General features: G+C 48.6%; 52 protein-coding genes and 1 tRNA gene (1 of these 53 running past the window's edge). 36 read left to right on the forward strand and 17 right to left on the reverse strand.

Annotated features, from left to right (window positions below):
• The 3 genes from JW881_11875 to JW881_11885 all read left to right on the forward strand — a co-directional run.
• Positions 1–849 (forward strand): AAA family ATPase (locus tag JW881_11875; protein ID MBN1698204.1); only part of this gene is annotated, 849 nt, incomplete at its 5' end.
• Between the two features lie 32 nt (positions 850–881).
• Entirely contained in the window at positions 882–1376 is a 495-nt protein-coding gene (locus tag JW881_11880) for a VanZ family protein (protein MBN1698205.1), read from the forward strand.
• Between the two features lie 174 nt (positions 1377–1550).
• On the forward strand, positions 1551–1883 hold the full coding sequence (locus JW881_11885) for a rhodanese-like domain-containing protein (protein MBN1698206.1): 333 nt from the start codon (positions 1551–1553) through the stop codon (positions 1881–1883).
• Between the two features lie 11 nt (positions 1884–1894).
• Here the strand turns inward: JW881_11885 and JW881_11890 are convergent, their stop codons facing one another.
• A complete protein-coding gene (locus JW881_11890) occupies positions 1895–2818 on the reverse strand; it encodes a J domain-containing protein (GenBank protein MBN1698207.1) in 924 nt (307 codons plus the stop codon).
• A gap of 98 nt (positions 2819–2916) precedes the next feature.
• Here JW881_11890 and JW881_11895 point away from each other — a divergent pair, with 98 nt between their 5' ends.
• The 14 genes from JW881_11895 to JW881_11960 all read left to right on the forward strand — a co-directional run bounded on the left by JW881_11895 (position 2917) and on the right by JW881_11960 (position 17693).
• Complete coding sequence (locus tag JW881_11895; protein MBN1698208.1) at positions 2917–3294, forward strand: polymer-forming cytoskeletal protein; 378 nt, start codon at positions 2917–2919, stop codon at positions 3292–3294.
• Positions 3284–3913 carry a tetratricopeptide repeat protein gene (locus JW881_11900; GenBank protein ID MBN1698209.1) on the forward strand — a complete coding sequence of 210 codons (630 nt, stop codon included), beginning with the start codon at positions 3284–3286 and terminating at the stop codon, positions 3911–3913. The genes JW881_11895 and JW881_11900 overlap by 11 nt, the downstream gene beginning before the upstream one ends.
• An 81-nt stretch (positions 3914–3994) precedes the next feature.
• Complete coding sequence (mtaB, locus tag JW881_11905) at positions 3995–5350, forward strand: tRNA (N(6)-L-threonylcarbamoyladenosine(37)-C(2))-methylthiotransferase MtaB (GenBank protein MBN1698210.1); 1356 nt, start codon at positions 3995–3997, stop codon at positions 5348–5350.
• A 358-nt stretch (positions 5351–5708) separates the two neighbouring features.
• Positions 5709–6914, forward strand: a complete 1206-nt coding sequence (locus JW881_11910) for a hypothetical protein (GenBank protein MBN1698211.1) — start codon at positions 5709–5711, stop codon at positions 6912–6914.
• A gap of 63 nt (positions 6915–6977) precedes the next feature.
• A complete protein-coding gene (locus JW881_11915) occupies positions 6978–7598 on the forward strand; it encodes a hypothetical protein (GenBank protein ID MBN1698212.1) in 621 nt (206 codons plus the stop codon).
• A 23-nt stretch (positions 7599–7621) separates the two neighbouring features.
• Positions 7622–8770 carry a hypothetical protein gene (locus tag JW881_11920; GenBank protein ID MBN1698213.1) on the forward strand — a complete coding sequence of 383 codons (1149 nt, stop codon included), beginning with the start codon at positions 7622–7624 and terminating at the stop codon, positions 8768–8770.
• Between the two features lie 198 nt (positions 8771–8968).
• Positions 8969–9041, forward strand: a tRNA-Lys gene (locus tag JW881_11925).
• A 354-nt stretch (positions 9042–9395) separates the two neighbouring features.
• A complete protein-coding gene (locus JW881_11930; protein MBN1698214.1) occupies positions 9396–9911 on the forward strand; it encodes a hypothetical protein in 516 nt (171 codons plus the stop codon).
• A gap of 166 nt (positions 9912–10077) precedes the next feature.
• A complete protein-coding gene (rlmB, locus tag JW881_11935; protein MBN1698215.1) occupies positions 10078–10812 on the forward strand; it encodes a 23S rRNA (guanosine(2251)-2'-O)-methyltransferase RlmB in 735 nt (244 codons plus the stop codon).
• Positions 10809–11966 carry a radical SAM protein gene (locus tag JW881_11940; GenBank protein MBN1698216.1) on the forward strand — a complete coding sequence of 386 codons (1158 nt, stop codon included), beginning with the start codon at positions 10809–10811 and terminating at the stop codon, positions 11964–11966. Before rlmB ends, JW881_11940 begins: the two co-directional genes overlap by 4 nt.
• Before the next feature lie 241 nt (positions 11967–12207).
• Positions 12208–13620: a chorismate-binding protein gene (locus tag JW881_11945; GenBank protein ID MBN1698217.1), complete on the forward strand. Its 1413-nt coding sequence runs from the start codon at positions 12208–12210 to the stop codon at positions 13618–13620.
• Between the two features lies 1 nt (position 13621).
• On the forward strand, positions 13622–15220 hold the full coding sequence (locus JW881_11950) for a bifunctional anthranilate synthase component II/anthranilate phosphoribosyltransferase (GenBank protein MBN1698218.1): 1599 nt from the start codon (positions 13622–13624) through the stop codon (positions 15218–15220).
• Positions 15221–15430: 210 nt separating this feature from the next.
• Complete coding sequence (locus JW881_11955) at positions 15431–16849, forward strand: bifunctional indole-3-glycerol phosphate synthase/phosphoribosylanthranilate isomerase (protein MBN1698219.1); 1419 nt, start codon at positions 15431–15433, stop codon at positions 16847–16849.
• 82 nt (positions 16850–16931) lie between these two features.
• Positions 16932–17693: a hypothetical protein gene (locus JW881_11960; GenBank protein ID MBN1698220.1), complete on the forward strand. Its 762-nt coding sequence runs from the start codon at positions 16932–16934 to the stop codon at positions 17691–17693.
• 129 nt (positions 17694–17822) lie between these two features.
• Here the strand turns inward: JW881_11960 and JW881_11965 are convergent, their stop codons facing one another.
• A complete protein-coding gene (locus JW881_11965; GenBank protein ID MBN1698221.1) occupies positions 17823–18365 on the reverse strand; it encodes a hypothetical protein in 543 nt (180 codons plus the stop codon).
• A 165-nt stretch (positions 18366–18530) separates the two neighbouring features.
• Here JW881_11965 and JW881_11970 point away from each other — a divergent pair, with 165 nt between their 5' ends.
• The 5 genes from JW881_11970 to JW881_11990 all read left to right on the forward strand — a co-directional run bounded on the left by JW881_11970 (position 18531) and on the right by JW881_11990 (position 23262).
• Positions 18531–18989, forward strand: coding sequence for a hypothetical protein (locus tag JW881_11970; GenBank protein MBN1698222.1), 459 nt, complete (start codon positions 18531–18533; stop codon positions 18987–18989).
• Entirely contained in the window at positions 18986–20323 is a 1338-nt protein-coding gene (locus JW881_11975) for a hypothetical protein (protein MBN1698223.1), read from the forward strand. The genes JW881_11970 and JW881_11975 overlap by 4 nt, the downstream gene beginning before the upstream one ends.
• Before the next feature lie 13 nt (positions 20324–20336).
• The gene (locus JW881_11980) at positions 20337–21005 is read left to right on the forward strand and encodes a hypothetical protein (protein ID MBN1698224.1); all 669 of its coding nucleotides are present in this window, start codon (positions 20337–20339) and stop codon (positions 21003–21005) included.
• A gap of 76 nt (positions 21006–21081) precedes the next feature.
• A complete protein-coding gene (locus JW881_11985) occupies positions 21082–22353 on the forward strand; it encodes a hypothetical protein (GenBank protein MBN1698225.1) in 1272 nt (423 codons plus the stop codon).
• Between the two features lie 3 nt (positions 22354–22356).
• Positions 22357–23262, forward strand: a complete 906-nt coding sequence (locus tag JW881_11990; GenBank protein MBN1698226.1) for a hypothetical protein — start codon at positions 22357–22359, stop codon at positions 23260–23262.
• 104 nt (positions 23263–23366) lie between these two features.
• Here the strand turns inward: JW881_11990 and JW881_11995 are convergent, their stop codons facing one another.
• Positions 23367–24857, reverse strand: a complete 1491-nt coding sequence (locus JW881_11995; GenBank protein MBN1698227.1) for a C39 family peptidase — start codon at positions 24855–24857, stop codon at positions 23367–23369.
• A 145-nt stretch (positions 24858–25002) separates the two neighbouring features.
• Between JW881_11995 and JW881_12000 the strand changes: the two genes are divergently transcribed.
• Complete coding sequence (locus JW881_12000; GenBank protein MBN1698228.1) at positions 25003–27207, forward strand: DUF4954 family protein; 2205 nt, start codon at positions 25003–25005, stop codon at positions 27205–27207.
• Positions 27208–27232: 25 nt separating this feature from the next.
• Here the strand turns inward: JW881_12000 and JW881_12005 are convergent, their stop codons facing one another.
• Positions 27233–28249, reverse strand: coding sequence for an SIS domain-containing protein (locus JW881_12005; protein MBN1698229.1), 1017 nt, complete (start codon positions 28247–28249; stop codon positions 27233–27235).
• A 185-nt stretch (positions 28250–28434) separates the two neighbouring features.
• The gene (locus tag JW881_12010; GenBank protein MBN1698230.1) at positions 28435–30840 is read right to left on the reverse strand and encodes a leucine-rich repeat domain-containing protein; all 2406 of its coding nucleotides are present in this window, start codon (positions 30838–30840) and stop codon (positions 28435–28437) included.
• Positions 30841–31268: 428 nt separating this feature from the next.
• On the opposite strand from JW881_12010, the gene JW881_12015 reads away from it, so the two are divergent.
• Genes JW881_12015 through JW881_12025 form a run of 3 tightly spaced genes read left to right on the forward strand, consistent with a single transcriptional unit; the run spans position 31269 to position 36021 of the window.
• The gene (locus tag JW881_12015; protein MBN1698231.1) at positions 31269–32399 is read left to right on the forward strand and encodes a Fic family protein; all 1131 of its coding nucleotides are present in this window, start codon (positions 31269–31271) and stop codon (positions 32397–32399) included.
• A 52-nt stretch (positions 32400–32451) separates the two neighbouring features.
• The gene (locus tag JW881_12020) at positions 32452–33624 is read left to right on the forward strand and encodes a hypothetical protein (GenBank protein MBN1698232.1); all 1173 of its coding nucleotides are present in this window, start codon (positions 32452–32454) and stop codon (positions 33622–33624) included.
• Positions 33625–33684: 60 nt separating this feature from the next.
• Positions 33685–36021 (forward strand): hypothetical protein, encoded by a 2337-nt coding sequence (locus JW881_12025; protein ID MBN1698233.1) that lies wholly within the window; start codon positions 33685–33687, stop codon positions 36019–36021.
• Between the two features lie 222 nt (positions 36022–36243).
• On the opposite strand, the gene JW881_12030 is transcribed toward JW881_12025, so the two are convergent.
• Positions 36244–38376, reverse strand: coding sequence for a VWA domain-containing protein (locus JW881_12030; GenBank protein ID MBN1698234.1), 2133 nt, complete (start codon positions 38374–38376; stop codon positions 36244–36246).
• Entirely contained in the window at positions 38373–38957 is a 585-nt protein-coding gene (locus JW881_12035) for a sigma-70 family RNA polymerase sigma factor (GenBank protein MBN1698235.1), read from the reverse strand. The genes JW881_12030 and JW881_12035 overlap by 4 nt, the downstream gene beginning before the upstream one ends.
• 400 nt (positions 38958–39357) lie before the next feature.
• Here JW881_12035 and JW881_12040 point away from each other — a divergent pair, with 400 nt between their 5' ends.
• A complete protein-coding gene (locus tag JW881_12040) occupies positions 39358–39654 on the forward strand; it encodes an HPr family phosphocarrier protein (protein ID MBN1698236.1) in 297 nt (98 codons plus the stop codon).
• 141 nt (positions 39655–39795) lie between these two features.
• Here JW881_12040 and JW881_12045 read toward each other — a convergent pair whose 3' ends face one another.
• On the reverse strand, positions 39796–39963 hold the full coding sequence (locus JW881_12045; GenBank protein ID MBN1698237.1) for a hypothetical protein: 168 nt from the start codon (positions 39961–39963) through the stop codon (positions 39796–39798).
• 320 nt (positions 39964–40283) lie between these two features.
• Between JW881_12045 and JW881_12050 the strand changes: the two genes are divergently transcribed.
• Positions 40284–41093 carry a polyphosphate kinase 2 family protein gene (locus tag JW881_12050; GenBank protein ID MBN1698238.1) on the forward strand — a complete coding sequence of 270 codons (810 nt, stop codon included), beginning with the start codon at positions 40284–40286 and terminating at the stop codon, positions 41091–41093.
• Positions 41094–41170: 77 nt separating this feature from the next.
• On the opposite strand, the gene JW881_12055 is transcribed toward JW881_12050, so the two are convergent.
• From JW881_12055 to JW881_12075, 5 genes are all read right to left on the reverse strand, one after another.
• The gene (locus JW881_12055; GenBank protein MBN1698239.1) at positions 41171–41314 is read right to left on the reverse strand and encodes a hypothetical protein; all 144 of its coding nucleotides are present in this window, start codon (positions 41312–41314) and stop codon (positions 41171–41173) included.
• On the reverse strand, positions 41311–41826 hold the full coding sequence (locus tag JW881_12060; protein ID MBN1698240.1) for an Hsp20/alpha crystallin family protein: 516 nt from the start codon (positions 41824–41826) through the stop codon (positions 41311–41313). The genes JW881_12055 and JW881_12060 overlap by 4 nt, the downstream gene beginning before the upstream one ends.
• A gap of 438 nt (positions 41827–42264) precedes the next feature.
• On the reverse strand, positions 42265–42792 hold the full coding sequence (locus JW881_12065; protein ID MBN1698241.1) for a hypothetical protein: 528 nt from the start codon (positions 42790–42792) through the stop codon (positions 42265–42267).
• 132 nt (positions 42793–42924) lie between these two features.
• A complete protein-coding gene (gene radC / locus JW881_12070) occupies positions 42925–43581 on the reverse strand; it encodes a DNA repair protein RadC (GenBank protein MBN1698242.1) in 657 nt (218 codons plus the stop codon).
• 192 nt (positions 43582–43773) lie between these two features.
• Positions 43774–44247 carry a hypothetical protein gene (locus JW881_12075; protein ID MBN1698243.1) on the reverse strand — a complete coding sequence of 158 codons (474 nt, stop codon included), beginning with the start codon at positions 44245–44247 and terminating at the stop codon, positions 43774–43776.
• 202 nt (positions 44248–44449) lie between these two features.
• On the opposite strand from JW881_12075, the gene JW881_12080 reads away from it, so the two are divergent.
• The 6 genes from JW881_12080 (at position 44450) to JW881_12105 (ending at position 48231) form a co-directional block, all read left to right on the forward strand.
• Positions 44450–45130, forward strand: a complete 681-nt coding sequence (locus JW881_12080; GenBank protein MBN1698244.1) for a hypothetical protein — start codon at positions 44450–44452, stop codon at positions 45128–45130.
• An 83-nt stretch (positions 45131–45213) separates the two neighbouring features.
• Entirely contained in the window at positions 45214–45783 is a 570-nt protein-coding gene (locus JW881_12085) for a hypothetical protein (GenBank protein MBN1698245.1), read from the forward strand.
• Between the two features lie 58 nt (positions 45784–45841).
• Positions 45842–46177 (forward strand): PilZ domain-containing protein, encoded by a 336-nt coding sequence (locus tag JW881_12090; GenBank protein ID MBN1698246.1) that lies wholly within the window; start codon positions 45842–45844, stop codon positions 46175–46177.
• 170 nt (positions 46178–46347) lie between these two features.
• Entirely contained in the window at positions 46348–46755 is a 408-nt protein-coding gene (locus JW881_12095; protein MBN1698247.1) for an FHA domain-containing protein, read from the forward strand.
• A gap of 320 nt (positions 46756–47075) precedes the next feature.
• Complete coding sequence (locus tag JW881_12100) at positions 47076–47378, forward strand: PilZ domain-containing protein (GenBank protein ID MBN1698248.1); 303 nt, start codon at positions 47076–47078, stop codon at positions 47376–47378.
• A 487-nt stretch (positions 47379–47865) separates the two neighbouring features.
• On the forward strand, positions 47866–48231 hold the full coding sequence (locus tag JW881_12105; GenBank protein MBN1698249.1) for a PilZ domain-containing protein: 366 nt from the start codon (positions 47866–47868) through the stop codon (positions 48229–48231).
• A gap of 193 nt (positions 48232–48424) precedes the next feature.
• On the opposite strand, the gene JW881_12110 is transcribed toward JW881_12105, so the two are convergent.
• The 3 genes from JW881_12110 to JW881_12120 form a co-directional block, all read right to left on the reverse strand.
• Positions 48425–49381: a sugar ABC transporter permease gene (locus tag JW881_12110; protein MBN1698250.1), complete on the reverse strand. Its 957-nt coding sequence runs from the start codon at positions 49379–49381 to the stop codon at positions 48425–48427.
• A 10-nt stretch (positions 49382–49391) separates the two neighbouring features.
• Entirely contained in the window at positions 49392–50249 is an 858-nt protein-coding gene (locus JW881_12115; protein ID MBN1698251.1) for a carbohydrate ABC transporter permease, read from the reverse strand.
• A gap of 102 nt (positions 50250–50351) precedes the next feature.
• On the reverse strand, positions 50352–53645 hold the full coding sequence (locus JW881_12120) for a response regulator (protein MBN1698252.1): 3294 nt from the start codon (positions 53643–53645) through the stop codon (positions 50352–50354).
• A gap of 392 nt (positions 53646–54037) precedes the next feature.
• Here JW881_12120 and JW881_12125 point away from each other — a divergent pair, with 392 nt between their 5' ends.
• Positions 54038–54556 carry a hypothetical protein gene (locus JW881_12125; protein ID MBN1698253.1) on the forward strand — a complete coding sequence of 173 codons (519 nt, stop codon included), beginning with the start codon at positions 54038–54040 and terminating at the stop codon, positions 54554–54556.
• Positions 54557–54630: 74 nt separating this feature from the next.
• Positions 54631–55443 carry a diguanylate cyclase gene (locus JW881_12130; GenBank protein MBN1698254.1) on the forward strand — a complete coding sequence of 271 codons (813 nt, stop codon included), beginning with the start codon at positions 54631–54633 and terminating at the stop codon, positions 55441–55443.
• A gap of 31 nt (positions 55444–55474) precedes the next feature.
• Here the strand turns inward: JW881_12130 and JW881_12135 are convergent, their stop codons facing one another.
• A protein-coding gene (locus JW881_12135; GenBank protein MBN1698255.1) for a hypothetical protein crosses the window boundary here: on the reverse strand, positions 55475–57671 show its 3' portion. 116 nt of this gene lie beyond the right edge of the window; only the last 2197 of its 2313 coding nucleotides appear in the window; the start codon falls outside the window, past its right edge; its stop codon occupies positions 55475–55477.

Here is a 57671-nt window from a genome sequence, read left to right on the forward strand (position 1 = left end):
GCGATCAGGGCGGTTTCGGACGCGATCCGCCGGAACAAGGCCGGCCTTTCGGATATCGCCAAACCGCTCGGTACCTTTATGTTCATCGGGCCCACCGGTGTCGGAAAGACGGAACTCGCGAAAACACTCGCAGAGTTTCTCTTTGATGACGAAAAGGCCCTGACCCGGATCGATATGAGTGAATACATGGAAAAACATACCGTCTCCCGGTTGATCGGAGCGCCCCCCGGATATGTCGGATACGAGGAAGGGGGCCAGCTTACGGAGGCGGTCAGACGCAGACCGTATTCGGTGGTACTCTTCGACGAGATCGAAAAGGCGCATGCCGATGTCTTCAATGTACTTCTCCAGCTTCTCGACGAAGGAAGGCTCACCGACGGCCAGGGACGTATCGTCGATTTCAAAAACAGTATCATCATTATGACGAGTAATATCGGAAGCGATCTTATCCAGGCTGCGAAGAATATCGATGAGGTCAAGGCCGATATCGACACCCTTCTCAAAGCAACGTTCAAGCCGGAGTTTTTGAACAGGATCGACGAGACGATCACCTTCAAGCGTCTCGGTAAAAAGGAAATACTATCCATCGTCGATATCCAGATCGGATATCTCAGAGAACGCCTCAAAGAAAAAAAGATGACCATCGAAGTGAGTGACGATGCAAAAGCCTATCTCGCCGAGATCGGGTATGATCCGCAATTCGGTGCGCGTCCGCTGAAACGGACGATTCAGAACCTGATCCAGAATCCCCTGGCTAAACAGATTCTCGCCGGGAACATCAACGAGGGGGATGCGGTTATCGTCGGAAAGGCAAAGGACGGCCTCGCGTTCAGGAAGAAGAAATCATAACGGATGCTCACGGCGAACAATGGGCGGCATATATGCGGAATTTTCCTCGAGTGGTATCGGCGGGATGTCTCGTCATTATGGAGACGGCCGGTCGGGGCAATTATCCGGATCGACAAAAGATGCGATCGGGGGCGTTGATGGCGGCACGGAGATTGTTGCAGGCGGCTTTCTTTTCAGCCGCCGTCTTTATCCTGGTTTTTTCCCTTATACCGAAAATTATCATCAATCCGCCCGGGATAGACTGGTTCGACAAACTCCTCCATACCTCCGTATATACGGTATTGGGAGTTCTTTCGTTTTTGTCGTTTATCGGGGAGAGGCGCTCTGTGATACAAAAGGCGGTGCTTCTTGTTATTCTGCTTTCCCTTTATGGCGGGATTATCGAAGTACTGCAATCCTTTACCGGAAGGACTCCGGATATCTTCGATTTTTTTTCCGATTCGATAGGCGCATCCGTCGGTGTCGGGTCCTGTTTCGTGATATGCTTCCTCAAAAGGAAATCGAAACACCACGCGGGAAACCTCTGAAATTCCGTCACATTCCCTTGCCCTGAAACTCTTTTTTTCTTAAATTTACCAAATAAGTAATCTAATAAGAGGAGTAAGGAAAAAATGTTTAATAGAATAGTTATATTAATGATTTTATTTTCATTTTCCGGTTGTTTTTCGGAACCGAATAACAGCAGAGGGGAGGGAGAACAGATGGTTAAGACCATAACACCCGAGTCCGCATATAAACTCGTCCTGGAGAATGAGGGAAAAGATGATTTTCATATTCTCGACATCAGAACTCCGGCAGAATATGATGACGGCCATCTGGAGGACGCCATTCTCCTCGATTATTATTCAGCCGCATTCGAGGAAGAACTCGATAAACTCGATAAAAACGCGACCTGGCTTGTTTATTGCAGAACCGGAAACAGAAGCGGAAAGGCGATGAGTATATTCGAACGGCTGGGTTTTCATCGTGTATACAATATGGGAGAGGGGATCGTCGGCTGGAAACGGCTGGAATATCCCCTCGTCTCGGATTAACGGCCCGGGCGTTATGATATGACCGTGCGGAGAAAGGAATAGGCCGAGGTAATCCGCTTGCACATTTCAAGTCCTTCCGGATTAATATCTGGATGATAGGTTTTCATGAGGGTGACGTATCGCTTTTTCAATCGCTTCCGGGTTATAAGACCTGATTCGAGACCGAGTATTCTTTTTGCCCGTGTGATGTCGGAGACGGGTTTTTCATCCTGTTCGGAATCGTTATTTTTATTTATGAAGGAGTGCAGTTTTTTTTCGATGAACAGAAAAAGTCCGCGGGGATCGAAAATATGGCGTTGAAACAGCGAATAAAGATATGCCGGGACGGTCGCGTATGCGGTTGTATCGAGGTGTTTTTTTTCTATAAAACGTAAACAGGCTTTTTCGATCATCGGCCCGAGAGAGAAATATTCGGCGTAATACATATCGAGTGCGCGGTAAAAATCTCCTGCGACGCCGTACATGGATGTAAAATCCTCATGGTGTATCGAATGGGCGGAAAGCCGGGCATTGACTTCAGAAATAAAACATTCCATCAGTTCGATTCTGTCCGAATGTGGAATAAAGAGTCCGGCCTTTACAAAGGCTTCTTCGATCCTCGATCCGTTACGGCGGGGTAACGGCGGATATTCGCTTCTGGAGTCCTTTTTATCGATGAGCGGTAATCGTTCGATCTCCTCGAGAAGGGCAATGAGATTTCCCGCATCGTTATCCGTAAATAAATCTATCATGTCGAATAAGGGAAGGTTGTCCTTTTCACGGTAGAGTGTTCTGTAAAACTCGGCCGGATCGATATCGAGAAGCCGGATCAGGTTGTCGGTGGGAAGACGCCACCTGCCGTCCCTCGTGAGAGACGCTTTTATCGTTTCGATAATCCGTTGAACCCTGTATTCCATTACGGTGCCATTATACAGGGTATAGCGTTTTTTTTCCATAGGTCCGCCGGGCGCGGTACCCGGGAATGAGGCCGTCGGGAGTTCTGTTGACAATTAATGTCTCTGACGGTAGTATAGTTGCGGGAGGAGGAAAACGTATGCTTGAAGTAAGGATAAAAAAGGTCGAGGAAAACAATATCGATACCATTCTGGCCGACGATATCGATTTTACCGGTATGGTGAGTTTCAACAAACCGCTTATGGTAAAAGGCAAGATCAATGGTGAAATCGATGCCAGTGGAGATCTGTATATTGACGAAGGGGCGGAAGTAGAGGCGCAAATCAAGGCACATATCGTTTCCGCAAAAGGGAAAATAAATGGCAATATCACAGCGGATGCGAAGGTGGAGCTCTTTTCCACCGCCATTGTGACCGGTGACATTGTGACCCCCGAGATTGAAATCGAAAGCGGTGCGCGGTTTAACGGGAATTGTATTATGAAGGGAAGCGGACAGGGGGATAATTATGGCCGGTAGATTGCGGAGGTTCATTCTTGTTTTCTGTTTCCTTGTTCCGATAGCCGCGCTTGCGCAGGAGAAACCCGACGCACTCGCTTTGTACAGGCAGCAGAAATATGCCGAGGCGGAAAAGGTATGCCTTGCGGAACTGGAGGAGACGCCAAAACGGCTCGATTCCTATGTCGTTTTAGTGTGGGCGCTTTTAGCCCAGAAAAAATACGAAGATGCGGCCAGATATACGGAAAAGGCACTCAAGATATCACGCTATGACAAGAGAAATATATATAGCGCCGTCGAAGCGTATTATTATCTCGGCGACAACGACAAAGCCCTGAAATATTGTGAAGAATACGTTTCCATTGCCGTTGCGGATAAAAACATAAGTATCATTTATAATTATATGGGAGAGATTTTTATACGGCTGGGCGAGTTCAACAATGCGGATATCGCGTTCTCGACGGCCCTTCACTATGACAACAAGCAGGCGGACTGGTGGGCGCGGCTGGGATACGCGCGCGAGATGGGCAAAAATTACCGGGCGGCACTCGAAGCCTATGAGAACGCGCTGAAACTCAACCAGGACCATTCGGAGGCAAAACGGGGGAAAAAATCGGTTGAACAGAAACTGGCGGAATGAGAGTGCTTGACGGATGAGAGTGTTTGTCGGATGAAAGTGTTTGTCGGATGAAAGTGTTTGTCGGATGAAAGTGTTTGTCGGATGAAAGTGCTGCTTCAAACACTCGGCTGTAAGGTCAATCAGGCCGAAGGCGAAGCGATTGCCTGTACGCTGCGCCGGCGAGGTATCAGCCTTGTTTCCGCAGGAGAAGAAGCGGACATCTGTGTCGTCAATACCTGTACCGTTACCTCGAAAAGCGACCAGAAATGTCGCAGGGCCATCCGGTTCTCCGTCAAGGAGAATCCCCATGCGCTCATCATCATTACCGGATGTTACGCCGAGCTGGACGGGCCGTATCTTTCCCGCATCGCGGAGAATGTCGTTGTCGTTCCCCAACACCGCAAGGCGGTTCTTCTCGATATGTTCGACCGTCTTCCCGTCAAAGCGTTTCTCGACGCTTCGATTGAAGAAAAAAAAGCATTCATCACCGGGTTCCTTGAAACCCGGGAAGAGCGATCTTTCACCGCGTGTTTCCGGTTTTATACGGACGACGTTCTCCTCCACAGCAGGGCATTTCTCAAGGTCCAGGATGGATGCAGCTATCGATGTACGTATTGCAGGGTCCCGCTTGCAAGGGGCCCTTCGATAAGCCTTTCCCCGCAGGAAATAATCAGACGGATACGTTTCCTCGAGGAAAAGGGATTCAGGGAGATTGTCTGTACGGGAATCAATATCACCGACTACTGTTATGGAAGTGAAACGCTTGTTTCCCTGTTAAAGAGGATTCTCGCTGAAGTCCGCAGCGCCCGTATCAGACTGACGTCCCTCGAACCCGAACGGATCGATAATGAACTTGCGGATGTCCTCTCCGATACCCGTATTTGTTCCCATTTCCATCTTCCCGTACAGTCCGGTTCCGACCGGATACTCGGCGGGATGAAGCGCCGCTACAATGCGGAAAGGGTGAGGGAAACCGTCCGCCTGCTCAGGGCGGTAAAGCCGGATTGTTTTATCGGTGCGGATATAATCGTCGGTTTTCCCGGTGAAGGGGATGAAGATTTCGCGTTGACCCGGGAACTCATTACTTCGTGCGCATTATCCGCCCTGCATGTTTTTCCGTTTTCACCGAGAAAAGGAACGGAAGCCTGGCTTTTAACGCATCGCGTGAAAGCGTCGGTGGTGAAGAAAAGAGTTGCGGAGCTTCTCTCTCTCTCTAAAATCCTTTCGGATACCTATATTTCCGGCTTCAGGGGAAAAAGGGTCCGTGTCATACTTGAAAAAAGCCTTTATAATGATGATAATGGGAAGGTGATATTTCAGGGATTGTCCGACAATTATATACGGCTTTCCATCGCGGGTATTCCGGAAAAAGAGGCGGTAAGGGGCAGGCTCGCCGAGGCGGTTATCGAGAAAACCGGGGACCCGGTGAACGCACGCTTTTGCAGGATGCTGATATGACCGGGCGGCGCCTGTTGCAGTAGGACCGGGAAGGGAATCACTGACGGTGGAAGAGAAAAAAATAACGGGGAAGGGTGAAATTTTGGATTTTTATGGAAAAAGAGATATATTGTTTATTAGAAGGATGTACGGCCTTCTCGCTGATTTATAATGTCATAACAAAAACAAAGGGGAAGTGATGCTCGGGATGAAGAAGTATGGCCGGCAACGGGCGGTGGAAAAGCCTTGCCTGCCGGAGTCGGAGGTTTTTTTCAGGATCGGGCGTGCATACTGAAAAAAATACAAACGGAAAGAGGCAACCCTGAAACGGGAAAGATGAACGATCGGATGGCAGAGGACGTCGAGGAGGATGAATGAGATGGATAAGATGATTAATATGTTGAAATATATTATACTATTCAGTATGTTCATGCTGGTGGCTGGCGTATATTCTTTTTCACAGGATGGGGGTCCGGTGAGTAAACAGCCGCCCTTTCTTCCCGTCAATCCGGCCGTCATGGCCCAGGGAGGGGCCTTTACCGCCGATGCAAACGGATACAATTCACTTTTTTATAATCCCGCGGGGTTTGCCGTCGGGGACGGAGGTCTTACCATTGCCTCAATTACCCCGTGGGGCTACTCTGATCCTTTTACCCTGATGACGCTTCATCACAGTTCGAGTGTAAGTGCCGACCGCCTGCTGACCGACCTTGTTTCTTCGGGCGGATACGGGGGCGGCTATGCCGGGCTGATCAGTTTCGTCAAGGCGGGGCTTGGCATCGGTGCTGCATTTGTTTTCGATTCGTATCTTCACGGGAATGAAGAGTTGACACAGACGGACGGAAGCGTGCATATGACCCTCGGTTTTGTGCTGGGATACGCTTATTTGTTCACCTTTCCCGGATTCAGCCTCAGTATCGGGGCCGATGTCAGGCCCATGGCCCGGGTGTATGTTCCCGTTACCGAAACGCTCGCCGTGCGGCTTTTTGAAGAATATATCACGGGGGGAAGTGACGTCATCGGGGTGCTCGACAATGCGCCGGCTTTGAGCGGTATCGGTATCGGCTTTGATGCGGGACTTATCGCGGATTTCGGGATTATCAAATGCGGGCTTTCGTTCAGGGATATCGGGGGGACGCTTTTCGATTATCGTGAAAGCACGTTTGACGAAATCATGACCTCTTTGGCCGACTCGGGCGTCTTTCCCGAAGACGCGGAGAAACCGGAGGAACGGTATATCATCCCCATGAATGTGAGTGCCGGCGTATCCGTTCATCCCGACCTCGGGGACCTGGAGGATATCGTTAAACCTGTTTTCCATCTGGATCTTCAGGATATTGTCGAAGTATTCGCCGAGCACAGGGATCCGTTACTTTTGCTTCACATCGGGGCGGAAGCGACATTATTCGAAATATTCAGCCTCAAGGCGGGATTCGCAGGCGGTCATTTCAGTCTCGGTGCGGGTGTCAAGCTCTGGTTTCTCGATATAAATATGGCATTCTTTACCACCGAACGGGGAACAAGTGCCGGCGATGTCCCCAATTCGTGCTCTGCCATAGAAGTGGCCGCGCGGCTGGCACTCTGATTGAGGGGGTGAACGTCTCTATCTTTTATGCCGATTATGGCCGATAGAGAAAAGGAGGAACATATGGGGAAAATGAAAGCGATCATGATGGGGACGTGCGTCTGTCTTTTGCTGCTTATGCTGCAGGTCGCCTGCCAGGATCTGTATACCACCGGTATTTTCGGTTCTCTCCAGGACGACCCGAAGGACCTTTCGGACGAACGTCTGATCGATTACGGGTGGGACGCGTTGGGCACCGGTGAAAACAGCAAGATAGAAAAGGCTTTTGAAGCACTCGAAGACGCCCTGAAAGACTCCCCCAAAAATGCCGAAATGAATTACGTCGCCGCTTTCTGCGCTCTCGAACTTTCCGGCGTCACCGAAGTCATCATCAGCCAGCCGTCTGATTACACTGCCTTTAAAAACTCTCTCGATACCGCCTGTCTTATCGACGCGGGAACATATTTCGACGCTGCTGCCGTCAATGGCGCTGATTTGAACGCGATCGATTCTTTTTTCTGCGGTACCGGAATACTTCTTAACGCGACGGGAGGAGATTTTTCATTAATTCCTTTCGTCTTTGCGGCTCCATCGACACCGGAAGAGATAGCAGGTGTTGCTTATGCAACGGCGGGATTGACTGCAATTAATAATGTAAACGCGGAACTGGGCTTAACGTTAATGGAATGTTTCCTTACTCCGTGATCAATAAAGCAAAGGATGTTCGTATGGTAACGAGAAGACTATTATATGCTATATTGCTGCTTTTTATTGCGGGAATCGGCAGTCTCTTTGCTTCGGGAGAAATTGAGCCCTCCCTTGTCCCCTCGAACGCCCGGTCCGCTTCTCTGGGCGGTCCGCACGCCGCTATGACGGACGACCACCGGACCATTTTCCATAATCCCGCCGGTCTGCGGACCGCGGAGTCCGGATTCCTCCTTTCCGAGTTGACCCTGCATCTGACGGGTCCGGTATTCGATGTCACGGGCGCGCTTTTGGAGGATTCGGATATCACGGAAAACTCTGAGCTTCTGGAATTGCTGACCACCATCTACGCGGGGATGGAACTTGTCGGTCCTATCTCCTTTGCCTATATCGGGGGGGGATTCGGTTTCGGTATTTTCAACTGGGCCGATATCGAGTTTCAGACGCGCGGCTCCTACAACCTCCAGTTTTCGTTTCTGGAAAATCTCCTTCTGACGGCCGGTTACGCGTTCAGGGTTCCGATCGGAGAAACCACCCTCGATATCGGGGTGCAGTTGAAGGCGCTGGGCCGCGGTTCGACAACCAGTCTGATCCAGTCCGTGCTCGAAATCATGGAAACGGCGACCTCCGACCCCTTGCAGCTCCTTTTCGAAGGGGATTTTTACATTAGCAGCGGCGCGGGGCTCGATATCGGTTTGCTTTATACGATAGCCGATATTTTTTCAATCGGACTCGTTGCCCGCGACGCCTATACCCCGACCTGGCGGCTCCGCTTTGATTCACTCGAAGATTTCTCTGATCCCGCATCCGAATACGGCACCGTTCCCTGCGATCTTTCCTTTGGTATCAGGTTCGCCCTCCCCCTCGGAAGGCTACACTATTATCTCGGAGAACCGGTCCTGTATCTCGATTATACGGATATCCTCGATTTTCTCACGCACCCGGCAACTGCAAGAAACTGGTTTCTCCATCTCGGGCTGGGGCTGGAATGGCACATCCTCGATATTATCAGTCTTCGGGCCGGATTCGCGGAGGGATTGCCGGGGGCCGGACTCGGCGTTGATTTGACCTTCTTCACGATCGATGTAGCGATATTCGGGAGCGAGCTTTCAACCGAACCGTCATTCAGACCGGCCTATAACATGATAATCGGATTCGACTTTACACTATAACGGGATGTCAATCGCGGTAGTATGAGTCCTTTCAGAGAAAATGTTTAAAATAATGTGGTGAGGTCCTGTAAAAAGTGTTGACATGTCACGGATAAGTTGGTATATAGAACCTTGTATTATGATTTAAAAAAGCTGACCCGGGTTTTATAACAGTAACCGTAAAAATTCCCGGCACACTATATCGTTAGCAGGATAAACGGGCCGCTAGCTCAGTAGGCAGAGCAACGCCCTTTTAAGGCGTGGGTCGAAGGTTCGAATCCTTCGCGGCTCATAATAAAAGCAGGTGAGGTATCCTGCTTTTTTTTGTGCGCGCCCGTCAGGGTGCACCGCTTTAATGTGATTCTTAGATCATCGATGACGGGGACCATACCGGTATCGGGTCTCATGAGCGTGTCAAGAAGGAGAGGTCCATGATCGGAATGGACCCGGCGTGAACACATCGTTTCGGCGTGATCGAGGGGCACTGAAGGCAGTCAATCCATAAAAAAAAGGATTTTGACCAAAGTAATACCGAAAAACTCTTGCAATTTCGCAAAGACTATATAATGATATAAGTGAGCCTCTATGACTATTCTTTATTCATTATATATTACAGGCCTGAAAAGAGGAGGTAAGGAAGAGCGATATGGGAAAAACGTTTATCAAAAGAAAAACATATGTCATAGACAAAAAGTTTCAGTTCAGGTTTATTGCCACATTTCTTCTTTATATAGGGATATCTTTAATCATTTTTACCGTCGGTGTCGGTCTCTTTTACTGGTTTTCATATATAGCGGGAGAAAATATTTTCAGTGAGTTTATTATCGTTTACAGGCAGATCGATGCAGTCGATAACGACGGGAATCACATCCTTGATGAATACGGCGATCCGGTAAAGACGACGGAACCCCTTCCCCCCGTCAATCGTATTCAGATCGTTCTCCCCGCGGTTCTTTTCAATAATATCATCATTATGATCATTATTTCCGTGCTTGGAATCTTTTACTCCCATAAAATAGCCGGACCGGTCTACAGAATCGATATGGAGATCTCAAAGGTTCTTGCCGGGGAAAAAGGGATCAGGATTAGGCTGAGAAGGAAAGACAAGCTTCAGAGTCTCGCGGAGAAAATAAATAAGCTTATCGAAAAAGCCGAGGGGTAACGATAATTCCGTAAAACCACACTCACCTTTTCCATGTCTTTTCCCCGTTTCAAGCTTCACGATAACCGATGTCCCGGTAAGAATTCCGGCAATCCCGTACCGCTTTTTTCTCTCCGGTGCCCGAACACAATTGACAAATTCGATGTTATCACGCAATGGTAGAGATATGGATAGAATCATTTTCGGGTATCATTCGATTGAAGAACGGCTTGAAAAAGGGGCGGGGAAGGCATGCCTGCTTTATTCAAGGGAAAAAGGAAGGTGCGGTCATATCATGGCACTGGCGGAACGGAAAGGTATCCGCGTGCAAAAGGTAAGTGAGGATGAACTCGACAGACGATGCGAACGGCAAAAACACCGCGGTCTTCTTTTGATTATAGAAGGTATTCCGGAAGAACGGGTTGAAAAGGGGTCGTTTGTTGCCGAAATCGATTCCCCCCATCCCGTTGTTCTCCTCCTTGACGGGATAACGGATCCTCATAATTACGGGGCCATTCTTCGTTGCGCAGACCAGTTCGGGGTTGACAGTGTGATCGCCCCGAAGCGGAAGTCGGCGCATGAAACGGGTGTAGTTCATGTCACCTCCGCGGGTGCTTCGGCATACGTCCGCCAGGTGGTTGTGGCGAATCTCGTGCATGCAATCGATCTTTTGAAAAAAGACGGATTCTGGATATACGGGGCTGATGCCGAGGGCGTGCCCGTTTATAATGTTGACCTTACCGGAAAAATCGGAATAATCCTTGGAAGCGAGGGAAAGGGGATGAGACGGCTGGTACGGGAAGCATGCGATGCGATTATCGGCATCCCGCAGCGGGGGCATATCAATTCCCTGAATGTATCTGTTGCCGCCGGGATACTCCTTTACGAATGCAGGCGCCAACAGGGCCTTGAAAAAAAATGAATATCCGGGAAGTGACCGCAAAAACAATACTGCGGAAATATAAAACAATCGATTCCTGGTTCATTTCACGTTACGGAATGAACCTCTACCGTGGGTGCGTTCATAATTGCATCTATTGTGACGGCAGAAGTGAAAAATACCTCGTCGAGGGCGAGTTCGGACACGATATCGATGTCAAGGTGAATGCGATCGAATTATTGCGCCGCGAACTCGATCCCGCGCGAAAACGAAAACCCTTCAGAGCTTCTTATTTTCTTATGGGGGGCGGGGTGGGGGACAGTTACCAGGCGGTCGAGAGAAAATACCGGCTTTGCCGGCAGGCCCTCTCCCTCTGCCTTGACTTTTCCCACCCGGTGCATCTTTTGACAAAATCCACGTCCGTGGCGGAAGATATCGGACTCATTAGAAAAATACATGAAAAGCGCGGTGCGATCGTGTCCTTCAGTTTTTCAACTGTCGATGAAAAACTCGGCCGGCTCCTGGAACCCGGCGTTCCTTCTCCGAAAGAACGGCTCGAGGTGATGGCCCTGGTGAAAAAGGAAGGCATCCCGTGCGGCATGTTCCTGCTTCCCGTCGTTCCTTTTGTCACCGATACGGAAGACCTGATCGAAGCGTCCGTAAAAAAAGCCGCCGAAGCCGGGGCCGACTTTGTTATTTTCGGTCCGATGACCATGAAAAGGGGGCGGCAGGGGGATTATTTCATGAACACGATCCGGTCGTCGTTTCCGGACATACCGGAGAAATACCGCGCTGTCTACGGAAACGATGAATGGGGAAATCCGGTATCCTCGTATACCGATATGGTTCATGGACGGGTTGCCCCGATCGCATCGCGATACCGTATGCCGCTGCGCATTCCCATCGGACTTTTTGATACGCTGCTCGATGAAAACGACAGGGTAATCGTGCTGCTGCAACATATCGATTATCTTCTCAAAATACGGGCTCAACCTTCTTCATTCGGTTATGGGGCCTACCTTCTTTCAAAACTCACGAAGCCGTTTTCGTCAATAAAAGAAGAGATCGATAATATGGCCCGGCTGAATAAACGCGTTAAACAAACGGTTTTCGAAATTCTTCGAACGGGTTCCTCGTCACTCTACCGCCGGTTATGTCATTTTGAATTGCCCGTCTTGAGAACGCGAAAAGGATGAAATCGCACTTGACAGGGATACCGTAAAAAGTTATTGTTTGCCTGCGTGAAAAAAAAACTGAAGTGGTTTTTCAGAATGCGTCAGACAAAAAAAGTGATCAGCCAGAAAGTTCATCCCCATGCCTTGAGACGAAAAGCCCCTTCAGTCGTAAAAGCGACGTATAAGAACTTCTTTATGCCGGATCGAACGAAGTGAGTAATAAACGATCGAGATATTTTCACAGTATTCGAGGTGAAACGATTTGAGTACGACAGTACCATTAAAACAGGGCCTTCTCAAAATTATCCCCGGTGAACGATTTACGCCCTTCTCCCTTGCATTGAAACTCCAGGCAAAAGTCATTCTGGAATCAGCTTCCTTTCACAAAGGGCGCGAGCGATGGTCCATCCTTCTGCTGAACGAGGCCTTCCGGGTATTCGAAACAAAACAGGGTATTTATATCGACCGTGACGGCAAGCGTTTTATGATCAAAACCCCGGCCCGCGATATTCTCGATGTCCTTCTTTATATCGCCAACCAGCATGAAACCACCGACTACGATTTTCCGGTTCCTTCGGGGGGAATCGGATATATTACCTATGAGAGCGCGTCGAAATTCGATACCATCCGCCTCATCGACAAACCGGACCGGATCGGTATTCCGGACGCTTTTTTTATCGTCGGCAACGTGTACCTTATTTTCGACCACTATACCGACTCGATTTTTCTTCTGGGACTCAATTATAATGAAAAAAAGATCGATCTCGAAGCGACACTTGCGTCAATTGAAAAACGGATAAATGATCTCGATTTCAATTTCATGACCTCATCGCCCGGTACCTATAATGCGGAGGTTATGGAAGTCAAAGGCGAGCGGGACAGGTTTCTCCAGGGCGTTATGGAGGTGAGAAAACATATCATCTGCGGCAATATTATCCAGGGGGTGCTCTCGAGGCGGGTATATATAAAAACCGGACTTCCCGCGATCGAAGCGTATAGGAATCTCCGGGCACTCAATCCGTCGCCGTATCTTTTTTGTCTTGATTTTGACGCCTTCCAGATTTTCGGTTCTTCACCCGAGGTTCATGTGAAAGTGAAGAATAAAAAGGTGGAGATCCGGCCCATCGCCGGGACGAGAAAACGGGGGAAAAACGAGGAAGAGGAGATCGCTTTGCAAAAGGATCTGCTTTCGGATGAAAAGGAACTCGCCGAACACCTCATGCTCGTCGATCTTGCCCGAAACGACATCGGGCGGGTTTGTATGCCGGGAAGCGTCGAATTGACTGAAAGTATGGTGATAGAAAAATATTCCCACGTGATGCATATCGTTTCGCAGGTGGAAGGAATCCTCGAAAAGGACAAAACGGGGGCGGACGCGCTGCGGGCGACATTTCCGGCAGGGACCGTGTCCGGTGCCCCGAAGATAAAGGCCATCGAGATTATCGATTCCCTGGAACCGGAAAAACGGTCTTTTTACGCCGGTATCGTCGGCTGGCTCGAACCCGGCGGCGATCTCAATTCGTGCATTACCATACGGAGTGCGTTCAAGAGAAAGGATCTTCTCGTCCTCCAGGCAGGGGCGGGAATCGTGTACGATTCGGTACCGGAGAAAGAGTACGAGGAAACTTCGAACAAATTGCGGGCACTCGGGAAAGCGGTAGGAGTAGAGGTGTGATATGTTTGTATTGATCGATAATTACGATTCGTTTACCTATAATCTTTTTCAGTATATCACCGAGATCACGGAAAAAGAAGTTAAGGTGTTTCGAAACGATGCGGTCAAGGATATGAAGGACATCGAGCGGCTCAAGCCGGAGGCGATCATTATTTCACCCGGCCCGGGAAGGCCTGAGGAAGCCGGTATTTCGATTCCGGTTGTCAAACACTTTGCCGGCAAGGTACCCATCCTGGGAGTGTGTCTCGGACATCAGGTAATCGGCGTCGCCTTCGGTGCCAAGATAAAGCAGGCGCGGCGGATCGTCCACGGTAAGGTCGAAAATATCATGCTCGACGGAAAGGGTCTTTTCAGGCAGGTCCCATCTCCTGCACGTTTCACCCGTTACCATTCGCTTTCCGTACGGGAGGACACACTGCCTGAATCTCTTGAAATTACCGCCTTCGCGAATGACGGTGAGATTATGGGACTTCGCCACAAGAAATATACGATCGAAGGAATACAATTCCATCCGGAATCGATCGGCAGCGAATTCGGCAAACGCATTCTCAAAAATTTTCTCAACTACAAGCGGGAGGCCTTTGATACGAGGGGTTGTCTGGCACGTCTCATCGAAGGTCAGAGTATGAGTTTCCAGGAAGCTGAAGGATTTATGGATGAAGTGACCGACGGTAATTTTTCCGATATCCAGCTTTCCGGATTTCTCGTGGCCATCAACGCAAAAGGGCCCAGTCCGGAAGAGATAGCGGGGTGCGCGTCGATTCTCAGAAAGAAACGAAAAGTGCTGGATGTCCCGTTTCCGGTTCTCGATACCTGCGGGACGGGGGGGGACGAACTGGGGACGTTCAATATATCCTCGCTCGCCGCGATCGTTTCGGCCGCCTGCGGGGCCCATGTCGCAAAACACGGCAACCGTGCGGTCAGCAGTAAAAGCGGGAGTGCCGATTATTACAAGGAACTGGGAATCAATATCGAATTACAGCCCGATGCCGCAAAAATATTGATCGAAAAGACCGGTTTCACTTTTCTTTTTGCGCCCCTCTACCATAAAGCGATGAAATATGCCGGGCCGGTAAGGCGTGAACTGCGGCTCAAGACAATCTTCAATCTTATCGGTCCGCTTTCGAATCCGGCGTGCGCCCAGTACCAGTTGATCGGTGTCTATTCAAGCGATCTCTGCCTGCCGGTGGCACGGGCTGCCAGGTTACTTGGCGTCAAGCGGATCATGGTTGTCCATGGCCTTGACGGGATGGACGAGATATCGGTCTCTTCTCCCACAAAGGTGGTCGAGATAACCGAGTCCGGCGATGAAAAACAGTATATTTTCGACCCGAGGGATATCGGTCTCACAATATACCGGTCCGAAGAATTGAAAGGCGGAGATTCGAGTGTCAATGCGCAGATTACCGGCGAACTTCTTACCGGTGTGAGGCTCGAGGCGGTACGGGACGCGGTTCTTCTCAACAGCGGGGCCGCCCTGTATATCGCGGGTATTACCGATTCGATAAAAGCTGGGTATGACAGGGCGATGAAGGCGCTTGTGGAAGGGAAGGTCAGGGAAAAACTGAGCCGGATTGTTGAAACGAGTCAGTCATTGTAGCCCGCTTCAGGTCATATGAAACTCAGGGCGCCGATGGCTGTGCATATATAAACGGATGCAGATAACCCGTCTTCCCCATTCGAATGACGCTGCCTTCCCCGGACAACACCGGCCGGCTTTGGTTGCCGTGTACCGGCTTCCGGTAGATACATCCCGACAGGTCAGGTGCTGAAATATACCCCGAAGATGATTGTCAAGAAAGGATCGGGCATGGATATATTGACGGAAATTGTCGAAAAACGAAAAAATATGGTAACACAGACAGGCTTCACGATGGGGGAAGACGTTCCGGAAGAAAGGGAGGTGCCCGTCGTCCCTTTTGTCCGCGATCCGCTGCTTGTCTGTGAAATAAAGCGGAAGTCGCCTTCAAAAGGAGATATTTCACTCCGTCTCGACGCCGCCGGACAGGCCGAACAATATTATCGTAAGGGAATCAGGTCCGTTTCCGTTCTCACCGAACCCAATTATTTTGCCGGTTCACTTTCCGATCTTATCCGGGTTAAGCGGACATTTCCCGATCTCGCCGTGCTTCGAAAGGATTTTCTCTTTTCGAAAGAGGATGTCGAGGTCAGCTACCGCGCGGGCGCGGATGCCGTGCTTCTTATCGCCGCCATTTTAGATGAGGATGCCCTCGAAACGATGTACCGGAAAGCCAAAGGGTTGGGGATGGAGGTGCTTTTGGAGGTTCACGACGAAAACGATATCACGAAAGCGGCGGGCGTCAGGCCCGTGCTTACCGGGATCAATGCACGGGACCTGACCACCTTTACCATCGATCTCACCATTCCCTTACGGCTGAAACCTCATATTACATGGCCGACCTCGCTGATCTTCGAATCCGGTATTCTACGGGAAGAGGATGCCGCGCTTCCGCTTTCCTCCGGTTTCCGCGGCCTGTTGATCGGTGAGGCGGTCGTGAAAAATTCCGGACTCATCGATGAAATTTTAAGTCTTTTCCCGGGAACATCGCGTCGCTTCTGGACCCGTTTGTACGGCGCGCGGCCGCCGTACGTGAAGATCTGCGGCATCACCCGTGAAGACGACGCGTACCACGCGGCGGATGCCGGGGCGGATATCCTCGGCTTTGTGTTTGCGCCCTCCCCCAGAATGGCGGAACCGGCGCTGCTCGAAAAAATCGGGAATTGTGATATTTTGAAGGTGGCCGTTGTCGTCACCGACCGGGGAAGCCGCGAACTCGACGGCCGGGTTCGCGGCCTTCTGGAAAGGGGGCTTCTTGATGCCGTGCAGTTTCACGGGGACGAACGGCCAGATGAGTGTTATACCATGGCCTTCCCGTACTATAAGGCCCTCAGGATACGGGATGCAGATGATTGTAAACGGATTTCGGACTATCGATGTCCGCGGGTACTTATCGACGCTTTTTCATCTGCCGCAAGGGGCGGTACCGGAAAACAGATTCCCCATGACCTTATCGGGGAGGTGCAAAAGGCGGGACCTCTCTGGCTTGCGGGCGGCATGGGGCCGGAAACGATTTCAGAAATTATGCAGCGGTTTACTCCCGAACTTGTCGACGCGTCGAGCAGACTCGAAAGCGCACCGGGAGAAAAAGATCCGGATAAGGTCAATGCCTTCATCGATGCGGTAAAAAAAGTGCATCAAAGCCGGTGATTCCCTCGGTATTAAGGCGGAAAAGCGATCTGTTTTTTTTCACGATAATTGACGATAACCTTGATAGGAGCGATTAAGAAATATGGGATACAGAAAATTGAGTCCGGAAGAAATATCCGATGTTGTCGCGAAGATTCGGACAAAATACACCTTTTACTGCAAGACATTTTTCAAATCGAGTAGATTGAAGGATGAGTTCGAAAACAGGTATATGATCACGTTGAAAAAGGGTTATGATATTTCCAATTTTCTGCTCGCCGAAATTAGTGTGATCGAGGAACTGATCAGGAAAGAGGAAGATAGAATCGCGCACAGCAAACCGAAAGAGGACAGTAAAAGGCGAAATTTTGCGGATAAAATCATTCTGGAAAATCTTGAGAAGATAAGGAAATATCCCCATCTGGAAGTGCACCGCGACGCGAACGAGGAAATCAAATATTTAAGCGGGGCCTTGAATACGATCTATGAAACCCATATTCCCATGTTGCACGGATTAAGCAGGCATATTGAGGGTAATCTCAGCGTAAAAACCATCGAAAATCAGGAATCCAGGCTGAGGGTCCTCGCCTATGGCGGGAAAACCTCGATTCCTTCACAGCTTTCCAGATATGTCGCGTACCTGAACCGCTTCCCGCGGGATTACCGGGCAATCGAGTGGGAGGAAAAGGAGTACATCCTCGAATCCGCATTCATCCTGCATGATATGTTTGGAACCCTTTCGACGATCCTTCAGACCACCTCGACCCTCCCGAAGCCCGAACAAACGCAGCTCATGGATATTATCGCGTATATCCGGGGTATGATCGAAGATTTCCGGCTTAAGGATCTCAAGCGTAAGAAATAGCGAGATGCGGCAACAGCGGTAGTATACATCCACTCATGAACATAATGAAACCAGTGAGGAAATAATCGCAGGATTAAAGGCAGCTTTTACGAGATAATTTCGGCCGAACGGTATTGGTGGTTATGGTTTTTAAAGACGTAGTATCCAAAAAGGTGTATAATGACTTGTATATATGGATAACAATCTATTTCGACCTGGTAGATGTTGAATTATCTTAGACAATTGTCGTAAATTCCCTCGATGATTTTGTTGTATGCGATTATCCTCAGTACTCCATTGCTGAAATCTTTTCTTTAATTCTTCGATCAGTCTATCTCCAAATTCCTCTATCAGTGCCAAAAACAACTCCAATAACCACCTCACCAATTGGGCGATACTAAAACAATTCAAGTCCGCGTGAAGCATCTTGATCTTTCTATACTCATCTTCCGTGAAATACACATGAGCGTGTACACGTTTTTCGTCCGGGTTATCTGATACCGGTTGATACCGGCTCATCCTTTGTTTTCCCCATCGATGCTCCGTGATGATCAAAGGATCGATAAGAGAAATGATTCCTACAATGACACCGGATAAAGAATACCTCGAACCGAAAAGATGCACGTTTAGCAGCTTCGCTATCATCGTGTCTGTCATGATAATATGAAATTCATGCTTTCTTGCTTGTATCATGTAACACTCCCTGGATAATTGTTCTTCTACATTGTATAACGCTAAAAAAGTGTAATGTGCATTGATTTTTTAAAAGAAATAAAAAAACTGATTTTATTTGCTACGATATACATTTTGTTTTATAGTAAATTTATAAGCTAATGTATTTACCATAAAAGGAAGGGTATGAAAAAAAAGAGGTATTGTCTGGTTTGTATTATGCTGCTTGGTGGAATCTTTCCGCTTTCCGCGCAATCGAACGAGATGCTCGATGAGCTGCTTTCGGAAGAGAGTGTATCGTTCGGTAATGCCGTTTACATCGTTTTAGCGGGTGCCGGTCTGATCGGGGAAGGTGTGTCCGTCGAGGAGGCGGTCGGTATCCTTTTGGAACAGCAATGGGGAATAAAAGGAAAGTCTCCGGAGGAACCCATCCACCTCGATGAATATTCGTTTCTGCTTATGAAAGCCTTGATGAAAGGGGGCGGATTGATGTATACCCTGTTTCCTTCACCCCGTTACGCCTACCGGGAACTCGATTACCGGGGGCTTATCGAACAGCCCGCCGATCCCGGAAGAACCGTCTCTGGAGAAGAGGCGCTCAGGATGCTGGCCGGAGTACTCGCATTGAAGGAGGATGAAGGATGAAGATACCGGTGAAACAGATCCTTGCCTGCGGATTGTTCATCCTGCTCGTGCTTCCTGCCGCGGCTATAGATTACGGGCTTACCGCCGACAACATAGTGACAATCTCTCAGGAAGCCGTCTTTTCCGGCAATTACCTCGGTAAAGCATCGCCATGGATTTCATATGAAAGCGAGCACGTCTCCTTTGCACTCCAGGGGGTGTACATTTATACCTTCGAGATTCCCTTGTATATCGATCTCGATTATATGATGCTCGAGTACCGGACGCTTTTTTTCGGGGATTACACGGGCTTGTTTTCCGTGAGGGGAGGGCGCTTTCCCGTTTCCGATTTCACGGGTTGTGTCCTTAATCACAAACTCGACGGGGTCCGGTTCGATTTCGCGAACGCGGGTTCCGAAATATCATTTTTCGCCGGGTACGCGGGACTGCTTCTCAAGCCGTACTCGACCATCAGTCTAAGCAAGGCCGATATCTCTGATACGGGGGAACCTGATGTTATTCTGGCGCCCCCGCGGTTAGTCGGGATGCTGCAAATCGCCTTTCCGGAACTCTTTCCGAAACATACGATTACCGCGTCCTTCCTGGGGCAGATCGATCTGAGAACGGACGGACTCATCGAGGAGGGCGCGGGGACCTACGACGCTTCGACCGGCGGCTACCTTCATACCGTATATACCGGGGCCGGGCTTTCCGGTGGAATAGGGCCCGCTTTTTTTTACGATATCTTCGGGTATGCGGGTACCGGCGGCATGCTCTCTTTTATCGGGGATATAAGCGGGATCGGGTTATATCAGTATAAACCGATTTTTTCCTTTCTTGCAGGCTTATCGATGAGAGTGTATTTCGATGAACTGCTTCACTCCCGTCTTGGTGTTTCCGCGTTGTACGCGTCGGGAGACGCGGATTTCTCGGATTTTTATGAAGGAAATACCGATGGGGAGGCGAATCAGTTTATACCGATCGCCCATGAACCGGTCGCGCTTGTTTTCGCCCCGCAGCTTTCGAATATCGCGGTATGCGGACTTTCCTGGTCGATCAAACCCCTTTCTGCCGGTAAAGGCGATTTCATGCAGAACTTCCAGACGCAACTCACCGCCCAGGTTTTTCTTCGTCCGACGGCGGGTCCTATTTCAGAAGCGGGTTTGAACACTGATTCGGATGCCGTGTACCTTGGGATGGAGATCGACGCAACCATCAATATGAGAGTGCTTTCCGATGTCGGCTGCTCGATTTCCGCCGGTTGTTTCATCCCGGATAACACAGACGGCGGGGCTTTCGAAGGAAGCAGGGATGTCGAAATGGCCGCCAGGTTCGAGCTTTCAGTCGGGTTATAAAGGAGGCTGATTCATGAAACGATTGTCGTTTATTATTTTAGTGCTCGCCGGCGTCATCGGCTTTGCCGCGGGGGATGTGCGCGCTACCATTGAAGAGGTCAAGGGCAAGGTTGAAATCAAAACGCCGAAAAAATCGTGGACGAAAGCGGAGGCGGGCATGACGCTTGAAAACGGCACCATGATATCGACCGGGTTTAATTCGCAGGCCGTTTTAAAGCTGGGTCCCTCGACCGTGATCGCCCGGCCCCTTACACGAATGACCCTGGAGGAGCTTGTCGAAAAAGAGGGAACCATCACCACCGAACTCTTTCTCAATGTGGGGAAGGTCCAGGCGGAGGTGAAAAGCAGTGAAGGAATCAAAAATGATTTTCTCTTGAAAAGCGTCGTGTCCACGGCGGCCGTCAGGGGTTCGATGGTCATATTCGACGGGAGAAGGGTGACCTTTCTGTCCGGAAGCGGTGTCGCGGTCAACCTGTACGGACAGAAACGGTATATGAGCAAGGGGGATGTCATTGATATTCCGAAGTTCAGGCCGCCTTCATTACGTGAGGCGGATAAAATCAGGAAGGCACTCGTCAATCCGCAAACAGGACTCACCGGCCTTCTGCCTCCTGATATCATGACAAAGGCACTGGTCGTCGTTGCGTTTGTGTGGGTGACGGATACTATCGATGGGGACTAGACGAACTGAAAATCGTATGGTATCCGGCCGATCAACGATTCCCGTACCGGTTTTTCCGGAGATTGAGGTGAAGGACATGAAGGAAAGAAAAAAAATATATACCGCCGGCATTATGCTGATTGTACTGGCCATGGTGTCCGGTTGTTATATCGTGAACAGTGAAGACGCCGCGTTGTATCTTGATGTGAACGCCATGGTCAGGGGGGAAAGCCGCGCCCCGCTTCCCGGTTCGGTCCTGGGCATCCGGCTTGTCATTACCGGGCCGGGGATGGAGGTCATCGACAAATATTTCCCCCCCGGTCTTATGGCCGTATCCGTGGGCGTTCCCGCGGGCAGGGACAGGGTCATCAGTGTCGCCCTCGACATCGATCCCGCGGACCCCGGCGCGGTACTCGCCTTCGGGGACAAGGTCGCGACCGATCTCAAACCGGGACAGGTGAAAGTGGTGGCTGTCCGGATGAAGCCGGTAAAGACAAAACTGGTGGTTCCGGATTATATCGGTACAACGGGAGATGAATATGGAAGGGTAATACAGTTTGATAACATCGGCGGTGGTGGAAGAGTGGAACTCTATGGGACTGCGATCGGTATGGCAAGCGATTATTACTTTAAGCCCCATGATATCGCTTTTGACAGGGGAGGAAGGATATATATTGCGAACAATTACGCTTCAACCGGCTACGGACGGGTAGTGAGGATCGACAATATATTGGGGGCCGCTCCGGTCTTTTATCCGGATACGGGTTTTGGAATCGTTGCGGTTGCCGTCGATATGGAGAGGAGTCTGGTGTATTATACTTCCGGCATCAACCTCTTTAGCAGTCCAATTCGGGAAAATACGGTTGTCCTTCCACTTTCAACGACCGGCATCGGGCAGATCAGAGGAATAGATATTGACGATAACGGTTTTCTCTATATCGCCGGTACGCCGCAGGCAGGCGGTTATGGCATTTTCTATTACAATCCCTTTACTATGAATATCGTCGATCAAGTGACCGATGCAATGGTCGGCCAACTCAATACACCCTGGGATACCCTTGTCAGGAACGACCGTATCTATGTATCAAACCTGAACGGGGCCGATGGGTCGAAGATCCTCCTGTTTGATAAATATCTTTCTTTTATCGACGGATATGGCAACACCGCGGCAGGTATCGATATATCGCAGGGAATGTTCTATGGGCCGTATATGTTCGTCGCCATTCTCAACAAGAAGATCACCGTTATCGACGATACATTCGGCATGAATAAAATCGTATCTATGGATGATATAAACGGAACAGGCTGGCAGACAAATCCATCGACGGCGGTCGACGGTAGGGCTTTCTTTAATTTTTACGAATGCTGACCCATGAAAATTCTCTATTATACCTCAGGCGTTACCGGCTCCGGTCGGGTCGTCCGCGGGATCGCGATCGCAAACGGGCTTGAACGCAGAAAACAGGGAACGAAGCGCGGCGGGATCGCGGCTGATTTTCATGTCCTCAGTTCCTGCCGCCTGGCCCGTCTCTGCGACCGCTTCGGCATTTCCCATACGGAAATTCCCCCGGAAGGCGAGGACCGGCTGGGTCCGGATGCATACAGGGATTCGGAGCTTTTCAGGGCGATCACCGGGCTTGCCCCGGATATCCTCCTCGTCGATCTCCTCTGGTTTCCCCTCTATTTTTTTATCGATTCGCTGTCGTGCACGACGATTTTTCTCTGGCATGAAGTCGATGAGGCTTTTTTCACGATCGATTGCCGCGGGGGACGGAGGATCGTCTTTGATCCCTGCATGTTCGACCGCCTCGTGGCGATCGAACCGGTCGAAAAGCCTATCGGACCGGGGACGGAGGTCAATCCCCTTATCCTCCGCAACCGCGACGAAATTTTTCCACGGGACCGGGCGGTGAAAGAACTCGGGGTAGGAGATGATAAACGAAACTGCCTGCTCGCCTACAACGGGCATCCGGGTGATTTCGAGAAACTGAAAAGAATGTATTCCTATCTCGAAGATGAAGGGTTCCGGATGGTGTATACGACGAATTACAGGGGGGGGCTTTTCCCCGTCGTCGATTATTTCAATGCCTTCGACCTCATCATCTGCGGCGCGGGATACAATTCTTTCTGGGAAACGCGTTTTTTCGAAAAGGAAGCGGTTTATTATCCCCCCGTAACCAGGTTTTATGATCCCGGGCGGCTCATCCGCGACTATCATGATTATACCTTCAGCGAAAACGGTGCGGATCAGCTTGCGGATATGCTCATGAGTCTGTAAAATGGTCTGCGGTAATGGATGAAAAAGGCGGCCGAACGAGGATGTTGAGCGTTCGCCGGCACGCAAACCTGGTGTACAGGTTCCACGACTCATGACAGTGACGTTCAGTCGCGCTCCCGTTCGATCTCCAGGACGTTTTTCCCCTTTATCGAACGGAGAATTTCTTCGACCTTGAAATACCGGTTTCGACCGATCATACTCACCCCGTCCGTGTACCGGAGGGAGTTGCCCTGCCAGTCGCTGGGGATCGGATCGTAGGCGATAAAATATTGTTCATCGAGACTGTAGCCTTTGATGACGATATAGTGGCCGGTGGTGTCCGGATAGAAACGGTCGACAAACACCAGCCGTTCGTCTCCTTCGACGGGCGAGAGAACGGTCGTGTTGAAACTGACGATCGCGATATTTCCCCAGTCGATGATCCGTTTCATGTCGTTGAATTGATCGATAACGGTAAGTGCCGTTTTTATTCGGTGGTAGTTGAAATTCATTATCATATGCTGGTAGGAAAGCGCCCCGGATTTGATGGGAAGGCCGATTTCCTCCCTGCTTTTTTCCACGCTGATATACTTCCCCGTGGCCCAATGAAGCGCGATAGCTACGCAGGCGGGACCGCAGTTTCCGTACATCCCGGTATCGAACTGCGTCTTGTACCAGTCATACTCCGGTTCGACGCTGTGCTGGGAAGGAAAGGGACTGACAAACAGATAAAAGCCGAAACTCGTTTCTCTGCCGGTCAGCGTTATCTTTGCGTACCCCGGGGCTATCGCGGTAAAGACATCGTCAGCAGTCTGTTTGAGTAGTACCGGGCGCTGGATTATCCGCGTTTCCATGTCGAATGCCGGGGCTCCGGCTTCTTTACGCTGTATCACTTCTCCAAGATCGAGATTCCCGTTGACATGATCGATCGTATAAAACGGGAGACCCTCCTTTGTTTCGATGCGTGTTCTTTTCACGCGGACCGTCAGGGGTGAGGAAAGAACTTCCCGGCCGCTTCCGTCGGCGACGGACAGACGGACGGTGTAATCGCCCGATTTCATGTAGGTATACGAAGGACGTTCCTCCCGGGAAAAATAGCCCGTTCCGAAATCCCACACACAGGAGAGATCGTCGGGGACATCGAGGACCGGATAGAAATCGACACGCAGGGGAATGTTACCGTTTTTATTGAACGCCGAGACGGCGAGTGTGGTGGGAAGCGTGCCGGTCCGGTTTGTCGGTTCGCCCGGAAACGTGGAATTCCGTCGCTGTTCGATACCCTTCGGCAGATAAAGTGCCGTTCCCACGGCGAGCAGCCGCGAGTCGATCAGGCCGTTGTATCGTGCAATGCCGGCGGCGCTTATTCCATAGGAATCCGCGATACTGTGAATCGTGTCGCCGATTGCATACCGGTGGATGGGAGGTATGTCGTTATGTGATATAGCGGCGTCGGCCGGATTCCCGTCTTCCTCCGTCCCCGGTTCCGCATCCGCCGGCTCCGCCCCCGGCGGTTTTCCTTCCTGGTCGAAAAGCGAGAACGAGGCCAGCAAAGAGATCGGAACGGCGATACAGAGTACCAAAAGGACTATGAAAAGTATCCGGTTTCTTTTCATCATCTCTTTCATTTCTCTACAATGAAATGAGAGAAAAATCAAGAGTAATATGAGAGTTTATCCCGTCTTGTGTCGGGGACTGCTGTACTTTCTCGACCGTATTTGATAAAATCATTGAAAAAGCTGTCAATGAAAAGGGAGTTGAATCATGAATGAAATAACCGTGTTGCCATTGGCCGAATACGGCCGGAAATTCATTCCGGATGAGTTTCTTCCGGAAGGAAAAGACGAGTATTATATCCGTAACGAGCAACTGGGAAAACCCGATTATCCATGGCGGCGACTCGAATCGGAAGAAATCGAAAACCTTATTAAAAACGGGAATACGAGCGAAGACTGGAGCAATATTTTCGTCACACAGAATTTCGAAGACCACCTTGTCAAGAACTGCCTGTTTTCCGGTATCGTCAGAATCGGCCGGCTGGATAACGTCGCCCTCGAGCACCATAATCTCCAGGTGCCCGTCGGTATCACCAATTCGACGATTATTTCATGTGACATCGGGGATAATTGCGCGATTCACAATGTCAATTATCTCGCCCATTATATTATTGGAAACAATGTCATTCTGCTCAATATCAATGAAATGCATACAACCGATCATGCAAAATTCGGGAACGGCATCGTCAAGGAAGGGGAGAATGAGAATGTCAGAATATGGCTCGAACTCATGAATGAAATGGGCGGACGCGCGGTGCTTCCCTTTGACGGAATGATCCCGGCAGACGCTTATATATGGCTGAAATTCCGGCATCATGCGGCATTACAGCAACAACTCAGGGAAATTACACAAAATCAGACCGACAACCGGAGGGGGTATTACGGGTCGGTCGGTGATTGCACGGTCGTGAAAAACAACAGGATCATCAAGGATGTCAAGATCGGTTCGTGCTGTTATATCAAGGGAGCGAATAAACTGAAAAACCTGACCATCAACTCGAGTGAAGCCGAACCCACACAGATCGGAGAAGGGGTGGAACTCGTCAATGGCATTATCGGATACGGGTGCAGGGTGTTTTACGGGTGTAAAGCCGTTCGTTTTGTGATGGGAAGAAACTCGAACCTCAAATACGGCGCACGGCTCATTCATTCGTACCTGGGCGACAATTCGACGGTATCGTGTTGTGAAATCCTTCACAACCTCATTTTTCCCGCCCATGAACAGCATCACAACAACTCGTTTCTGATAGCTTCGCTGGTGATGGGGCAGAGTAATCTCGCGGCCGGGGCAACCGTCGGTTCGAACCACAATAGCCGAGCCAATGACGGCGAGATCCAGGCCGGAAGGGGATTCTGGCCCGGACTTTGTACTACGCTCAAGCATTCGTCCCGCTTCGTGTCGTTTGTCCTTATCGCAAAGGGGAACTATCCCGCGGAATTGAATATACCGCTTCCTTTTTCCCTGCTCAATACTAACGAAGGAAACGATACCCTCGAAGTGATGCCCGCCTTCTGGTGGATGTATAACATGTATGCCCTCGCGCGAAACACATGGAAGTTTCGAACCCGCGATAAACGGAAGATCAAGGTTCAGCATATCGAGTTTGATTCGCTTGCCCCGGATACAATCGAAGAAATATTTACGGCACGCAGACTGCTCGAGATATGGACGGCAAAGGCATTTTTCAGATCGCAAGGGGAGGCCTTTGACCGGAAAGACGGCGATGAGCTTTCGGAAAAGGGAAAAGAACTCCTTAACGGGCCGGAAGGGGCAATGAAAGGGCTCGAAGTCCTTGGTGAGTATATGGAGAAAAGCGGCAGGAAAGAAGTAATTCTCAAACCGCGCGACGGGTATCACGCGTACGGCCGGATGATTCATTATTATGCGATGAAGGAACTGCTCGCATACATGGATGAAAACAAGACGGTGACAATCGAAGCGCTTGGCAGAAAATTCTCACCGGTCCGTGAGGCCGGATGGATCAATTGCGGGGGACAACTCATCAAGGAAAAGGATGTTAAGACGCTCTGCGATAATATCGGAAGCGGAATGTATAAGAGCTGGGAAGAAATTCACAAAGCATATGACGAACTCTGGGCCGCGTATCGGCACGATAAATGCGCCCACGCCTTCGCAACGCTCCTTGAGATTCTTGGAACGGATTCCCTTTCATCCTCTTTATGGATGGAACAACTCGATGAGGCGGTGAAAACCCAGGAGTATATCCGCGATCAGGTTTACCTCTCGCGAAAAAAGGATTATGAAAACCCCTTCAGACAGGCGACCTTTGACTCTGCCGAAGAAATGGAGGCGGTGATTCATACGGCGGAAGATAACTCCTTCGTGCTGCAGGTAAAAAAGGAAACTGAGGAGTTTCGGCGGCTTGTCGATGATATACGGAAACGGGGATAGGGAAGACCGTCCCGTTGATCATCCTTCAGCCCATAAACTCGTTTCCTACCTTTCGGGCGCGTTGCGGTTTGTCCAGGTTGATTCCCGCGGCTAGACCGATTTCGACAAGAAGATTCCAGCCCGCACAAAGGTAGACATACGGGGCCATCTCGCCCGCCCGGGGGACCACAACCGTCGGAAAGGGCGTCGCGTGATCGGCGATTGCCACAACGGTCAATCCCACCCCATCGACAAGCACCTCCTGGAACTTTTGTATCTCGTCTTCGATGGGATCGACAACGAAGACGATTTCATCCGGGTCCATCACCTCTTCAATCCCGTGCACGGCATAGGTGCCTTCGAGAAAATCCGATTTTTTTCTGGTGATTTCATTCGTTTTCAGCGTCAGTTCTTCCGCGACCCCGTCGTTATAACCGGCAAAATAGATGACCGGCGCGTTTTTCGCCTTCTCGACGATCGTGCCGTCGATGGTAAGCGTCAGAGCCTCCTCGATTTTTTCCGCAAGACCTTTAACCCCCTCTTTCATATTCATTCCCGCAATATGACTGATAATAGACTGATAAAAAAGGGCCTGTTCGACCACACTCTTTGTCGCCGCGACGGCCTCTTCCCATCCGCAGCCGAGAACAAAGGTTTCTTCGACTTCACGGGAAAGGACGGTGTCCTCGTTTGCCGTCAGACCGAAACATCGCCTGTTGCCTGAAGCGGTCAGTTTTTTTGCGAGCAGCACCACTTCCCTGGTCCTTCCCGAATTCGAAGCGCAAAACACCGCAGAGTCCCTGAGATTGTACAACGCGGACTGCCGGGAGCCGTCGGTCGCGATACTCAGGGGTAGCCCCCACGTATGGGCTTTACGAATGGTATTCTTCGCGGGAAAGATACGGCTCGACCCCTCCCCGGTAAGAAGCAATCTGCCCGCCTCCTTTATCTTTCCGGCAACCGTCATGGTCTTTCCGGGATCGAATTTTCTCACCACATCCACGGTATCCATCATCTCCCGCGAAAGCGCGTACTGCGAATATCGGGCTTCATTCAGATTCATAGCTTCCTCCTCATCGGTTTTCTGATTATCGACCCTGACCGGTTCGAACGGAACTCAGTATACATAACTTTATTACAATAATCAAGAAACCCGCTCGCCTTCGGCCCGCGAAAGGATTCGGCCGGATACCCGCTTTTCCGAAATATTTTTTTTCGAACTCCGTCCCCGTGTTTTCGGTTTCCGCGTCAGTGGACAACATTCACCCCATACTGCTCGAGGAGGGGGATGATCTCGGAACCGGAATGATCACTCAGCGGATTATCGCTGACATTGACCGTTTCGAGCCGCGGAAGGTCGATGAGTACGGATAAATCCGTGATACGGTTTGACCGGATATCGAGATTCCACAAGTACGGAAAGCCGCTTAACGGCGAGATATCGGTGATGTTGTTGCCGCCGAGATCGCACATAGAGAGGTTTCTGTTTCCGGCGAGCGGCGTTATATCCGTTATCCCGTTTCCCGCGGCGTGGAAAAAACTCAGGGACGGCCAATTCGCAAGCGGCGAAAGATCGGTAATAGTGTTGTTATTTATCGAAAGCGAATCGAGGCTTTCGATTCCGGAGAGGAATGAAATATCCGTCAGGCCGCACTTGTCAAGCTTGAGATCGATGAGTTTGGGCATTTCCAGAAGCGGACTGAAATCGGTGATATCGTTGCCGGAAATATCGAGTCTGCCGAGATTTGTCATCGCCAGAAGGGGGCTTATATCCGTCACATTATTACCGCCGATATAAAAACCGGTATAACTGTGAAGCAGCTTGTTCAAAACACTCAGGTCACTGATCTCGTTGTCGTTGAGGTACATATTGGTGAAATAGGTACCCTCGAGAAAATCGAGGTTCGTGATATTGTTTGATTCGAGGTGCAGTGCCCAGATCATATAAAGGTTCGAGTCCGAAAATGATTCATAGTCCTCTATGGGGACGGCATTGAGGGAAAGGATATCGAGGTCGATGCCCACCCTGCGAAGCGGACGGACACGAGTGATCGGATTCCGGTCGAGATACAGTTCGCAGAGATACGGGAGGTCGCTGTTGTTGAAAGGACTCAGGTCGCTGATATTGTTTTCCTCGAGGTGGAGGTAAAAGATATTGCCCGTCATGATGGGGGTAATATCCGAGATATTGTTTTCCCTGAATTCCATCTGTGCTATTCCGTCAAGGTCCGATAAGGGCTCCAGACTCGTTATATCGTTCCCGTTCATGCAAAGCCTGTCCAGTTCCGAAAGGTGCCTGAGCGGTTCGAGATCCGAGATATTGTTGTCATTCATATAAAGATTCACCAGTGAAGCCGGTCCTTCAATACCGGACAGGTCGCCTATCATGTTGTTGTTCGCTCTCAGGCTGGTGATAAGGGAGAGTCCGGCAAGGGGGGTAATGTCCGTGATCCGGTTGTCACTCATCTCGAGTATTTTCAAAGAGACGAGTCCCGCAAGGGCGTCGATGTGCGTGATGCGGTTGTTGTTCATGTACAGTTCCGTAAGGGAGGTGCAGCCCGAAAGGGGGCCGATATCGGCAATAGTGTTGTTGTTGACGGACAACTCGCTCAGGGAGACAAGTCCGGCGAGTGCGGTAATATCCGATATAGCATTATTATCGAGATCAAGGGATGTGAGGGCCGTTTTCCCGGCAAGAGCGGAAATATCGGTGAGTTCATTATATTGCAGTTCACATCCTGTCAGTCCGTACATGTTTCTGAGACTTTCAATATTCCGGATAGTATTGTTCGATAGAGAAAGCGAGGACAGGTTCACGAGTGGGGCAAGCGGCGTTATATCGGCGATACGGTTATAACCTACATCGAGAGAGGCAAGCGATGTCAGGCCGGAGAGCGGCGATAGATTGGCAATCCGGTTGTGGCCGGCGTAAAGTCTGGTAAGGTGCGATAATCCCGCAAGGGGACCGAGGTCCGTGACAGAATTACCGCCGCAGGACAGATATTCAAGATTCACAAGATTCTTTATTGGAAGTAAATCGGAAATGGCGTTGTTTCCGATATAAAGGGTTTTGAGATTGAGGAGTCCGGCAAGGGGTGAAATGTCGGTAACGGCATTGCCTGATACGGCGATGTACGTCAGATTCGCAAGCGAAGAAAGCGGGCCCAGATCGGCGATAGTGCTGCCGGTGAATACGATCTCTTCGAGGGCGGGAAGGTGTTCAATCCCGCTTATATCCGAAATATTCGGTTGACGCTGCCGGAGGGAGGTGATGTTTTCGACTTCAAAGGCGTAAATATGGCCGGTGGACTTGCTGATGGTGAAGCGGATGAGGCTTTCGAAGGCCGGATCGGGAAAGGTGAGTATTTCCTGCTTCCCGCAATATCCCGGGAATTCGCTTATACTCCCGATATAATATCGAGCCACCAAAAGGGCGTCCACAATGTCGGCCTTTCCGTCATCGTTTACATCCATGTTTTCAGGGGCAATATTGGGAGGGTTTGTTCCCACATAATACTGCGCTATCAGAAGGGAATCGACAATATCGATACGCCCGTCATTATTCGCATCGCCGCAGGTCTGCCCGAAGGCGGTCACTCCCGGAAAAACGATTATAATGAAGAGAATCAAAAGGGAAACAACGCCTGGTTTCATTTTTTTTTCCTTTTTTGATATATATTCGAACTGTATTTCAGTTGTCCGTTTATTTTTGCATCAATGAAAGGTAAACGTATCATTGTATAACTCATCCCGTAAAAAGAAGGACGTTAACCTGTCATTCGAGATATTATATACCATATTGTATCAGCCGTCAACAAAATGTTATTACAGAATCGTTTTCGACCTCCGTCCCCGTTATCTCAACCTACATCCCCCTCCCGGATGAGAATAACATACTTGATCATACCCGTTAAATGTAACATACTCCTTATTGAAAGAGCCGGAATCATTCAATTTTGGGACGCGCGTGGGTATAATGGGAAGGTGCATGTCTGCATGGAAAGTAAAATATAAAATCCTATATTTTACTTTAAGGCCGTAAAGTAAAATATGGAATACTATATTTTATGTTGGGGAAAGAAATGGATACAAAGGATTTCATGGCCGGTATTTATAAAAAGGCAGATAATTATCGGTATTTTATGCCTGAAAAAATCAACCGTGCATTTATCTGGACAGATACTATGCTAAACGAAATCTTGGAAAAAGCATCGTTAAAACTAGGCGAACTGAACTCATTTTCACGACTTGTGCCGGATACCGATATGTTTATCCTTATGTATATTGTCAAGGAAGCGGTTATTTCAAGCCGTATTGAAGGAACACGGACTAATATCGAGGAAGCCTTTGCCGAAGAAAGTGATATCGATCCTGAAAAGAGGGACGACTGGAAGGAAGTGAAAAATTATGTCAACGCGATGAACCAGGCAATTAATGACCTTGAGAAGCTGCCTTTATCAAACCGGCTTATAAGAAAAACTCATGAGATATTATTGTCCGGAAGCAGGGGCGAAACAAAAACACCGGGAGAATTTCGTAAATCCCAGAACTGGATCGGCGGGGTAAGTCTCGGCGATGCCGTTTTTATTCCTCCGTCACATATTGAATTGCCTGAATTATTATCGGATTTCGAGAAATTTCTGCATAACAGCGATATCCATGTTCCACATCTGGTAAAGATAGCAATTGCCCATTATCAATTCGAGACTATACATCCATTCCTCGATGGTAACGGAAGGATTGGACGGCTTCTTATAACACTTTACCTTGTCGCTAACGGAATCCTGGAGAAGCCTCTGTTGTATCTTTCGGATTTTTTCAATAAAAATAAAACATTGTATTATGACAATTTGACTTTTGTACGCACCAAAAACGATCTCAATCAATGGATCAGATTTTTTTTGACGGGCGTTATCGATACGGCGGAAAACGGCGTTGCGACACTAAGGAAAATAATTGCACTAAAAGAAACGATCGAGCATGATCATATCATGAAGATGGGAAAACGGCTTCAAACGGGACTTGCCCTGTTGCATGGAATATTAAGACAACCTCTGGTTTCGGCAAAAGACGTACAGGAAATGACACGTCTTTCTCCAAAGGCCGCAAACGATATTATAGATATTTTTATAGAAAAAAATATACTTGTCGAGACCACAGGGTATAGACGAAATCGAAGTTATTTGTTCGAGTCATATATCAGGATGTTTTGACTTTGAGAATATTTTTATATGCTACTTCTTTATTAACCCGGGAGACTTGTATTTGAGTAGTGAAAGTAAACAAATAAGCAATCCTTTTTCAACAGGTGGAGGTGGCATATATTTCGAAACACGCGTACAGTCGCTTTTTGTTGCGCTTATGCTTACGGGAGGATTTGCTCCATGTTTACCATGCTGCCCGATTACCAGGATTAAACTTCAGGGAAGATTTGCCGGATTCAATACTGATGATATGATCGTTTATATGAGTGATACATCGGGTAAGGAACGAAAACTTCTTGGACAGATCAAACATACAATAAGTATAACCGAAAGCGAAGAGGTTTTTAGAGAAGTAATACAGGCCGCATGGAATGATTATAGTAATCCGGATATTTTTACAAAAAATGAAGATGTTTTTGCACTTATTACCGGCCCTCTCAGTGTGACTGATATCAATGATACAAGAACGATACTTGAATGGGCGAGGGCTTCAGGAAATGCAGATGAGTTTTTTACCAAAGTGAAACTGGCAAGATTTAGCAGTAAGCAAAAGAAAAAAAAGCTGGATGTATTCAAGCTCAATCTAAAGAAAGCTAACAAAGAAAAAGATATACCCAATGAAATTATTTTCGATTTTCTTAAACATTTCAATCTTATCGGTTACGACCTTGACATCAAGTCCGGTGTCACATTGTCACTATTACATTCTATAATTGGTCAGTATTCACAGGATAATGCAGAATCAATATGGACAAGAATTGTCGATGAGGTTCAATCGGCAAACAAAAATGCAGGCACAATAACAATGGATATGCTTCCGGTGGAATTACAAAACATTTTTGGCAAGAAAGAAATCAATACAATACCTTCTGATTTACCAAAACCAGAGATTGAATCTATTTCTCCAGACTGGACACACCATAAATATGCTGTTCCATTATCAATCTCAGTTATTGCAGGTGCATGGAACGAGCAAAATCAAATGGATTGCGAGATTGTCGGCAAACTTGCAGGTGAAAATTACGAATCATGGATAGTCAAATTAAGAGAAATACTTCATGAATCGGAGAATCCTCTTGATTTTCGAAACGGACGCTGGAATATAAAAAACAGAATAAATCTGTGGGATATGCTGGGCTCGAGGATTTTTGGCAATAATCTGGATACATTCAAGGAATGTGCAATCAAGGTATTAGCGGAATATGACCCTCAATTTGATTTAAAACCAGAATAAAGATTTGCAGCAGGTATCCATGGAAAGGTTTTGAGTTATTCACGTGATATACGTAAAGGTATGGCAGAAGGGCTTGCCTTGATGGGCACAAGATCAAAATCGTTGATTAATTGTACGGAACAAAAACCGGAAGCTGTTGCTGTTCTTACGATAAGAGAAATTTTTGATAAAGCCGGTTGGAAACGCTGGGCAAGTCTGAACGATTTGCTTCCAATATTAGCCGAAGCATCGCCCGTAGAATTCCTTACTGCTGTGGAGCAGGCATTACAACAAAATGAATGCCCTTTTGATGAATTATTCGCACAGGAAGGAAAAGGATTATTGGGAAGTAATTATCTGTCCGGATTATGGTGGGCTTTGGAAGCTCTTTCATGGGATGAGGAATATATAACTCGAACATGTGTCATTCTTGGAGAACTTGCATCTCATGATCCTGGCGGGAATTGGGCCAATCGACCAATTAATTCCTTAACTTCGATTTTATTGCCATGGCATCCTCAAACAAAAGCAAATAGTGATACAAGGATCGCCGCTTTCAAGGCTGTCCTTTTAGAATTTCCCGGAATTGCCTGGAAACTGGTCATTAATTTACTTCCTGAACAACATCAAACTTCATCCAGTACATATAAACCACAATGGCGTAATCCAATACCTGGAGATTGGAAACCCAAAGTAACAAACAAGGAATATCAGGATCAAGTTGAAAAATATGCAGATATAGCTGTTTATATGGCTGTTACAGATCCTTCCAGGATTAAGGATTTGGTTGAAAATCTTGATAATCTGCCTGAATCATCCTTTGACAGGATATTGAGACATATTTCTTCAAAACAGGTAACATCGCTTCCTGAAAATGAACGGTTGCCCATTTGGATAAGTTTGAAACAATGTGCCAGAAAGCACCGGCGGTATGCAGACACACAATGGGCTCTGGATGCTGTTTCAGTATCAAAAATAGAAGCGGCTGCCAAAAAGATTGCACCTGAAAGCCCTGAGGGGCGTTACAGAGAACTTTTTATAAATAGAAGCAATTATCTTTATGAAAGTAATAGTGATATACAAGAACAGAATGATAAATTGAATGAAAAACGACAAAAAGCTGTACAGGAAATAATGGATAAAGATGGAATTAATGGGATTATAGCTTTTACACATACTGTTGAATCTGCTGAGCAGGTAGGATGGGCACTTGGCGCAATAGCAAATGACGAAATCGATACTTATTTGTTGCCTGAATTTTTAACGGATAAGACAGAAAAAATCAAACGCTTCATAAGCATGTATATATTAAATCGATATTGTATATATAGATGGGAATGGGTTGATGGGTTGAATCGCTCTCACTGGACCATGGATCATAATTGTCAGTTCCTCATGTGTTTGCCATTTGTCATCGATACATGGCATAGAGTAACAAAATGGCTAAACGAAGATGAAAATCAATACTGGAAAAAAGTTAATGTTAATCCATATGATTCAGATGATGACCTTGTTTTCGCAATCGATAAACTTATTGAGGCAGGAAGACCTCAAAAAGCAATTGATTGCCTGTGTTACAGAAAATACAAGAAATTGCCACTAGATAGGGATCGTACAATGAAAGCTTTATTTAATGCAATATCTTCTGAAGAATCATCGGCTTATATAGATTCTTTAAATGCTATAGAACTTATTAAAGAACTTCAAAACGATCCTGAAGCCGATCCAAACGATCTTTTTAAAATCGAATGGGCATATTTACCCTTACTCGATTCTCATCACGATGCCGAACCAAAGTTTCTTGAGAAACAACTCGCTTCAAACCCTGGGTTTTTCTGCGAATTGATTCAACTTGTGTTTAAATCCAGCAAAGAAGAAAAAAATGACATTAATATAAATGAAGGAAGCAAAAATATTGCGGAGAATACATGGAGACTTCTTCATAATTGGAAAAGGCCGCCTGGAATGAATGAAAATGGAAATTTCGAATCAAAATATTTTAAGTCATGGCTTGAAATTGTAAAAGAAAAGTGCAGGGAATCCGGACATTATGAAGTAGCTATGAGGAAGATAGGTGAGGTGCTTGTATATTGTCCTGCCGATAAAGAGGGACTCTGGATTGATAAAGATATTGCAAGAATGCTGAATGAAAAGGATGCCGATCCTATGAGAAGGGGATTCAATACAGAAGTATACAATTCGAGAGGTTTTCATGCAGTTGATCCAAAAGGTAAACAGGAAAGGGAAATAGCTGGTAAATGGAGGGAAAAAGCATATGCTGTCGATAATGAAGGTTTCGCACGATTTGCCGCATCATTACGCGAGTTGGCCGGTTCTTTTGAACGTGAAGCAAGGATGTTTAAAAATATATTTATTGATGAATTCGGATTGGTAACTGGTGAGGAAGATACAGACTAAATCTAAACTTTTACATGTGAAACGAATATTATATTTATCTATCCATTATCAGAAACCAATCTTCCCTGATACTCCGGCCGTATAAAAATCCTTCTTGTAATACCCGCAGAATAATAAAAAAGGCGGCAAGGAAGCCTCCTTGGGGCCGTCTTTCCGGCGTCCCCGTGCTTCCCGCACCGCCCTTTCAGATGAAAAGGAATCAAGGCCGCAAGGCGGCCCCGATTATTGATGTTCGCCCGCAAGCCGCATGGCGGCTGTAACCAGCGATATAAACTCCTCCCGGTAGCCGTATTCGTCCTTTCCGCGTGAGCCCCCGGCAAGATCGAGCACCTGCTCATAGGACGCATCGGCCTTGTGTTCCGAGTTTCTGAGGAGCAGTCCCCATTCGGCGACCGCCGAGGCGAACCGGAAATTGTCGGAGGAGGCCGTTAGCGGGATATCCTCATCGCGAACGGGGATTTCTATCAGGATGCTTGTATCCCCTTTCGGTTTTTTGTAGCGGAACTTCATTGTCATGATTTCGTCCGTATTGTATGCGCCGTCGTTTATCCTCGTTTCCTGGTATTTCAGCTCCGTCCCGCCGCCGTCTCCAATCGAAGGAACGATTTCATAGAGGGCGGTAACGCTGTGTCCTGCGCCGAGTTCGCCCGCGTCCTTTGTGTCGTCGGCAAAATCTTCCTTCGCCATCACGCGGTTTTCGTATCCGATCAAGCGGTACGAATCGACGCGTGCGGGATTGAACTCGATCTGGATTTTCACGTCTTTCGCGATGGTAAGCAGGGTGCTTCCCATCTCCTCGACGAGGACCTTTTTCGCTTCGGAGACCGTGTCGATATAGGCGTAATTGCCGTTTCCCTTGTCGGCGAGTTTTTCCATCTTCGAATCCTTGTAGTTACCCATACCGAAGCCCAGAATCGTGAGGAAGATGCCCTTGTTTCGTTTTTCCTCGATCAGGCGGACCAGTTCCGCGTCGCTTGACACACCGACATTGAAATCGCCGTCCGTCGCGAGGATCACCCTGTTGTTTCCCTGCGGATTATAGTACTTCTCCGCCGTTTCATAGGCGAGCGAGATTCCCGCCCCGCCCGCGGTCGAACCGCCCGCCGAAAGACGTTCCAGCGCCCCGATGATCTTGCCCTTATCCGTTCCCGCTGTCGGGGGAAGGACAAGACCGGCCGCCGAGGCGTACACCGCGATAGCGACCCTGTCTTCCTGCCGCAGCTGATCGACGAGCAGGGAGAAGGCCTTTTTGAGAAGCGGCAGCTTGTTCTGGCTTTCCATCGACCCGGAAGTGTCGATGAGAAAAACGAGGTTGTTCGGCGGGAGCTGTGTCTTCGGGATCTCCTTCCCCTGTATGCCGATATGGATGAGCCGGTGCGGGGTGTTCCACGGGCATTCGGATATTTCGGTATAAAAGGCAAAGGGGTGCTCGCCCGAGGGCTGGGGATATTCGTAGGTAAAGTAGTTGACGAGTTCCTCGATCCTGACCGCATCCGGATAGGGAAGCCTGCCGTCGGTGATAAACCGCCGCACGTTCGCATAGGAGGCGGTATCCACGTCGATGGAAAAGGTGGAGAGGGGGTTGTCGACCGCTTTCAGAAATCTGTTCTCGTAAATTCTGTCGTATTCCTCGGTATTCCAATCGGCTTCATCACCGCTTGAAAGAAGTTTGATCCTTTCGTCCGTCTTCCTTTCTTCTTCCGCGGATGCTTCGTATAGTTCCATGTCCATTCCCGATGTTTCGTCGATCATTGAATAAGCGAATATCCCCTTCTCGCCGGGTGAGGGCGGATTTTCTTCCTGGGCGGCGGTTTTCTTCTTTTCATCGGGTTTGTATTCCTTCTCTTCCTTTTTTACCGCGCTCCCCGAGCTTTCCGTTTCTTTCGATGCCGTCCTTCCCCGTTCGCCCGCTTCCGCCGGGTTTTCACTCTCCTGTTTATCCGCTTTCGGCTCCGGTATATCTTCGTCGAACGCATCGGGCACGATTCCTTCCGTGCCGGGTATCATCCCTTCAGGCGGCCCGGTGTATGTATTTATCGTGTCTTCGCTTTTCATGGTCTGCCAGAGGGGGATAAAAACCGCAAAACCGAAAACGGCGCAGAAAACCGCCGCTGCCGCGGTCACCGCGATTTTCATACCGTGTCTGCCCAGCCATTCGGTTACCGGATGGGATTTGTCCGTGAACTCTCTGAGAAGTCTTTTTTTGAGTGTTTTTCTGAATTCCTCATCCATTGTGACATCCGGTTTCGAGGAAACGAGTTTTTCGATTATTTTCTTCAATTCGGTCTCCTTTTCCTTCAATGACGGATCGACCTCATAAAGGTCGTTCAAGATTGCATGTATTGTTTCATTCATACGATGGTTCCTCCTTTTTGGAAAAATGTGGTGAAAAGAAAAACAAAAAGGAGTGCCGCAACGGAAAGGTGTTTCCGAAGACGGGCGATCACCCTCATGAACATCATCTTGCATGCGCCTTCGCTCTTTCCCATAATCTGGGCGATATCCCTGTACGGGAGTTCCTGCCAGACGCGGAGAATGAGAAGGTCGCGTTGTTCCGAGGGAAGTTTTTTCATCACCTTTTGCAGCTCCCTGAGATGTTCCCTGTTTTCCGTGTCGAGTTCGACATTCTGGCGCCCCGCGCAATCCCATACATCGTCGATGTCGACAGTCTTTCTGTGAGCTCGGTAATGATCGGTGACCAGATTCCGCGCTATCCGATAGAGCCATGACGATATGCTTCCCTTCTCAGGATCGTATTGGGCCAGATGTTCGAGCGCCTTGAGAAATGTCGTTGCCGTGAGGTCTTCGGCGATTTCCCTGTGATATGTCTTGTAGTAGATAAACCGATATATTTTATCCGCATACATATCGTAGACGCTCCCGAACTCGTCCCGCTTCACTTTTGTCTTTCTTTTCGGAAATTCTATTACCTTCATCTCCTCTACTCCCTTATTGCACCGTGATAATGCCTGATATTTCGCCGGGTCCGATGATGCTTCACGATAACGGCCTGTTTAATCAACGACTGGCCATTGGTCGATGATAAAGGCCGATTTGCCTTTCTACAGACGACCCGGCTGCAACCTGCGCCGGTTTTTTATATCCCTTGCAGTATATACGGAAATTCGCAAAAAAGGTAACACGGAAAAAATGACATCACCAAAAACATGCTTTTCCGGTTTTTTATAACGCCTATAAATCATCATTGTATTGATCCGGGTACCGTTTTTTCTGCCGCAGGAGGTTTACGACCGTGATAAAAAAAGGTATATTTTGCCGGAAGACATTTTTTTCCCGTTTTCATTACACCGATATCAGGAGGAATCAGTCACCGTCATGGTCCAGATGAACGCAATAATACGCAATGCAGCCGGCATCCATTGCCGGCCGTCTGCCTTGATTTTCAAACACACCGAGCATTATAACGGAAAGATATTTCTATCGGTGGACGGAGAAAAAACGGAACTCACCTCGATTATGGATATTATCGCCCTTGGACTGCATAAAGGCGACATGGTCATGATTCAGGTAAGCGGGCAGGGAGAGGATGAAATGATAAAACAACTTGCCTGCCTCTTTGAAACTTGTTTCGATTTTCCTCCCCGGGAAAAATCCGATCAAGGATCGTTGTAAAGAGAATCAGAAAGTACTCCTCCACATCGATCCGATTATGGATATATGGCGGGATTTCCAAAAAAAAGAGGGGATGAGAAGCTCCTTGTCGAATACAGGCGCTTCAGGCGGATACTCTTTCAGGTCCGGCAGGCAGGTTTTCTAATAGACGGCAGTCGCATTGTGTTTTCGGCCGGACCTGTTCACAAGGGTTTCTTTTTCCGGTTTTTCATTTTCTTCATCCGATTCCCAATTGATACTGTTTTCCTGGATCTCTTTCATTATTATTGAAAACAGTACGATATCCTCGGATTTACCAGTCTTATTCATTTTTTCTCCAACTTCTTTTTTTTCGTTTATCAATGCCTTTTTTTAGTAAGCATCATATAAGCATCCGCTTCTCACCCCCCGGGGCTCTATTATAAATTACTACGTTCTGTGCCAAATGGAATCAGACTTTTGTCTGATTTTTATATACAAATTATTCCTTATATAAGGAATAAAATTACCCGATATCATCCAGGCGATCACTATTGCCGGAAAATCGGCATTTACCGGATATGAATGATCGATAAGCGTCTTTCTTGAAAAAAGAATACGATCCGCTATAATAAAAGTAACGCTGTGATGCAATAAAGGAGTGGAATTTTTTGAATAACGATATAAACACATTATGCGTAAAACCCGATGAAAAGGTGGATTTGAACAAAAGAACGACCGTTTACAAAGGCGTGATGGAAAAAGAAGAGGGGAAGCGGAAGCTTAAAAAGCTGATCAGACAATTGCAGGACATGCAGGAGCTTCTCTATGCGGATTCGGGCAGATCACTCCTGGTTGTTTTCCAGGCCATGGATGCCGGCGGAAAAGACTCGACGATCCGCCATGTTTTCGGTCCGCTTAATCCGCAGGGGTGCAGGGCTGTTTCATTCAAGGCCCCGACATCTTCCGAACTGGCGCACGATTTTCTCTGGCGTATTCACGGAAACCTTCCCCCGCGGGGCTATATCGGTGTTTTCAACAGATCCCATTATGAAGACGTCCTTGTCGTGAAGGTTAAAAAACTTGTCCCCGACACATTGATCGAGAAACGCTACGGGCATATCAACAACTTTGAACGGCTGCTTCATGATGAAGGAACACGGATTCTCAAATTTTACCTTCACATTTCAAAGCGGTATCAGAAAAAACGGTTTGTACGGCGTCTTGAAAAAACGGAAAAACAATGGAAGTTCAATCCCGGTGATCTCGCGGAACGGAAACGGTGGGACGATTACATGAAGGCCTTCGAACAGGTTTTCAGGAGGTGTTCGACGAAATATGCGCCATGGTACATCATTCCCGCGGAAACGAGGTGGTTTCGTGATCTGGCGGTTGCGACGATTGTTGAATCGACCTTGCAGGATATGGAGCTTCGTTTCCCGAAACCGTCGTTCGATCCCTCATCGATTGTCATTCCTTGAGAAAAAAAAGGAGGAAGAAACCCAAAGGTTTTCTTCCTCCCGATACATCATGAACGATCATGACGGTCGATCAGTCATCAGTAATTCTGGTTCTCGTTATCGTGATTTCCTTTCTGTTGCTTGTCCTTGATGAACCTGATGGCCTTAACCACGACCGTATCGATCTGCGGTTTGAAAATATATCCGATAACGATACCGACTATTATTCCGAATAACATCATTCTTCCTCCTTCATAATATCTACCTTGATCCCTTCTTCCGATGAATAATCCTCCTTCGGAGGAACAACCACACGGAGAAGACCGTTTTTCAATTGAGCCGTGACCTTTTCGCGTTCAAACTTGCTGGCCGGCACATAATACTTCTGTTCGCTTACATCCTTGAGCTTAAGCCGCCGTTTGAAATAGCGCACGTTCTCCTTTGCCTTGAGTTCATCAGGGACTCGGGCGGATAGAACCATATAATCCCCCTTGAATTGCAGATCGATCCCTTTGTCGTCGAGTCCTGAAAGGGCGAACTCAAATACCATTTCCCTTTCATTTGTTAGATAGACATTTGCAGGCGGGTAGGAATATGCAGGATAATAGTCTATGTTTTCGTCCCAGTGGAATTCGGTCTTGAACTCCCCGGGACCACAGGAAAAACCGTTCTTGAATGCATCCCTGAAGTTTTCCGCGGCTTCAAAGACTTCTTCAAGAATTCTGTTGAGGTCAAAGATAAAGCTTTCCTTCATACAACACCTCTCCTTTAAGCGTGTTATCCGGTCCCCCATACGAGGCGACCCTTTTTGACACACAATAATCTCGGTTACCTTTGATTATCGGTCCTTACTATGTCAATCGGGAAATATTCATTATCCCGAGCGAGTGCTTGAAAGCTCCTCATAGATAATATGCAAAATCCGTGCCGGATACTGATCCGCAGATATTTCATTATAATATAATAAATTGCAGGAAGTCTGGCGATCGCGAATATTCAGACGGTTAAAATTTTGTAACATTCTGACACAATTACATAAAATCAGCAGAAAAACCGTGTTCTTTTGTTCTGCCTGCCGGTAACGGGCGTATGAAAAATATGCCTCCGTATACAACTTTATTGAAAAAAAAACAGGGCCGTGCTTGAATGAACACGGCCCTGCTTGTTTAGCCTGACAGTTTACCTTTAACTGCTAGAAAATTTTGAAGAGGACCGATACACCCAGAAGCCCTTCGATGTTTTCCGGCTTGAATATATCGGCTGAATCTTCGCTGAGATCGATATCCATGAGGTAATTGAGTCCGATGGAAATTCCGCCGAGCATCACCTCGCCGCTCAGCTTGAGATTCATCCCCAGGTTGACTGTTTCCTCGAATCCCGGATCGCCCAGGTAGACGATTAGGTTCGGACCAAGACCCACTCCAAACCTGAAGATGAATATATCAAGCGCAATACCAAGATTGGTAAACAGCTCGATGGAGCCTGGGTCGTCTTCATACCCGGGCTGGAAGAATGCGAAAGCCCCTGCCTGGAAGATACTCAGCTTCAAGCGGGTATCGAGTCCAAAGGTAAAATCATTCACCGAGAGTTCTTTCGCACCCGGCAGATCATCGGGCTCTGAAACATAGAAGTTGTAAAATGCTGTAGGCCCAATCTGGAAATCGGCAAACGCTGCCAACGGTAACAAGAGAATTGCCAGGATAATTAGTATTCGTTGCATAATAAACCTCCTTACTAATGTAGTGGCGACAAGTACCTGCCTTAAATGGTAGCACTTTCTGATAAATTTTCAATCAATTACGGAAAGAATATATATAAAATACAAATTTTACACATATTCGCGAATCCCCGATTACAGTATCCCGTTTTCCTGAAAGCTGAAATAGTCCTTTTGCGAGAAAATCACATGGTCGAGGAGGTCGATGCAGAGGATTTTTCCCGCGTTTTTGAGAAGACCGGTTACCTCCCTGTCTTCGGGACTCGGCATCACATTACCGCTCGGGTGATTATGTGCACAAATGATTGCCGCCGCTCTGTCGCCGAGCGGATCGGCAAAGACCTCCCTCGGGTGTACGACGGTTCTGTTGACAAGCCCGACCGAAACAACCCGTGCGGCGATCACCTCATGTGCCCCGTTCAACGAGATGCAGAGAAAGTATTCCTGCTTTCTGTCCGCGTAATGGCGGACAAGGGGAAGGATGTCCCGCGGAAAGCTAATCCTATGATGTCCGGGACAAAGTATCCTGCGCGAAAACTCGAAAGCCGCCGAAATGACGGACGCCCGGGCCGTTCCGAGTCCGCTGATTCCCTTGAGGGTGCACATTGTGGGGATGCCCCCGGTTGTATCGATAAGCCGTACGACTTCATCGGCAAGGGCCGCAACACCTTTTCCCCTGATACCGGACCCAATCAGTATCGCGACAAGCTCCCTGTCCGAAAGGTAAGCCGGGCCGTGGGCGGCCAGCCGTTCTCTGGGCCGGTTTTTCAGGGGGAGTTCTCTCACTTCCATTTGTCGTCTCCTCTTCAAAGCTGGATTTTTATATACATTGACTATTAACGCCCGGAAAGTGTCCGTCACTTTGTTTTTTTTTGTATTTTTCGAATTTTTTTTTTCATATCCGTTACATCGGGTATAGGTGAAGAGGATTTTTAAAGTAATGCATGGAAGCTGTCCGGGAAATCTCCCGGACAGCCCTTATCCCTACAGTTTGGAGTTCGGATCCGAAGAAGGATCTTCACAAAGCGCGAGAAAATAGATGGATCGTGCTATACTGAAAAACCGCTGGCTTGCAAGTTGTTTTACTTTCTTGATTTTAAATGCATCATAGAGGAGTGCAGCCTGCCGTTCACTCAATCCCTGAAGCGCTTCAAGTGGAGAATCGAGAATCTGCTTCAAGGTTTTTCCTTCATATGCCTTGTCGACCGCCTTATCGATATTGAAACTCGCATTTCCTCCGTGTCCCTCTTTCTCTGTTTTTTCCAGTTCCTGTATCGCCCATGCCCATTTGGCGAACCTGAGTTTCGAGAACTGCTCGACTGTGGAGATGCGGAAGGCCTCTTTCATTTTTGCCGCGTCCCCTTCGCTGACTCCCTGAATGGCGGACACCGGCTGTTTGAGGATTTCCCTCATTGACATCGACTCGAATTTCTTATCAACAGCATTTTTAATGTTCATTAAACACCTCCTTGAATGACATACTTTATTTATAATTAAAATGGCAGGAAATTACAAAGAATATTTTGATTTTTTTTGTGGTTATTTTATATTAATTTCTTACTTTTTGAGTCCCGATCGGTTACAATGACCGTATGAGACGAATACTATTGTGCTGGCCGCTCTTTTTTTTTTACTCGGGAACGGTGCGGGGTGCTGCGGGGTGAATGGTAAAGAAAAAAGTCCGCAGCTTCCCGAATGCAGATGTTTTGACGATGTGGTGCGGTATAACGGTATGACAGTCAGCATCGATGGATGGTATGAAGTCGAGCCGGTTCCCGGGGGGAAGCGCCTGCAGGCTGCTTCAATCGTGCTCGCCGACGGGACCCGGCTCATCCATTCCTACAGGCCGGTAAAGGAATTGTTCTGTTTTATCAACAGGCGGATTACGGTTACCGGGGTCGTCACGGTCGATTCGGGCCAGGGACCGGAGGTGCAGCAGGTGATGGCCCCCCATATCGGCATTGATACAATCTCCTTACATCCGGATGAAGAACCGTGCGGGGAAACACCCGTGAGGATTCCCGATCTCCCCTTTATCGAGAAAAAAGCCGATATCGGAAAGTGGCATGACCGATGGGTGCATGTTTACGGCCGCCTATCCGGTCTCGACCTCCGTCCCCATGAATCACTCTGGGCGAATGCAACCCTCCTCTTGCACGACGGGACAACACTATGTTTTGAATGGGTTTCATTTTCCCGATGGTCGCCTTTTGTCGATTCGGACGTTACGGTGACTTTACTGCTTAAGCCGGAACGGGAGGAGAAGGGTGCGCTGTATTTCCGTGCCGGAAGAACGGCCGTTTGCAGCGGTAAAACGGCCCGGTGCGGCATGAATGACTGAAAGATTCGGATATACCGTGAGTACAGCGTCTCTTGTAAAAAGTCCGGGGGCGTATATACTGTATAGACAGAGAGAGAAACGAGATGCCGACTAAAATAACTTTTTATCCGAATGGTACCTGGGAAGGAGGAGCGAGAATTCCTCCCGTGCTGCAGGACATGTCCGATCTTTCCGAATGGATACGCCATTTTCTCAAGGAATATAAAAACCTGGGGAAATTATATGCGAAATATTTTACGAATGACGGAGAACTCATTGGTCAGGAAAAGGCGAATCTCGTGAGTGCCCTTGACGGTATTATCGGCGGGCTTTTACTTCTCCGCAGGTACGTCACGCTAAACACCCCCCTTCATTTCGAATCCCTCGACAACTCGTATAATTTCTGGTTTGAAATAAAGCTCGACACGCTCAACTGGCGCGGAAGGGGTAAGATGAGCAACAGGTATACATTCAACATTTCCAGTTTCGCCCACTGGTACGGCAATACCATGATTCAGAAAATACAGCAGGTTTTCAGGGATTATTCCAGGGCCATGGAGGACGGGAAACTTACCACGGAGGAACGCAACGGCCTTATCCGATTTATCGAAGTTATTATTTTCGATATTCTCGTCATTGAGAAAGTACTTATCGCCACCGATATACACCGGTAATGATTGCTTATGGCGATTTCTTCTTTTATATCTATTTTATAAAGAGGAGCAGTGAAAAATGAGGGAACGAAGACGCTTCCGGCGGCTGGAGCTTGATGTATTGGTGAATTTCTCGGAAAAAGCGCGGGCCCGCGCCAAAAATATCAGTCTGCTCGGGATCTGTATCATCACCAATATCCCCTTTCATGCCGGAGTTTATCTGAATCTCCTTATTACCCTTCCGGATACTACAACGATTGAAACATTGGGCAGAGTGATCTGGCAGAGAAAAATCAAACCGGATGAATACGAGAATGGAATCGAGTTTTATAATATAAACCCGAATGAAAAAAATAAGCTGGATGACTTTATCAGGGGATATAATGCGGAGAAGGGGAACGGATCCTCTTGCTGACGAACAGGCAGGGCATGTTACGGCATCGTCACTTCCCCCAATCCGGCTTGAGAATACCCGACTGGTATTGGAATATGAATATTCATCTTTTATTTTTGTCTTGATTAAAATCGTTTTCTGAATTAGTATCCTGACAATAAATGCAATGTGAAGAGTAAAGGCGGGTGAAAATGGGAAATGCCGAACAAGAACATCAGCGTGATGAGGTAAGCACCCTCACGGGCGGCAGAAAAAAAACGATCAAAAGCTCGGAATTGCTGCTCAATAAAGCCGTTCTTCTTGTACTTTCGGAGAAAGAATTCGGAAATGCCTTTGTTATCCGGAAACGTGAGGTTGTCGTCGGGCGCAATAAAAGCTGTGATTTTACGATTGACGATCCGCTTGTGAGTAATGAGCACTGCAAAATTACGAGTGGTGAAGACGGCAGGTTTTGTATTGAAGATCTACATTCGACGAACGCCACCTTTATCAACAGGAAAAAACTCAAAAAAAAAGAACACCTGCTTTATGGAGACAGGATCGTTATCGGTGACACGATTATCCGTTTTTATCTCGAAGAGCAGATAGAAGAAAAATGAGGGCACTTCCCCAAATTTACCGTGCAGGTTTTGGGAAGGATCCTTAGGAAATAATGCCCGATTACGCCTCATTTTCGGGAAATTCTTATGGCCGTTTGTAAATAAAACTAGTATATTTTAATCGGACGGAAAATGTGAAGAAAAAGTAACGGGGCCGTGAAGTGGGGCGCCCTGTTTTTATCTTTTAATACGAAAAAAGCAGAAAAATTAATTACTCATGTCCGGTGATGGATAAAACGGGAACGTTCGTTTAATAAAGGAGTTTATGTGTGCGGTATAATGTCAAGTATCCTTATGATTCTGAATCCGGGAACATTCGTATGAAAGAAAAACGGCGATTTGAGAGGGTCAGCCTCGATACCTATGCCAATTATTCGAGTGACAAAAGGGCACAGGTCAAGAATATCAGCCAGGGTGGGCTTTGTATCACCACCGACCACTTTATCTCAAAGGGTACATTACTTTTCCTGGTTGTTTCGCTTTCCCGAAAGGGTATGATTCAGGTGATCGGCGAGTCTGTATGGTGCAGAAAAAAGGGAGAAGGAGTCTATGAAAACGGAATTTCCTTCTTCTGTTTGGATGATTTTAATGTGCGGAAGCTGAAAGAGTATATCGGGTCATAGGCCGTCGGAGAATTGTCCGGAGGAGAAAGGTGGATTTTTTTCCGGCATTTTATTGTTTTTTGAACGAAAGACACAACCGGAAAGCACGGTGTTTCGGCGGTACCGGTATAAATCATGTAAAAAAGTCTGTTTTCCTCTTGAATAATGGAAATGCATGAACAACAATATTAGTGGGGGTTCGTGGCGTGGTAATAGAGAAGCCGCGCCGTGTATGTATGGGGCAAGGATATACGGGAGAGAACCGCCGTACCGGTATGAATATCTGCGACTGGTGCATCGGGATAACTGCCTGTATATGGAGAGAATTGGGTGTGTGCAGGAAGGAGTCGAGAAACCTAATGACATAACGCAATAGCAATAAAGCCATCGACATGACGCTTTTTCACAGGTCTTGATGAAAGAAGGAAAGACCACCGCGTGAAGGGAGGGGCCGGGGAGAAGCGACATGCAGGTGTAGCCGGGGTTTTATCCGGCAGGATAGAACATTATGGTTATATATCAAGGAGAGGAGGAATTACTATTGAAAGAAGATAGAAGTTTTCCGCGTGTAAAACTGGATGTCATTCTTTCAAGCGTAAAAAATCAACAAATCCAGACCGAAAATGTGAGTCAAAACGGTATTTGTATCATCACTGCGGAACCGTACAGCAACGGGAAGTATTTGAGCAGGATGTTGATGCTTCCCGGCGGCGAAGAGATCAATGTTCTGGGAAAGGTAGTGTGGTGCAACCGGTTCAACAATTATTACAAAAGCGGGGTTGAGTTTATCAGCATCAACAGTAATGATCGTGAAAAATTAAGAAAATATATCAAGAAGATGATAAAGAAGGAGAAAGGAGTAGTCTGCCGCTAATTCTATCCGGGAAGAAATTCCGGATAACGGGATGGTTGCCGCGGATGGATTTCCACCGCCGAATCCAGGGCAACTCACAACAGGATGCAATGTCCGACCGAAATCCCGGGGTTGGCTTATAAAGCGGTTTTTTCAACCGGGGCAGCCAACCCCTTTTTTACATACGATACTTCCGTTTACCCGCGATACACCGCTATTTTATATTTTTTACCGTCTCATCTTCCTGCAGCCTGCCCGTGACTAACCTGTTGACGACCGTCATGGCAATAATGATGAGAAAGACGAGGAGGGTGATGGCGCTTCCCTTCCCGTATCGCTGGGCCCGCTGGAGGAGCCACATGATGTAGAATGCCGATGTAAGTCCCGCGCTTCCCGTTCCCCCCATGTTGAGGTATCCGCCGGTGAGCATGTACGGATCGTCGAAAAGCTGCATCCCCCCAATAATACTCAGCGTGACTGCAAAGAAAATAATCGGTATAAGCAGCGGGAGTGTGATGTATATATGTTTCTGAAGGGTGTTCGCCCCGTCTATCTCGACAGATTCATACAACTCTTCCGGAATCGCCTGAAGTCCGGCAAGGTAAATGACCGTATTCCACCCGATATACCGCCAGTTTACCATGATCGCTATCGAGGGCTTTATATACTCCTTGTTCCCCAGCCAGTCGATTCGCGGTAACCCGATCGCCTCGAAAACATAGTTGAGAAGGCCGAAATTGTTTCCGAAAACGTAATTGAAGATAATGGCGACGGAAACGGCGCTTGTTATAAAGGGGAGGAAATAGGCCGTTTTAAAAAAATCCCTTCCCTTGAGCGTCTTGTTGTTGAGGATAATCGCCAGGGGAATCGCGATTATGTGCTGTGTAAACGAACCGAAAAGAAGCAGCCACCCTGTATTATAGAGGGATTGCCAGAAAAATTTGTCTTCAAAGAGAAGCTGTCCGAAATTCCTGAGTCCGACAAACTCCATCGGTCCCATGCCGCTCCATTTTTGAAGGGAAAGGAAAAACGCGAAAATATTCGGGAAGAATCCGAATATCAGGTAAAGAAGGACGAAGGGGGATAAAAAAAGATACGGCGCAAGGTGCTGCTGATTGAGACTCAATCTGGCAAGCAATCTCGGCACACGAATGGTTTGTTTTTTTTTCATTCGGTTCCTCCTATCCTTTCAGGCTTCCCGCGAGAAAATTGGAGATGATTTTTTTCGAGAAAAGAATGAAGACAAGCAGAAGCGGGATAATCGCCAGCGCGTTTCCGAGCATTTTGGCCCCGTAGCCCTGACCCGCGATTTCCGCTTTCAACTGAAACGCGGAGAGTGCGGGCGGTATCGTTCTCATTTCTTCTTTTGTCAGCATGAGAAGGGCCCAGAGAAAATTGTTCCATGAGCCGACAAAGGTTATCGTTCCCAGAACCGCGATACCCGGCATCGAAAGGGGGAACCCTATTTTCAGGAGAATCCAGAACTCGTTCAGGCCGTCGATCCGGGCCGCGTCCATCAGGTCCGACGGTACCGTTGTCGTGATGAACTGTGTCATGAGGAAAATGCCGAAGGCGTTCGCCATGCCCGGAATGAACATTGGCCAGTAGGTGTTGAGCCACCCGAACCAGAGCATGAGTCTGTATGCAGGAATAATTCCGAGGAGTGGGGGAATCATAAGGGTAAGCAATATAAAGGAAAAGAAAAACGACTTTCCCTTGAAATTATATTTTGCCAGGGCGAATCCGCCCATCGTACAGAAAAATATAACCGTCGATGTCTGCAATACGGCGATAATGACACTATGGAAAAAATTGAGGGCAAAGGGTATCTGTTCGAAAAGGATACCCCAGTTGACGAGAAGTTTGTCACCGGGAGTGAATGGGGGCGGGATACTGAATATGGTTTTGAGGTCCCTGGTCGCGAGAATAAAAACATCATAAAAGGGAAATGCGAAAATGACGAGAAGCAGCGTGAGAAAGATGTATAAAATGGTCCTTCGTATGTAAAATCCTGTTTTCCTCAATAACATGTTCTTCATCGATTACTCCTTAATGGCATTAAGGTTTTGATGCGCGTCGATTTCAAGTATAGCATAAACGATATCGTATGGCCAGATCATTTTACTTAAAAATATTTTATCCTATTTTATGTCGATTTTTTCCTGGCCTTCCCAATCCTCCGGCACCCCCGTTTCGGCGTATTCTCTCGCGCGGTCCCGGTACAACCGGGCCGCCCTGTCGTATGAATCGATGTCGAGAACGGAATCGAAATATTTCTCCGCGAGGACGAAGTCCCTGCTCAAATAGGCGAGAAGGCCTTTTTCAAAGAAATCCTTGGTTTTCTGTTTGATCTGCCCGCTTTCGCTGTTATCGAAGATTTCATAGATGGGAACCGAATCGCGCTTCCCCTTTACCTGCACATGCCCCAGGAAGCGGTAAAAATAAATGCTCGGGTCCTGGAGTGAAAAAAAGATCGATGAACTGATGATGATCGAACCGCCGTACGCCTTTGTCAGGGCCTCGAGGCGCGCGGCGACATTGACCGAGTCCGAGATAACCGTGCCTTCGATCCGGTATTCGTCGCCGATTGTGCCGAGCATGATCGGACCGTTATGAATCCCGATGCCGATCTGGATCGGCGAATATTTCGATTTGACGCGGAATGTGTTGTACGTGGCGACCATCTTTTTCATTTCGAGCGCCGCCTTCAGGGCGTCTTCGGGATTGCCGGGAAAAATCGCCATGATCCCGTCCCCGATGTACTTGTCGATGTAGCCGTTGTATTTTCGTATCGACGGGCCCATTTTCTCGAAATAGGAGTTGAGAAAATTGAAATTCTGTTTCGGCGACATGCTTTCGGAAAGCGACATAAACGAGCGTATATCGCAGAACATGATCGTCATATCTCGCTGGATCTGGTCGCCACGTTCCACCTCGACGATCGAATCACGGCCGAGAAGGCGAAGAAACCCGTTCGGAACGAACCTGCTGTAGGCGATATTGATCTTGGCGAGCTGGACGTGGGTTTTTATCCGCGCGATCAATTCCGATTTGTGAACCGGCTTCGAGATGTAGTCGTTGGCCCCGGCGGACAGACCCTCGACGAGGTCCGATACGAGGTTTTTCACCGTAAAAATGATAATCGGCAGCTGATGTTTTTCGAATTTCTCCCTGATCTTTTTGCAGACGAGATACCCCGACATTCCGGGCATCATGACATCGAGGAGAACAATATCGAAGGTGTCTTCCTGAAGCCGCTTGAGGGCGTCTTTTCCGCTCAAGACATGGACGAGTTCGAACTGATCCGGATCGAGCTGGGTCTTGATGACCTCATGGTTCACCTGTTCGTCGTCGACGATGAGGACCTTTATCGCTTTTGCCGTAAGAACGAGGGTTTCGGTATCTTCGACCGGAATCAGGTCGCCCTCGTATTCGCTCATATCGACGAACCGGGAGGCCTTTATCTCATCCTCCTCCCGTTGCTGGACCTTGCTTATGGGAATGGAAAAGGTAAACGAAGAACCCCTCCCCACGACGGAATCGACGGTTATCGCGCCGCCCTGGAGTTCGATGAGCTGTTTTGTAATCGAAAGGCCGATGCCCGTTCCTCCGTACGGCCGCGAGAGGCTCGTGTCGACCTGTTCGAATGATTCGAATATACGGTCGAGCTTGTCCGGCGGAATCCCGATACCCGTATCGGTGACGGTAATAAAGGCTTCCGAACCTCTTTGTTCAGCGGAAACGGTGATCCTGCCCGATTCCGTGAATTTGATCGAATTACCGATCAGGTTGTGCATTATCTGCTGCAGCCGCGTTTCGTCGCCATAAACAAAAGGGAAATCCTTCGGGATATTGTTTTCAAGCGAAATATCCTTCTGCGCGACCATTGGCCGCGAAAACACGAATACCACGTCGCATACCTCCCGCAGATCGACCGGTTTTTTCTGAATCACCAGTTCTTTCTTTTTCATTTTCGAGAAATCGAGAATATCGTTCACCAGATTGGCGAGTCTCCTGCCGCTCGATATGATCAGTGATATGGTCCTTGCCTGTGTGTCATTAAGTTTTCCGCTTGTCCCTTCATAAAGCGATTCGGCCAGTCCGATTATCCCGTAGAGGGGGGTGCGAAGCTCGTGGCTGGTGTTCGCGAGGAAGGCGTCCTTGAGTTTGTCAAGAGAAACGAGTTTTTCCGAAAGCCGTTCGACCGATGTCAGGGCTTCGAGGAAACGAAGCGAGAGAAGCACCGACTGGAAGAAAATGAATATAAACAGACCTACGGAAAGAAAGTAACCGATTTTCAGAATATTGAAATAATAGAGGATATCATTGACCGCCGTCGCGAAGAAAATGAGAAATCCGATGAGAAAAATCAACGCACCTTTGTGTTTTTTTGCGATACCGATGAGGAGCCCCGCGATAATCGCCATTCCCACCGCGATGATGCAGAGCTGATAGAACGGCATGATTTCCGAATACACGTGAACCGGAAGCAGTACGACCGAAAAACTGAAGAGGCCGCTTATTCCCATGAAGACATAGTTCAGGTACCTGTACCATGTATACGGATAGAGGGAGTGAAAATAGAGAGAAAAGCAGACGGCGGCAGCCGGCACGGTGAGGAATTCTGTGGCCAGCAGGAAATGGTACAAACCGGGAAACATGGTATAAAGAAACCGTTCGCCCATTAAAATGGTTCTCAGACTCAAGGACAGGCAGAAAAGCCCGAAAAAGAGGGGCCCCTTTTCCTTTTTTCTCAGAAAAAAGAGGGCAAGATGATACAGCCCCATAATGAGAAAACTCCCGAAAAGAATCATTTCCATGGCAAGATTACGGGAACGCAGCTGTTCGATCTGTATTTTCCGTCCCATGACAATCGGTGTAAAACCGCCGTGCCTGTCGCTGAAATTGCTGATTTGAAGAATAATGGTAAACCCGCTGCGCTGCGGCGTAAAATATTCGGCCCGCGGAAGAATATCCGGTTTGTGTGTTTCCGCCGTGGTACCGATCGTTCCGCTCTGGATCAGAAGTATATCGTCGATATAAAGGCGGTAGGCGGTATCGATCTCCTTGACGTATATTCCGATGAGTCCGATACCGGCTTTGTGATCGACCCTCATTCTGAATGTCGCGCAACCGAATACCGGATAGATTTTTTTTATATCTTTCTGTTCGTTCCAGAATCCCGGGCCATGGAAATAGCCGGTCATCTGCGGTCTTTCTCCTCCGGTAAAATCTCCGGGTGAAAGCAGTCGGTTCCAGTAGAACTCCCATTCTCCTTTCAGCGATACGGGGCTGTCCATATTGAAATCGATATTTTGAAGGTCAAGGACCCCCCGTTGCGCTTCAATATCTTCCCCGATACCGGAATCGCATCCGGAAAACGCAAGGAATATGAGGATTACGGGAAGAAATATGACGAGATTCCCCTTATTCATCGACGGCACCCCCCTCAAACACTCTTACTATTGTATCGACTAAAAAAAAAAGAAAAAGCAGTCATTGTTTGTCAGTAAGGTAATAAAAAAACCGGTATCCGGCGAGCTATAGCATCTGCTTTTGTATCGCCAAAAGATTCATCCGCGTGACGGTTACGGTTCATAGTATAGTTCAGCCTGGGATGAATTTCAAATTAAAAACCGGTCCGGGATATTCCGCCGGAACGGCCGCCCCGTTATCCTCCGTCTGTTTTCATACGGGAGAAACGCCCGGTTGCCGGACGGACGGCAACCGGGCTTCAAACGAGATCGTGAGTACCCCTTTGCCCCTTGACTTTCAGGTGTCGCGGGATTTACAATTGATGGTATGATGCGTCATAAGGAGGTCGTGTATGAGTGACGATTATTCCCCGCCTGAAGGGATGAATGAGGGGGAAACCGTTCCGGCGGGCCGGTTATCATCGAAAAAACAATCGAGTCTCGTTCTCAATATCATCATGATCGTTATCGGTCTTGTTTTCTTTTCAAAAGGCGTCCTCGAGTTTCTTGCCTGGCTCAAGGTTTTTCCACTGCCGGACTGGCTCAAGACGATCGCCATATCACTCGACAGCCGTGATATGGGGAACGCACTTTCGTTTCTGGGCACGCAGGGTATTATTTCAGCCACGCTGGGATTCTGGGCCGTAATCGCCGGATTTCTCATGTTCGGGGAACAGGAGTCGGGATGGGGGATGGCGCTCGTTATCCTGAGTATCATGGTCGTGATGAGTGTGTCGGCGGTTCTCACCTGGATTCTCAATCCGAAAACACTCGATCTCGCCTACTGGCCGAACTGGATCACGATGGTCGCGATCGCAATCGGCCTGTTCGGGTTCATCTACCTGCTCGCGACAAAAAAACGGTACAGCTGACGTTTATCGAAAAGACGATAAGCGACTGATACATTTTTTCTATCGTGTTTCGGATGAAAGCCATACAAAGGCTGATGTTATATTGTTTATCCCTCCTGCTTCTCGTCGTCATCGGTTTTGTCGACAGGGTCACCGGATATGAAATATCTTTCTCGATATTCTATCTGATGCCGATCGTCATATCGAGCTGGTATCTGGGAATGCTGCCCGGAATTGTTTTTGCGGCAGCAAGCGCTGTCGTCTGGCTCGTCGTCGATATCTCGGGTAATACCGCGTATTCCTTCCCGCTGATACCATATTGGAATATGTTCGTCCGCCTCGGCTTTTTTTTCATTATCAGTATCATGCTTTCGAGACTCAAAAAAGCCATGGACAGGGAGCGGGAACAGTCGCACATCGATTTTCTGACACGGGCTTTGAATTTGCGGTCGTTTATGGAAACTTCCGCACGTGAACTCCATCGCATGAGAAGGTATCGTCGTCCCGTAACGCTGATATATCTGGATTGCGATAATTTCAAGGCCGTCAATGACCGGTTCGGGCATCAAACCGGAAATTCCCTCCTCCAGAATGTCGCAAGGACGATAGGGGAAAATACGCGTGCAACCGACGCGTTCGCCCGCCTCGGCGGCGATGAGTTCGCGATCCTGCTGCCGGAAACGGACCAAGAGGTCGCCCTCGGGCTGGCAGGCCGTCTTTCCGGGGCATTGGAGGAATGCATGAATGAAAACGAGTGGCCGGTAACGTTCAGCCTCGGTATCGCGACCTTCAGAAGCGCTCCGGAGGATGCGGAAGCGATGTTGAGGGCCGCGGACAACCTTATGTACGAGGCGAAGAACCGGGGCAAAAACGGAAGCGTCGACAGGGTTTTCGACGAACAGAAATAAAACGGGGACGGTCCTGGACCGCCGCGGCGGTTTACCGGTACACGATGACCTCGCGGGCGGCCGGTGTGAACCTGCAGCTGCCGGAACGGCTCACTTCGATTTCAGTCCCGTCGACAAAGGCCCTGCTCATGAAAAAAGGAATCGAAAACTCGATATACTCCGGCTGGGAGGAATAGTGGTTGTCGAGTGAGAGGATGATCCGGTCGGATTTCGCTTCAATGATAAAGGCGATGGTCCCGAAATGACTCGGCGCGTCGGCCACCTCGATGAGCTCTCCCGCCTCCATCCAGCGGTGGTAGACCAGCGGTGTAATCACCAGCCCCCCTTCTTCCTCGAAGAAGAGGAAGTTGCGTATAAGATGGAGAAGTTCCGCGCACGCCCACCCGTGGTGGCCGTCTCCCATGCACCCCCCGCCGGTGACCGGATGTATCGCTTCAGGGAAGCTTCCGGTTCCGGTGATGGTATCCATAAGCCACTGGAGAATCGGATGAAGACGGGTGGAGCGGCGAAAAAGATAGCATTCGGCGATCTGGAGGGTGAGATAGACATTATAACCCGAATGAATGACCCGGTGGAAAAATGCCTGTTTCTGCTGGTAATTTTTTCTGAGAACATGAAGCGTCCCCGTTAGCCGGTCGTCACGGGGCTCGAGAAGCCTCAACGGGTAGAGGGCGACGATGGCCCCCACGATGGAGCTGTCGATATCCCTGTTCGGCGAGGAAGGGATAAGCGGAAAGGGATATTTGTGCTGTGTTTTTTCGATTGAAGAAAATATCGCTTTTTCATAATCGTCGATTTCCCGCCGTACTTCTTCGACGGCCTTCGATTTTTCGAGTTCGGCCGCGATGGCGAGAAAGCTTTTGCATCCCGCCAGCGCCCAGAAATTATCCCAGTAGAAGGTATCGTTCGGTCCGAAGTGCTCGGCGGAATAGCCGGGGGGGAGCAGCCCGTTTTTCTTTACCCGTTTCCGCTTTATCCAGTGAAAACCGGCGTACGCCGAATCATAGATATCCTCGAGAAAGCCCCTGTTTCGCGTATAGCGATAGTGCTCGTAATACGTCCAGAGCGCCTGGCCGTTCGAATCCCATTCGCCTTCCTGGGACATGAAATACCCGTCGGGCCGCTGGCGTTCCGGGTATGCCTTGAGAATTCGCTCCGTTTCCGCGTGAAACCCCATCTTGTCGAGGGCGGTCAGCATATACGCGTCGTCCCTGAACCATTGATGATGGTAGGTGTACGGGCCGGGCGTGATCGAGGTGCCGTCGATAAAAAGATAGAGGTGCGCCTTGTTACCGTTGAAGGTATTCTGCATTTTTTGATACGGCAGCCGGATTCGTATGCTTTTCGCCAGGCGGTGTTCCCATTCGGTGATGACCCGCCGCTTGATCTCCTGATACGGAAGGATATCGATGAGGGTCCGGTCGACAGTACGGGAGGGCGCAGGCGCCGCCGTCGCACGGACTTCGATTTCCTTCACTTCACCGGCCTCGAGGTCCAGCCTGTATTCCGCGAAGGCGGATGCGAGACCGTGTTTGCACGAGACCGCGGTTCTCCCGCGGTCGGAAAAGGCCTCCCATGACGTATCGCCGTCATCCTGGTTGGAGCAGTACACCCTGTCCGGTTTGTCGAGGAGAAAGAGTCCGTCATTGCCGTCGACTGAGAATATATTCCTTTCTTCATCGTATTCGATACGATGGACGAGCGATATACCTTCGGGATTGTAGGGTCTGATATTGACGAATATCGATACCGAAACGTTCTGCGTATCGAGGTTCTCGACGCTGATCGAATTGGAGATGATCTGGCGGCCTTCGTGTTTGTGGACAAAGACCTTTGTCCGGATGCGGAGGTCCTTTTTGACGAACTGGGACACGACGATCGGCAATTGTTTAACAAGGTACTGGTAGACCTCCTGGTTTTTCGACGGGACGACCAGGTACCCCTTTTTCCCCACCCAGAAATCGGTCGACCAGGAATCGTACCACGGGGTGAGGAGTCCGGTGGGATCGACGATCGGTTCCCGTTCGGAATCGAGCGCCCCGATCGCGGTCCAGTTTCTGTGGGTGAGGTTGATCGAGAGGACGGTCCCGGGGACGTAGCTGGTGCCCGCCTCGTCGTACTGCCGCTGGACCCAGTACGGAAGGACCCAGTCGAGGTTGCACTGGATCGCGAACATGTTGAGCAGACCGCGGGAGGCGACGTCGACGCTGATCGCGGCGATCTCTTTC

The organism is Spirochaetales bacterium (assembly GCA_016930085.1).
Taxonomy (GTDB): Bacteria; Spirochaetota; Spirochaetia; order SZUA-6; family JAFGRV01; genus JAFGHO01.

Bases quoted from the DNA above. Each gene is read 5' to 3' on its own strand.
- JW881_11880 (MBN1698205.1), top strand. From the start codon at position 882: ATGCGGAATTTTCCTCGAGTGGTATCGGCGGGATGTCTCGTCATTATG.
- JW881_11885 (MBN1698206.1), top strand. From the start codon at position 1,551: ATGGTTAAGACCATAACACCCGAGTCCGCATATAAACTCGTCCTGGAG.
- JW881_11890 (MBN1698207.1), bottom strand. From the start codon at position 2,818: ATGGAAAAAAAACGCTATACCCTGTATAATGGCACCGTAATGGAATAC.
- JW881_11895 (MBN1698208.1), top strand. From the start codon at position 2,917: ATGCTTGAAGTAAGGATAAAAAAGGTCGAGGAAAACAATATCGATACC.
- JW881_11900 (MBN1698209.1), top strand. From the start codon at position 3,284: ATGGCCGGTAGATTGCGGAGGTTCATTCTTGTTTTCTGTTTCCTTGTT.
- mtaB (MBN1698210.1), top strand. From the start codon at position 3,995: ATGAAAGTGCTGCTTCAAACACTCGGCTGTAAGGTCAATCAGGCCGAA.
- JW881_11910 (MBN1698211.1), top strand. From the start codon at position 5,709: ATGGATAAGATGATTAATATGTTGAAATATATTATACTATTCAGTATG.
- JW881_11915 (MBN1698212.1), top strand. From the start codon at position 6,978: ATGGGGAAAATGAAAGCGATCATGATGGGGACGTGCGTCTGTCTTTTG.
- JW881_11920 (MBN1698213.1), top strand. From the start codon at position 7,622: ATGGTAACGAGAAGACTATTATATGCTATATTGCTGCTTTTTATTGCG.
- JW881_11930 (MBN1698214.1), top strand. From the start codon at position 9,396: ATGGGAAAAACGTTTATCAAAAGAAAAACATATGTCATAGACAAAAAG.
- rlmB (MBN1698215.1), top strand. From the start codon at position 10,078: ATGGATAGAATCATTTTCGGGTATCATTCGATTGAAGAACGGCTTGAA.
- JW881_11940 (MBN1698216.1), top strand. From the start codon at position 10,809: ATGAATATCCGGGAAGTGACCGCAAAAACAATACTGCGGAAATATAAA.
- JW881_11950 (MBN1698218.1), top strand. From the start codon at position 13,622: ATGTTTGTATTGATCGATAATTACGATTCGTTTACCTATAATCTTTTT.
- JW881_11955 (MBN1698219.1), top strand. From the start codon at position 15,431: ATGGATATATTGACGGAAATTGTCGAAAAACGAAAAAATATGGTAACA.
- JW881_11960 (MBN1698220.1), top strand. From the start codon at position 16,932: ATGGGATACAGAAAATTGAGTCCGGAAGAAATATCCGATGTTGTCGCG.
- JW881_11965 (MBN1698221.1), bottom strand. From the start codon at position 18,365: ATGATACAAGCAAGAAAGCATGAATTTCATATTATCATGACAGACACG.
- JW881_11970 (MBN1698222.1), top strand. From the start codon at position 18,531: ATGAAAAAAAAGAGGTATTGTCTGGTTTGTATTATGCTGCTTGGTGGA.
- JW881_11975 (MBN1698223.1), top strand. From the start codon at position 18,986: ATGAAGATACCGGTGAAACAGATCCTTGCCTGCGGATTGTTCATCCTG.
- JW881_11980 (MBN1698224.1), top strand. From the start codon at position 20,337: ATGAAACGATTGTCGTTTATTATTTTAGTGCTCGCCGGCGTCATCGGC.
- JW881_11985 (MBN1698225.1), top strand. From the start codon at position 21,082: ATGAAGGAAAGAAAAAAAATATATACCGCCGGCATTATGCTGATTGTA.
- JW881_11990 (MBN1698226.1), top strand. From the start codon at position 22,357: ATGAAAATTCTCTATTATACCTCAGGCGTTACCGGCTCCGGTCGGGTC.
- JW881_11995 (MBN1698227.1), bottom strand. From the start codon at position 24,857: ATGATGAAAAGAAACCGGATACTTTTCATAGTCCTTTTGGTACTCTGT.
- JW881_12000 (MBN1698228.1), top strand. From the start codon at position 25,003: ATGAATGAAATAACCGTGTTGCCATTGGCCGAATACGGCCGGAAATTC.
- JW881_12005 (MBN1698229.1), bottom strand. From the start codon at position 28,249: ATGAATCTGAATGAAGCCCGATATTCGCAGTACGCGCTTTCGCGGGAG.
- JW881_12010 (MBN1698230.1), bottom strand. From the start codon at position 30,840: ATGAAACCAGGCGTTGTTTCCCTTTTGATTCTCTTCATTATAATCGTT.
- JW881_12015 (MBN1698231.1), top strand. From the start codon at position 31,269: ATGGATACAAAGGATTTCATGGCCGGTATTTATAAAAAGGCAGATAAT.
- JW881_12025 (MBN1698233.1), top strand. From the start codon at position 33,685: ATGGCAGAAGGGCTTGCCTTGATGGGCACAAGATCAAAATCGTTGATT.
- JW881_12030 (MBN1698234.1), bottom strand. From the start codon at position 38,376: ATGAATGAAACAATACATGCAATCTTGAACGACCTTTATGAGGTCGAT.
- JW881_12035 (MBN1698235.1), bottom strand. From the start codon at position 38,957: ATGAAGGTAATAGAATTTCCGAAAAGAAAGACAAAAGTGAAGCGGGAC.
- JW881_12040 (MBN1698236.1), top strand. From the start codon at position 39,358: ATGGTCCAGATGAACGCAATAATACGCAATGCAGCCGGCATCCATTGC.
- JW881_12045 (MBN1698237.1), bottom strand. From the start codon at position 39,963: ATGAATAAGACTGGTAAATCCGAGGATATCGTACTGTTTTCAATAATA.
- JW881_12055 (MBN1698239.1), bottom strand. From the start codon at position 41,314: ATGATGTTATTCGGAATAATAGTCGGTATCGTTATCGGATATATTTTC.
- JW881_12060 (MBN1698240.1), bottom strand. From the start codon at position 41,826: ATGAAGGAAAGCTTTATCTTTGACCTCAACAGAATTCTTGAAGAAGTC.
- JW881_12065 (MBN1698241.1), bottom strand. From the start codon at position 42,792: ATGCAACGAATACTAATTATCCTGGCAATTCTCTTGTTACCGTTGGCA.
- radC (MBN1698242.1), bottom strand. From the start codon at position 43,581: ATGGAAGTGAGAGAACTCCCCCTGAAAAACCGGCCCAGAGAACGGCTG.
- JW881_12075 (MBN1698243.1), bottom strand. From the start codon at position 44,247: ATGAACATTAAAAATGCTGTTGATAAGAAATTCGAGTCGATGTCAATG.
- JW881_12085 (MBN1698245.1), top strand. From the start codon at position 45,214: ATGCCGACTAAAATAACTTTTTATCCGAATGGTACCTGGGAAGGAGGA.
- JW881_12090 (MBN1698246.1), top strand. From the start codon at position 45,842: ATGAGGGAACGAAGACGCTTCCGGCGGCTGGAGCTTGATGTATTGGTG.
- JW881_12095 (MBN1698247.1), top strand. From the start codon at position 46,348: ATGGGAAATGCCGAACAAGAACATCAGCGTGATGAGGTAAGCACCCTC.
- JW881_12100 (MBN1698248.1), top strand. From the start codon at position 47,076: ATGAAAGAAAAACGGCGATTTGAGAGGGTCAGCCTCGATACCTATGCC.
- JW881_12105 (MBN1698249.1), top strand. From the start codon at position 47,866: ATGGTTATATATCAAGGAGAGGAGGAATTACTATTGAAAGAAGATAGA.
- JW881_12110 (MBN1698250.1), bottom strand. From the start codon at position 49,381: ATGAAAAAAAAACAAACCATTCGTGTGCCGAGATTGCTTGCCAGATTG.
- JW881_12115 (MBN1698251.1), bottom strand. From the start codon at position 50,249: ATGAAGAACATGTTATTGAGGAAAACAGGATTTTACATACGAAGGACC.
- JW881_12120 (MBN1698252.1), bottom strand. From the start codon at position 53,645: ATGAATAAGGGGAATCTCGTCATATTTCTTCCCGTAATCCTCATATTC.
- JW881_12125 (MBN1698253.1), top strand. From the start codon at position 54,038: ATGAGTGACGATTATTCCCCGCCTGAAGGGATGAATGAGGGGGAAACC.
- JW881_12130 (MBN1698254.1), top strand. From the start codon at position 54,631: ATGTTATATTGTTTATCCCTCCTGCTTCTCGTCGTCATCGGTTTTGTC.